The following is a 54633-nucleotide window of genomic DNA, read 5'->3' on the forward strand; positions in this document are numbered from 1 at the left end:
TGCAGGCCCTGGTTCGTTTCGGCCGCCGAAGCGACACCCGCCGAAAGCACAAGCGCAACCGCCGCGTAAGTCATGTTCCGTTTCATCTTTTCTCTCCGTATCCTCGACTTTTCAGTCGGTTATCTGTCCGCTTCGGGTTTCCCCTTCGCTGTGAGAGTGAGATAGGCCTGTTCGAATTAATTGAAAATGGCGATGATTAAACATGACAATGCGCATTTTTGCACAGACATGCCCCCTTGAAATTTCGGCGGGGCAGATGAGGGGACGGGGCAGAGGCCCTTCCCTCGGGGGGGTGTTTCGCCTATCTAGCGGAAAACCCGAATTTCCCCGAAAGGTGCGCTGAATGGCCTCGTATCAATACGTCTATCACATGGACGGCGTCTCGAAGACCTATCCGGGCGGCAAGAAATGCTTCGAGAACATCCGCCTGAACTTCCTGCCCGGCGTGAAGATCGGCGTCGTCGGCGTCAACGGCGCCGGTAAATCGACGCTCTTGAAGATCATGGCCGGCATCGACAAGGACTTCCAGGGCGAGGCCTGGGCCGCCAAGGGCGCCAAGGTCGGCTATCTGGCGCAGGAACCGCAGCTCGATGACGCCAAGTCCGTGCGCGAGAACGTCATGGAAGGCGTCGCGGAAAAGACCGCCAAGCTCGAACGCTACAACGAGCTCGCGATGAACTACTCGGACGACACCGCCGAGGAGATGGCGCGGCTGCAAGACGAGATCGACGCCGAGAACCTGTGGGATCTCGACAGCCAGGTCGACATCGCGCTCGAGGCGCTGCGCTGCCCGCCCGACGACGCCAATGTCGCCACCCTCTCGGGTGGTGAACGGCGCCGCGTGGCGCTGTGCAAGCTGCTGCTCGAGGCGCCCGACATGCTGCTCCTCGACGAACCGACCAACCACCTCGACGCCGAGACCATCGCCTGGCTGCAAAAGCACCTGATCGAGTACAAGGGCACGATCCTGATCGTCACCCACGACCGCTACTTCCTCGACGACATCACCTCCTGGATCCTCGAGCTCGAACGCGGCCGCGGCATCCCCTACGAGGGCAACTACTCCGCCTGGCTCGAGCAGAAGGCGAAGCGGCTCGAGCAGGAAGCGCGCGAGGACAAGGCCAAGCAGAAGGTCATGGCCAAGGAACTCGAGTGGATCCGCGCCGGCGCCAAGGCGCGTCAGGCGAAGTCGAAGGCCCGTATCGCGGCTTACGAGAAGATGGCGGACCGCTCCGAGAAGGAACGGGTCGGCACCGCGCAGATCATCATCCCGAACGGCCCGCGCCTTGGTGGCAAGGTGATCGAGCTCGACGGCATCTCGAAGCATTTCGGCGACAAGCAGCTGATCGAGAACCTCTCGTTCTCGATCCCGCCGGGGGCGATCGTCGGGGTGATCGGCCCGAACGGCGCCGGCAAGTCGACGCTGTTCAAGATGATCACCGGCCAGGAGGCGCCCGACGCCGGCACCGTCACCATCGGCGAGACGGTGAAGCTCTCCTATGTCGACCAGTCGCGCGACGCGCTCGACCCGGAGAAGAACGTCTGGGAAGAGATCTCCGGCGGGGCCGAGCTGATCCAGCTCGGCGAGGCCACGGTGAACTCGCGCAGCTACGTGGGCGCCTTCAACTTCAAGGGCTCGGACCAGCAGAAGAAGGTGGGCCTGCTCTCGGGCGGTGAACGCAACCGCGTGCACATGGCCAAGCTGCTGAAATCGGGCGGCAACGTGCTGCTCCTCGACGAACCGACGAACGACCTCGACGTGGAAACGCTGCAGGCGCTGGAAGCGGCGATCGAGGATTTCGCCGGCTGCGCGGTGATCATCTCGCACGACCGCTTCTTCCTCGACCGTCTGTGCACGCACATCCTCGCCTTCGAGGGCGAGGCGCATGTCGAGTTCTTCGAAGGCAACTTCGAGGATTACGAGAACGACAAGATCCGCCGCATGGGCCCCGACGCCGCCGAGCCGAAGCGGGTGAAATACAAGAAGTTCAGCCGCTGAGCTCTGGCCGCGCCGCACCGGCGCGGCACTCCCCTGCCCTGGCCTCTGCCCGTTTCCCGCGGGCAGGGGCCTTCTCTTTTCCGGGCTCCGTCCTGCGAAAGCCCCGCGGCCCCGGATCGGAACCGCCCCCCGCTTTCTCCTTGCCGAAAAAACCTCGGGGTGAGGCCGCAGGCCGAGGGGCAGCGCCCCTTCGCCCCGCTCAGCCCCGGCGCTTCCCCCGGCCCTCGGAGAGCCAGGCCGCCACGCTCAGAAGTGCGGCAAGCGCGAGCCAGGCCCAGGCGGGCAGCACCGGGGTCACCCGGATGTCGGCCACCGCCGCCGCACCGCGCGGCGTGATGCCGATCCAGCCGCGCCCGGCGGATGGCCGCCCCTCGCGCACCATGCGCAGCGCGGGGACCCCATCCTCGAGCCGGCTCACCCCGCCGCCCGAGGCCTGCACGGCGGCGCCCAGCGGGCCGGCACTCGCGATCGTGCCCTCGAACTCGCGTGGCGAGGCGGGGCCGAGCGCCACCACCCGCTCCAGATCGCCCTGCTTCAGCCGGTAGAGCCCCGGCCCCGGCGCCTGCCAGCGCGCGCTGAACCGGCCGGGCCCCGCCTCGGTCAGCGCCAGATCCTGCGTGCTGCCATCGGGCAGCGTCACCGTGACCGGCCCCGGCGCCTCCTTCATCGTGCGCCGCGTGACGGTCAGCGACAGGCCGCCCGGCTCGACCTCGGCGATCAGCGCCTCTTCCTCGAGCTCGGGCTCCTTCATCTCCCAGTGTGCGATCCGGCGCAGGAGTTCGAGCTGCGGCCCGCCGCCCTCGAAGCCGCGATCCCACAGCCACGGGTGATCCGAGGCGAGCAGCGCCACCCGCCCCTTGCCGGCATGCGACAGCACCAGAAGCGGCTTGTCCTCGGCGCCCTTCATCACCACCTCGCCGGTGGCGTCGGTCAGCTCGATCTGCCGCAGCCAGCGGCCCCAGTGCTTCGGCCCGGGCTCGCCCTCGGGCAGCGGTGCGCCCTCGAGCCCCGCGGTCACCGGATGGCGCAGGCCAAGATCGGTCGGGCGCGGCAGATAGGCCTCGGACAGCACCCGCCCGGTCGGCCGCGCCGGCATGATCTCGCCCAAGGGCGTCTGCCACAGGCTCTCGACGGTGGCGAACTCGGGCCCGGCCGAGATCAGCACCGCGCCGCCGCGTTCGACGTAATCGCGGATATTGGCGAAATAGGCGGGCGGCAGGATGCCACGCTCGCCGTAGCGGTCGAAGATGATCAGATCGAACTCGTCGATCTTGTCGATGAAAAGCTCCTGCGTCGGGAAGGCGATCAGCGACAGTTCCGACACCGGCACGCCGTCCTGCTTCTCGGGCGGGCGCAGGATGGTGAAATGCACGAGATCGACGCCCGCATCGGATTTCAGCAGGTTGCGCCAGGTGCGCTCGCCCGCATGCGGCTGACCCGAAACGAGCAGCACCCGCAGCCGGTCGCGCACGCCGTTGATCTGCACCACCGCAGCGTTGTTGCGCGCGGTCAGCTCGCCGGGTGCGGGGGCAAGGGTGAACTGCACCACGTTCTGCCCGCCATGGTCGAGCGTCAGCGGCAGTTCCAGATCCTGCCCGACCTCGACGCGATAGCTGCGCGCATCGCCGCCGTCGATGGCGATGGAGAGGTCCGCCTCGGTCCCCGCGGCTTTCGGCACCGCGCCCTCGTCGAGCACCTTGAGCCGGATCCGCGTCTCCTCGCCGATGATGCCGAAGGCGGGGGCGGTCTCGATCAGCAGGCGGCGGTCCCAGTCCTTCGCATGGCCGGTCAGCACCAGCTGCAGCGGCGCGGGCAGCGCGGGGGCAAGCTCTGCGTCATGCGCCTGCCCGTCGGTGACGACGATGGCGCCGGCGACGCGGGCGCGCGGCTCGGCCGCCAGCGCCTCGGCGAGCGCCGCGCCGATCTGGGTGCCGGCGTTCTTCGCCCCGTCGGGCACGGTGATCCGGCGCAGCTCGGTATTGGGAAGCGCCTGCACCTCGGCCGCAAGGCGCGCCACCGCCGCATCGGTCTGTGCCGCGCGGTCGGACAGCGTCTGCGAGGCGGTCCGGTCGTCAAGCAGCAGCACGATGTCCGACAGCGGCGTGCGCTCCTCGCGCTGCAGCGAGGGCTGCGCGAGCGCGCCCAGAAGGGCGAGGGCCGCCAGCGCGCGCAGCGCCCAGCCCCGCAGCCCGCGCCACAGCGCCAGCGCCAGCAGCAACGCCGCCAGCCCCGCGCCCGCGGCAATCACCGCCCAGGGCAGCAGCGGCGCGAAGATCACCGAAAGCCCGCTCATTGCCCCAGCCTTTCCAGCAGCGCCGGCACATGCACCTGGTCGGATTTGTAATTGCCGGTCAGCACATGCATCACCAGGTTCACGCCGAAACGCCAGGCGATCTCGCGTTGCCGCTCGCCGGCCGAGCCGCGGCCGAGCGGGAACATCGGCTCGCCCACATCATCGACGGCCCAGGCCGAGGCCCAGTCATTGCCGCCGATCACCACCGGCGTCACGCCATCGTTCAGGTTGCGAAAGGGCATGCCCTCGGTCGTTTCGGCCTCGGCCGCGGCCTCGACCCAGATCGGCCCGTCATAGCGGCCGGGGAAGCTTTGCAGCAGGTAGAAGCTGCGGGTCAGCACATGGTCGGCCGGGATCGGTTCGAGCGGCGGGATCTCGAGCGGCGCGGCCAGCGCCTGCAGCCGCCGCCCGGCGTCGGTCGCGGTGCCGATGCCGGCCAGATCGGCGTCGCGGGTGTCGAACAGGATCATCCCGCCGCCGCGCAGGAAGCGGTTGAGTTTCGCATAGGCCGCGGCCGAGGGCGCGGGCTCGTCCGCCGTCACCGGCCAGTAGATCAGGGTGAAGAGCGCCAGATCGTCGGTCTCGAGGTTCAGCTCCATCGGCGCCGAGGGTTCGACCGTGGTGCGCCGGGTCAGCACCTGCGTCAGCCCGCGCAGCCCCGCCATCGACACCCGGTCGATCGCCGCATCCCCGGTCGGCACATAGGCGAGGACAACGTTCGAGGCGGCCTCGACCGCCCGGTCGATCGGCATGGTGTCCTCGGCGCGGGCCAGCGGCGCAAGGCCGAGGGCGGCCACCAGAACCAGCACCGCCGTGCCCGCGCGCGGGCCGCGCAGCCGGCCGGCCAGGGCGAGCGAGGCGAGGATGTCGATCAGCAGCGCCAGCAGCGCCGCCGCCAGCAGCGCGCCCTTGAGCGGCATCTGCCGCGGCGCGGCCAGCCCCTCGAGCGTCACGCCAAGCGGCCAGCTGGCCGGCGCCAGCACCCGCCCGCGGGCGAGCGCATCAAGCGCGACACTGCGGTCATCGGCGGCATAGATCCCGGGTGGCAGGTCGGGGCCCGGCGTCGCCTCGGCCAGCACCTCGCCCGCCACACCCGCGGCGGCCTCGGCGGTCTCGATCCGGCCGAAGCCATCGAGCCGCTTCACCGGCACCCAGGTGCGGCCGGCAAGATCGGCGGCCGTGGGGGCGGCGGTGCGGCTTGACACGGCGAGGCGGTCGAGCATCTGCGGGAACAGGCCCGAGAGCGGCAGGTTCGACCAGTCGGCATTCGCGGTGACGTGGAACAGCACCACCTCGCCCGCGCCAAAGGCCGCGCGGGTGACGAGCGGCGTGCCATCGGCCAGCGCGGCGATGGTGCGCTCGGCAAGTTCGGGGCCGGGCTCGGCCATCACCTGCTCGCGCACCGTCACATCCTCGGGCACGGCGAGGCCCGCGAAGGGCGAGGCCTCGGGGAAAGGCGCCAGACGACGCGGCTCGCCCCAGCTCATCGTGCCGCCGACCGAGCGCCCGCCCTGCCGCAGCCGCACCGGCAGCAGGACATCGCCCGCGGTGTCGGCCGCAGCCATGCGCGGGCCGGCGAACCGGATCAGCAGCCCGCCCTTCTCGACCCAGTCGGCCAGCGCATCGGCCTCGGCCACCTCGCCGACATCGGCCAGGATCACCACGTCGGGGTTGGCCACCAGCGCGTCTTCCAGCGTGCCCTCGATCAGGTCGGCGGTCGGCGCCAGCGCCTGATGCAGGTAATGCAGCGGCGACAGCAGTTCGAGCCCCTCGCGCGGTGCGGCGGCGGAAATCAGCGCCACCTTGCGCCGCTTCACCGCGTCATCGGTCAGGCTGACGGCACCGGCCGAGCGGATGCCGGCAATCTCGAAACGGGCGACGCGGTTGCGCAGCTCGGGCGGCAGGTCGAAACGGGCCACGGCCTCGGTCGCGTTTTGCGGGTGCACCGTCTCGCGCGCCAGTTCCCGCTCGATCCCCGAAGGGTCGGGGCCGATCGCGGCGATCTCGTAATCGCCCGAGACCGGGGTCGCGGACAGAAGCGGCAGCGAGACCACCCGCCCCTCGACCGTCGCGGGGCCAAGCGCCAGCACCGGCGTGCCCGGCTGCCAGACCCGCAGCGCGCCGCGCGCGGTGAGGGCGGCGACCAGCCCGGCGCGCCCGGCACGGTCAAGCCCGTCCGAGAGCCACAGCGTGTCGAAGCGCCCGGCAGGCAGGATCTTCGCCGGGTCGAGATCGGGCGAGGGCTCCCAAGGCTGCGGGGCAAGGCCGGGCAGGCCGGCCTCGAGGTCGGCGGCATTGACGAAGGCGGGCGGCGCGGGCGGCGGATCGGCGAGCGAGATCAGCGCCACCGGGCGCCCGGCCGCCGCGGCCTCGGTCAGCGCGCGCGAGATCCGCTCGAGCCGGCGCGGCCAGTCGCGGGCCGAGGGCCAGCCGCCATCCTCGACGATCAGCAGCGGCCCCTGCCCCGGCGCGACCGGCACCGGGTGCAGCACCGGCCCGGCAAAGCCGAGGATCGCCGCAGCAAGCGCCGCCATGCGCAGCGCCAGAAGCCACCAGGGCGTGCGCTCGGCCTGCACCTCCTCGTCGGCAAGACCGGCGAGCAGCGCCACCCCCGGGAAACGGCGGCGCACCGGCGCGGGCGGTGTCGCGCGCAGCACGAACCACAGGATCGGCAGCGCCGCGAGGCCGAGCAGCAGCCAGGGCGCGGTGAAGCCGAGAGGGCCGAAGATCGTCATCCCCGCCCCCGTTCCAGCGCCGCATGCAGCCACAGAAGCGCCGCCTCGGGCGCCGTCGCGGTGCGGTGGGTCGAGAATTGCCAGCCCGCCTCGGCCGCCATCCGGGCCAGACGGTCGCGCCGCTCGGCCAGCCGGGCGCGGTAGCGGGCACGCAGGTCCGCGGCCTCGCGCGTCTCGTGGCGCAGCCCGCCGCCCATCGATTCGAAGATGGTGCGACCGTCGAAGGGGAAATCCTCCTCGGCCGGGTCGAGGATCTGCAACATCACCCCGGTCACGCCGCGATCGGCGAGCGTGCCCAGCGCCGCCGCAATCGCCTCGATATCGCCGAAGAAATCGGACAGGAACACCGCCCGCCCCTGCGCGGCGATCCCCGCGACCTCGGGCGTGCCGTAATCGGGGCCTAGGGCGGTGTCGTCGCCCAGGAGCGTGGCGAGCGTCATCAGCTGCGCCCGGCCCGGGCGCGGCGGGGCGAGCGGGCCGGTGAGCCCGACCCGTTCGCCACCCCGCACCGCGAGCACGGCAAGCGCCAGCGCGAGCAGCCGGGCGCGCGCGCCCTTGGTCGGGCGCGCGCCCCGCCCCGAGGGGGCGCCGGTGAAGCGCATCGAGGCCGAACCGTCGACCCAGAGCGACAGCGACTGCGCCAGCTGCCATTCCCGGTCGCGCACGAATTGCGTATCCGACCGCGCCGAGCGGCGCCAGTCGACGAAGCGCGCGGCATCGCCCGAATGGGCCGGGCGGTATTGCCAGAACTCCTCGCCCGGGCCGGCGCGGCGCCGGCCGTGGCCGCCCATCTGCACCGTGGCCGCCAGCCGTTCGGCCGCGACCAGAAGCGCAGGCAGCGCGCCCGCCGTCCGCTCTGCCTCGCGGCGCAGCGACAGCGCGGCGATCTCGGGGCCGGGAAGGCTCACGCAGCCGCCTCGATCTCGATCCCGGTCACCTCGGCCGCGACGCGGGCGATCACCTGCGACAGGGTCTCGCCGCGGGCGCGGGCGGCAAAGCCGAGCGCCATGCGGTGGCTGAGCACCGGACGAGCGAGCGCCACGACATCCTCGACCGAGGGGGCGAGGCGGCCGTTCAGCAGCGCCCGCGCCCGCACCGTCAGCATCAGCGCCTGCGCCGCGCGCGGACCGGGGCCCCAGGCGAGGGCCTCGCGCACCACCGGCAGCGCCTCGGGCTCGCCCGGGCGGCAGGCGCGGACAAGATCGAGGATCGCCTCGACCACGCTTTCGCCGACCGGCATCCGCCGCACCAGCGCCTGCGCGGCGATCAGCTCCTCGGCCGAGAAGACGCGGATCGCCTCGGCCTCGGTCGCGCCGGTGGTGGCCAGCAGGATCTCGCGCTCGGTGTCGCGGGTCGGGTATTCGACGTCGACCTGCACGAGGAACCGGTCAAGCTGCGCCTCGGGCAGCGGATAGGTGCCCTCCTGCTCGATCGGGTTCTGCGTCGCAAGCACGTGGAAGGGCGGCCCGAGCGGGCGATGCACGCCGGCGACCGTCACTTCACGCTCCTGCATCGCCTGCAGCAGGGCGGATTGCGTGCGCGGGGAGGCGCGGTTGATCTCGTCGGCCATCAAGAGCTGGCAGAAGACCGGGCCCTCGAGGAAACGGAAGGCGCGGCTGCCGTCGGGCGCGGTCTCGAGCACCTCGGAGCCGAGGATGTCGGCGGGCATCAGGTCGGGGGTGAACTGGATCCGGCCCGGGTTCAGCCCCATCACCGTCGCAAGCGTGTCGACGAGCATCGTCTTGCCGAGCCCCGGCAGGCCGACAAGCAGCGCGTGCCCGCCCGAGAGCATCGCGGCCAGCACCAGCTCGACCACCCGTTCCTGGCCGATGAAGCGGCGGTTGACCGAGGCCCGCGCCGCACCGAGCCTGGCGCCCAGGCGCTCGATTTCGCTCACGAGGTCTTCGGTCATGACAGTGGCTCCCTTCGGCGATATGGTCATCTGAACAGATATCCGCCCACGACCCAATCGCAAAGAGCCGATGACCGAGACCGACGCCTCACAAAAGACCGTGAAAGCCCCGAGTGCCGAGGGCATCGCCGCCGCCGCGACGCAGGCGCATCGCAAGGGGCCGCCGCCCGTGCACCTGTGGAACCCGCCCTTTTGCGGCGATATCGACATGGAAATCCGCCGCGACGGCACCTGGTTCTATCTGGGCACGCCGATCGGACGGGCGCCGCTGGTCAGGCTCTTCGCCTCGATCCTGAAGCTCGAAGACGGGAAATACTTCCTCGTCACCCCGGTCGAGAAGGTCGGCATCCGCGTCGTCGACGCGCCTTTCGTCGCCGTCGATTGCGAGGTCTCGGGCACCGGCGCCGATCAGGCACTGACTTTCACCACGAATGTCGGCGATGTGGTCACCGCGGGGCCCGAGCACAGGATCCGCGTCATCCGCGCGGCCGATGGCGAACCCAGCCCCTACATCCACATCCGCCGCGGGCTCGAGGCGCTGATCGACCGCAAGACCTTCTACCGCCTCGTCGAGATCGCCACCCCCGCCCCGTTCGAGGGCGAGGACTGGCTGGGTCTGACCTCGCGGGGGGAGTTCTTCCCGATCATCCCGATGGCGGAGCTGAGCGAGGGCTGAGCGCCCGGCCGGTCACGGGTGGAGGGCACGGGTCAGGCGCAGCCGCCCGCCGCCGCCTGATCGGCGCAGCCGGCGGCACGGGTCTCGGGTTCGAGCGTGGCGTGGCGGATGTCGAAATCGGCGGCGAGCATCGCCTTGGCCCGGGCGATGGTCGCGGCGTAATCCGCCCCCTCGGCCAGCACCAGATGCGCCTCGAGCGCGTCGCGCTTTTCGTCGAGCGCCCAGATGTGCAGGTGATGCACGCCCTCGACCCCCTCGATCGCGGCAAGGCGGGTGGCGACGTCGCCGCAATCGCATTCGGGCGGGGCACCCAGCATCAGGATGCGCAGCACCGGCCGGATCTCGCCCGCGACATGCCACAGGATGATCGCCGAGATCGCGATGGTCAGCACCGGGTCGACGAGGCGGAAATCCCACAGCAGGATCATCACGCCGCCGACGATCACCGCGACCGAGGCGCCGGCATCGGCGAGGTTGTGCAGGAAGGCGGCACGGATGTTCACGCTGTCCTTCGCCAGGCTGAAGGTCAGCGCCGCGGTGCCGAGGTCGATGACGAGGGCGAGAAGCGCCAGCCAGACCACCGGCCAGCCCGCGACCTCGGGCGGGTTCGCCAGACGGCCCGCGGCCTCGGCCAGAAGCCACAGCGCCACGAGGATCAGCGCGACATAGTTCACCAGCGCCGCCACCACCTCGGCCCGGTCCCAGCCGAAGCTCATCTCGGGGCTTGGCCCCCGCCGCGCGAGGCGACGCGCGCCGAAGGCAAGGACCAGCGCCGCCGCATCCGAGAAGTTGTGCACGCCGTCCGCGATCAGCGCGACGGAATCGGCAAGCCAGCCGCCAAGCACCTGCGCGACGGTCAGCAGGACGTTGATCGCCACCGCCCAGACCACCAGCCGGTCGCCCATCTCGGCGCTCAGGTGGTGGTGCCCGTGGTCGTGGGAATGGCCGTGGTCGTGGGTGTGGTCATGCGGCATGGGGAGGTCCGGTGCTGGCGCCGCCCGGGGGCGGACGGCCGGCCCATCCTTGCGCCGCGCGCGGCCGGGGTCAATGCGCCTCGGCCCAGCTTGCCCCCTGCCCCGCCTCGACCACCAGCGGCACCGAGAGCTTCACCACCGGCTCGGCCGCGCCCTCCATGATGTCGCGCGCGGCGCGGATCAGCCGCTCGACATCGGCCTCGGCCACCTCGAAGATCAATTCGTCGTGCACCTGCAACAGCATCGTCGCGTCAAGCCCGGCGATCGCCGCCGGCATCCGGATCATCGCACGACGGATGATGTCGGCCGCCGCGCCCTGAATGGGCGCGTTGATCGCGGCGCGCTTGGCAAAGCCCGCCCGCGGCCCCTTGTCGTTGATCTCGGGGGTGTGGATCTTGCGCCCGAACAGGGTGCGCACGAAGCCGTTCTCCCTGGCGAAGGCAATCGTGTCGTCCATGTAGGCGCGGATGCCCGGGAAACGCTCGAAATAGCGGTCGATGAAGGCCTGCGCCTCGGCCCGCGGGATGCGCAGGTTGCGCGCAAGGCCGAAGGCCGAGATGCCGTAGATCACCCCGAAGTTGATCGCCTTCGCCTGCCGGCGCACCATCGGGTCCATGCCCTCGATCGGCACGCCGAACATCTCGGAGGCGGTCATCGCGTGGATGTCGAGCCCGTGGTGGAAGGCCTCGCGCAGGGCGGAGATGTCAGCCACATGGGCAAGGATGCGCAGCTCGATCTGGCTGTAGTCGAGCGAGACGATCCGCCGGCCCTCGGGCGCCACGAAAGCCTCGCGGATGCGCCGCCCCTCGTCCGAGCGGACCGGGATGTTCTGCAGGTTCGGATCGGTCGAGGCGAGGCGGCCGGTGTTGGCACCGGCGATGCTGTAGGAGGTATGCACACGCCCGGTGTCGGGGTTCACATGGCCCTGCAGCGCGTCGGTATAGGTCGATTTCAGCTTCGAGATCTGCCGCCAGTCGAGCACCTTTGAGGCGAGCCGTGCGGCCTGCGGGTTGGTGTCCTCGAGCGTGGTGATGTCCTCGAGCACGTCGGCGCCGGTCGACCAGGCACCGGCCTTGCCGCGCGAGCCGCCCTCGACCCCCATCTGCTCGAACAGGATCTCGCCCAGCTGCTTCGGCGAGCCGACGTTGAAGGGCTGCCCCGCCACCTCCTGGATCTCGGCCTCGAGCCCGGCCATGCGCTGCGCGAAGACGTTGGACATGCGGGCGAGCACCGCGGTGTCGACCTTCACCCCCGCCATCTCCATCTCGGCCAGCACCGGCACCAGCGGGCGCTCGAGCGTCTCGTAGACGGTGGTCACCTCGGCGCGGTGCAGCATCGGTGCGAAACGGCGCCAGAGCCGGAAGGTGATGTCGGCATCCTCGGCCGAATAGGGCACGGCCTTGTCGATCGCGACCTTGTCGAAGGTGATCTGCGCCTTGCCCGAGCCAAGAAGCTCCTTGATCGGGATCGGGGTGTGGCCGAGGTATTCCGCGCTCAGCGCATCCATGCCATGGCCGTGCAGGCCGGCGAACATCGCATAGCTCATCAGCATGGTGTCGGCGATCGGGGCGACGCGGATGCCCTGCCGGGCAAAGATCTTCCAGTCGTATTTCATGTTCTGGCCGATCTTCAGCACGGCCGCGTCCTCGAGCACGGGCTTGAGCAGCGCCAGCGCCACGGCCGGGTCCATCTGCCCCTCGGCCCGTTCGACCCCGCCGAAGAGGTCGTCGCCGCCGCTGCTGTGGCCAAGCGGCACATAGGCCGCCCGCCCCGCCGCGGTGGCAAGCGACACGCCGACCAGATCCGCCTGCATCTCGTCAAGCGAGGTGGTCTCGGTATCGACGGCCAGAACGCCCGTCGCGCGCGCCTCGGCAAGCCATGTGGCCAGCGTTTCGCCGTCGCGGATGCAGACATAGGCCGTGGTGTCGAAGGGCGCCTCGGGCGCGGCGGCAGGGGCCACGGCGGCGGCGGGGGCCGCGCCATTGCCCCAACGCTCGGCCGCCGCCTCGGGAGCCGAGGCCGGCGCCGCGACCGGCGCCTCGACTCCGAACTTGTCCGCCACGCGCTTCGTCAGGGTGCGGAATTCCATCCGGTTCAGGAAGTCGATCAGCGCCGCGGGCTCGGGGTCCTTCACCTCGAGATCGTCGAGGGTGAAATCGAGCGGCGCGGCATCGTCGAGGGTGACAAGCCGCTTCGAGATCCGGATCTGGTCGGCGAAGTCGATCAGGGTCTGGCGCCGCTTGGGCTGTTTCACGTCTTCGGCGCGGGCGAGCAGCGTCTCGACATCGCCGTATTCCTGGATCAGTTGCGCCGCGGTCTTGATGCCGATGCCGGGCGCGCCCGGCACGTTGTCGACCGAATCGCCGGCAAGCGCCTGCACGTCGACCACCTTCTCGGGCGGCACGCCGAATTTCGCCTCGACCTCCTCGGGTCCGATCGTCAGGTTCTTCATCGCGTCGAGCATCTCGACGCCGCCGCCGACCAGCTGCATCAGATCCTTGTCGGAGGAGATGATGGTGACGCGCCCGCCCGCCTCGCGCGCCTGGCGGGCAAGGGTGGCGATGATGTCGTCGGCCTCGAACCCTTCCATCTCCTTGCAGGCGATGTTGAAGGCACGCGTCGCCTCGCGGGTCAGCGGGAATTGCGGGCGCAGATCCTCGGGCGGCGGCGGCCGGTTCGCCTTGTATTCGGGGAAGATCTCGGACCGGAAGGTCTTCGAGGAATAGTCGAAGATCACCGCCGCATGGGTCGGCGCATCGCCGTTCTTGGCATCCTCGATATAGCGGAAGACCATGTTGCAAAAGCCCGCGACGGCGCCCACCGGCAGCCCGTCCGACTTGCGGGTGAGCGGCGGCAGCGCGTGATAGGCGCGGAAGATGAAGGCAGAGCCGTCGATCAGATGCAGGTGGCAGCCTTTGCCGAAAGCCATGGGGTCCCTCCGTTCAGGCCCCCGTTGTGCCACAGCCGGGCCCGCCCCGAAACCCGAAACGGGACCGCAAATGCGAACGGGCGGCCCGAGGGCCGCCCGCATGCGCGCGAAGATGCGTCAGGCTCAGTGGCCCGATTGCGCATGCTCGCGGTCGATCACGTATTTCTTGTCGCAATAGGGGCATTCGACCCAGCCGCTGTCGTGCGGGATCGTCAGCCAGACGCGCGGATGGCCAAGCGCACCCTCGCCGCCGTCACAGGCGACCTTCCAGCTGGTCACGACTTGCGTCTCGGGGGCGTCGGGGGCGGTTGCGGTCATCTGCGGCTCCGTGGAATGCGGCGCTGGCGCGCCTTTGGCGGCATATTAGCGATTGCCGGGAACGGGGCAAGGGGCCCCGCGCCCGCCCTGCCCCTCAGTCGAGGTCGAGCATCCGGCCGAGCGAGCGGCCGCCAAGGATGTGCAGGTGGAAATGCGGCACTTCCTGCACGCCGTTCTCGCCCGCATTGGTGATCGCACGGAAGCCCTTGCCGCCGTCCTTCACCGCGATCTCGAGCATGTCGCAGACCTTGGCGCAGGCGCGGGTGAAGTCGATGATCTCGGCGTCCGAGGCCTCGGCGCAGAAATGGTCATAGGTGACATAGGGCCCTTTCGGGATCGCCAGCACATGCACCGGCGCCTTCGGCGCGATGTCGCGGAAGACGAGCGTGTGCTCGGTCTCCAGCACGGTGTTGTTCGGGATCTCGCCGCGCAGGATGCGGGCGAAGATGTTGTTCGTATCGTAGACGTAAGCCACGGGTCTCTCCTCAGTCGACGAACAGATAATGGGTCGCCGCGATGTCCTGCGCAACCTCGGGCTCGATGTTCAGGAAGCGCGCGAGCGGCGGCGCGTTCTCCTCGCTCGGCACGCTTTCGCGCATCCGCACGAACATCGGGAAGCGCGCGTCGCGCATCCGGTCGCTCTCGAATTTCAGATCGAAGCGGATCGTCGGCAAGAGCCGGTCGATCACGTCCTGTGGCGTGCTGTCGCCGGCCAGGCCGATGCGGCGGGCGTGGCCGATCAGGTACTCGTCGGTGAAGTCGCATTCGATCTCGAGGATGCGCACCGTCGCCTTGTCGGACACGAAATCCTGCATCATGTCGAAATCTGCCGGGTCGACGCAGATGATCAGCTTGTCGGTGCGGAAATAGTCGAACAGCATCCGCACCAGCGCCCGCCGGTGCCGGTTGCGCTTTTCCACCGTGCGCTCGATACCGCCGAGGTCGGGCAGCCCGCCCTCCTCGTGGAACAGGTATTCGACCGCGGGAATGCCGGTGCGCAGGCGGATCTGCTCGAGCAGCCGCTTCGCCACGTGCCATTTCTTGCACACCACCATCATCAGCGTGCGCTCGCGCCCGAGGCTCGATTCCGTCTCCCAGAAGCGGGGGGCAAAGCGGCGCCCGATGCGGCCGCGGCCGGTCAGGAACTTGTAGAGCGACCGCCCCTCGTTCGAGATCGGGAAGGTGACGCCGGTCTTCGTCCACAACTCGCCAAGCCGCTGCTTGAGCTCGAGCGCATCGGCGCTGATCTTGCGGGCAAACAGGAAGTCCTGCGCCAGCAGCAGATCATAGTGATCGTTGTAGAAGGTCACCGGCATGCCGTAGTCGGTGAACATCAGGAAGGTGAGCGTCCGGGTGCGGATCTCCTTCTCGGGCACGACATGGCGCACGATGGTCTGGAAGAAGGTCTCGTCGGGGATCCAGGTGGTGCGGAAGAAACGCATCACATCGGGTCGCTCGGTGCAGAAGGCGAGAACCGCCTCGACCGTGTGGCGGCGCAGGCACCACCATTGCGAGCCGATCATCATCTGGATGTCCTCGGGCACCGCGCGGGTCAGGCCGAGCGCCTTCTGCAGCTCGAAGCTGCGGTAGAACAGCCAGCTTTGCGTGCGTTCGTTGAAGAAGTGGCGATAGATCAGCCGCTCTTCCTTGATCCCGGTCTTGATCCAGTCCGAGGCGAAGAAGTCGAAGCTCTCGATATAGTCGACATCGGTCGCATCGAGGAAGGCATGGGCGAATTCGGCGGTCTTGATCTGCATGCAGTCGCCCGAGAGCATGTAGAAATGCGTGGCCTCGGGAAAGGCCTCGACCGCGGCCTTCACCGCCTCGAGCGTGGCGGCGACAAGGCTCCACTCGCCCCAGCCGCATTTCAGCCGCTTCGCCGCGAAGGTGACGGACGGGTTGTCGGCCAGCGCCGTGCGGATCTTCTCGAAATCGGCGGGCTTGGCGCGGGCGTCGAAATGGATCGAAACGTAATCGCCGGTCGCTGTCAGCCGCTGCGCCTGCCCGATGATCCCGTCCGGGTCCTTGTGGGTCAGCAGAATGAAGGCGATTTTAGCCATAACAGAAACAGTTCTTTCGCCGATTACGCGCTATCTGCCTTGATACCGTCAAAGAACATTGAAAAGACAGAGGTTCTTTGATCTTTAGTGACTAAATATTTCGGCGATGACGTCAAGATGACGCCCGGCCGTTCAAGGAGGCAGATCGAATGGGTTTTCCAGGAACGTGGATGACGGAAAGCGAAAGCGTCGTCTACCGGGTGGTCCCGAAATGTGCCTGCTCGTCGATCGGGCAGATCATGTTCTACTCCGACCACGGCCGCTTCTTCGATGGCGACATCCATGATTCGACCTCCGGGCTGCACAAGTGGTCGCAGGAGGAAAGCCAGAAGCTGATCGAGCGGAACGTGAAGGGGCACAAGAGCTATGCCTTCACCTGCGTGCGCAACCCCTATGCCCGGCTGCTCAGCTCATTCTTCGACAAGATCGCCGGCATCCAGCGCAACGGCAAGCGCTATCGCGGCAATCTGGTGCCGCAGCTGATCCAGAAATACGGCATCGAGGTCGGCACGCCCGAGGACAATTTCGAATTCGACCAGATCAAGTCGTTCCGCCGCTTCCTGCTGTTCGCGCGCGACACTATCCGCTGGCGCCGGCCGATGGAGCCCGACATCCACTGGTCGGCGATGTCGGGGCATATCTCGACCTTCATCGTGAACGGCGGGCGCTACGACAACATCTTCTTCACCGAGAAGTTCAACGAAGGCATGCAGTCGGTGCTCGACCACATCACCACGCCGGTGCCGGTTGATCTGGCGAAAGTGCCGAAGTTCAACGAATCGGAAGGCCACGGGCCGAAGCGCGCGCACAAGGTCAGCGAATATTTCGACGACCTGTCGCGCCATCTGATCTGGGAGATCTACAAGAAGGACTTCCAGCTCTTCCGCTACGATTTCGACGACCCCGACAACAAGTATCCGCTGGGCGAGGTCGATCTCGAGGAAGTCCACGCCAAGCTCGGCGACTGAGCCTGTCCCGGCTCAGGCCGGCACGGCGGTGAACAGCACCTGCCCCCGCGGCAGGCGCATCGTCTCGCGCGTGGCGATCCAGCCGGTCTGCGCGGCAAAGCCGTGCACATCCGCCTCGAGCAGGTGATAGGGCGGACGGATATCGTGGGTGACGACGCCGTCGGGCTGACGGTAGGGGCGCGCCGCGGTCACCGCATCGGGGGCAAGGAAGACGGTGAACAGGAACCGTTCGAGCCGCGAAAACCGCCGCAGCCCGGTCATCGCGCGCCGCAACATCGCCATCGGCAGATGCGGGAAGACGGCGAAGGCGATGGCGTGGGTGATGGTGTCGGGCACGCCCGGAAAGTCGAAGCGCGCATCCTCGATCAGCTGCGACGGATCGAGCCTGGCGGGATCAGCCAGTTCCGCCGCATGCCCCGCCAGCAGGATCGCGCGCGAGGCATCCGTCGCCCAGTAATGGCCCGGCTCGAGATAGGGCACCGCCTTGCAGCCAAGCCGCAGCGAGCCCGCCCCGATGTCGAGAAGCGTGTGCCCGGGCAAGAGCCCCGCCGCCCGCAGCGCGACCATCTGCGCCTCGCCGGTCTCGTCCCAGCGGCCGCCGACGATCTCGCGGTGGCGCCCGCGCGCCAGCTCGCGCGCATAGAAGGCGTCGTCATAGGGCGAGGCGGCCATGCTCCCTGCCCCGCTCAGATCAGGCCCTTCGCCCGGAACAGCGCCTTGATGTCGCTTTCGGGGCGCGCGCCGTAATGGCTGATGACCTCGGCCGCGGCGATGCAGCCCATGGCGCCCGCCACCTTCAGGCTCTGCCCGGTGGCATAGCCATAAAGGAAGCCCGCCGCGAACTGGTCGCCCGCCCCGGTCGCATCGACCGGCACGACGCGATGCACCGGCACCTCGACCCGCTCCTCGCCGCGGATCAGCACCACATCGGCGCCCGAGCGGGTGCACACCACCAGCCCGCACTCCGCCGAGGCCTGCGCCAGCGCCGTCTCGAGATCGGTCTGATAGAGCGATTCCCACTCGTGCTGGTTGCCGATGACGTAATCCATCTCCTCGGCCACCAGACGGCGGAAGCTCGCGCGGTGACGGTCGACGCAGAACGGGTCTGACAGCGCGATCCCCGCCTTGCCGCCGCCGCGGTGGCAGCCTTGCGCCGCCTTCAGGAACGCCGCCTTGCCGTAGTCCTTGTCGAAGAGATAGCCCTCGAGGAACAGGATCTCGGTGTTCTCCACCACCTCGAGCGGCACGTCCTCGGTCGAGACCTCGGCCGAGATGCCGAGATAGGTGTTCATCGAGCGCTCGCCATCCGGGGTGACGAAGATCATCGAGCGCGAGGTCGGCAGCTCGGCCGCGGCGACCGGCGGGTTCGGAAAGCCCGTGCCCTCACCCTGCAGCGCCGCCTCGTAGAAGCGGCCAAGCGCATCGTCGCGCACCCGTCCGATGAAGGCGGTGTTCAGACCGAGGTTGCCAAGCCCGGCGATGGTGTTGCCGACCGAGCCGCCCGGCGCCTGCGTGCGCTCGCGCATCGCGGCATAGAGCACCTCGGCGCGCTCGCGCTCGATCAGCTGCATGATGCCCTTCTCGATGCCCATCAGCTCGAGGAAGCTGTCGTCGCATTGCGCGATGACGTCGACGATGGCGTTGCCGATGCCGACAACCTGATAGTTCTTCACGCGGTTTTCTCCTCGAAGGCGCACAGGTCGCGGATCAGGCAATCGGCGCAGCGCGGCTTGCGCGCGGTGCAGATATAGCGGCCATGCAGGATCAGCCAGTGATGTGCGTGTTGCTGGAATTCGACGGGCACGTTGTCCTCGATCGCGCGCTCGACGGCGTCGACATCCTTGCCCGGACAGATGCCGGTGCGGTTGCCGATGCGGAAGATATGCGTGTCGACCGCCTGCGCCGGATAGTGGAACCACATGTTCAGCACCACATTCGCGGTCTTGCGCCCGACCCCGGGCAGGCTCATCAGCGCGGCGCGCGAGGACGGCACCTCGCCGCCGAAACGCTCGACGAGGATCGCGCTGAGCTTCATCACGTTCTTCGCCTTCTGCCGGAACAGGCCGATGGTCTTGACGTGCTCGATCAGCCCCTCCTCGCCGAGGGCGAGCATCTTCTGAGGCGTGTCGGCGATCGGGAACAGGCTGCGGGTGGCCTTGTTCACGCCCACATCCGTCGCCTGCGCCGAGAGCGCCACGGCAACAAGCAGGGTGAAGGCGTTGGTGTGCTCGAGCTCCCCCTTCGGGTGGGGCTCGGCCGCCTGGAACCGGCGGAACACCTGCTGCATGGTCTGATAGTCGAACTGGCGTGCCATGCCCCCTTCTGCCCGCCCCGCCCCGCGCCGGCAAGGGGACTGTGTGCCGGCCCCGAATTTTCGCGCCAAAGGGGGGCCGTTAACCCGGTATTTCCTCTGTTGCGCGAAGATCGGCAGAGAATCAGAGCGCAACGCGGCAGGAGAAGAGGATGCAGGTTGGCTACCCGGTATCGGCGCTCAGCCTCGACCCGCAACGCGGGGTCTGGTCGCTGTCTCCCGATTTCGACCCCGGCACGATGCTGTGGCATCTGGTGCAGGGCGAGGATGGGGCCGAGCTGCGCGACGCCCTCGGTTGCACCGTCACCCGCGGCACCGCCTCGGCCGACCTGCCGCAGCTGCTGTGCTCGCTCGACGGGCGCGTGCTGCGGCTCGAACGGATCGACATCGACGGGCTGCCCAGCCTGTTCGTGACCTCGGAACCGCTCGTCCCCGGGGCGGACTATGCCGTGCTGCCGCAACCGAGCACCGCCGGCCGCGCCGCCGGGCCGGCAGAGATCGCCCGCCTGCCCGCCCTCGGCCCCGGCACGATGATCGCGACCGCCGACGGGCCGCAGCCAATCGACTGGCTGCGCCCGGGGGACATGATCCTGACGCGCGACAACGGGCTGAAACCGCTTCTCTGGCTCGGCCATCACGTCATGCCGCTGCGCGCCCCCACATCCTCGCGCCCGCTGCGGATCGCCGCCGCGGCCTTCGGCCCGACCCACCCCGAGCACGAGACCATCGCCTCGCCGGGGCTTGGCATCCTGCTCGCGGGGGCCGAGCTGAAATTCTGGTTCACCGAGGGCGAGATGTTCGGCCGCCTGGCCGAGATCTGCACCGCGCCGCATGCCGAAGGGCGGCAGTCGCTCTACACCCTGCTGTTCGAGGCGCCCGAAATCGTTCTGGCGAACGGAATCTGGGTCGGATCCGTGCAGTTCGACGCCGCCTATGCCGCGCTGCTGCCGGCCGAGCTGCGGGCAAACCTGCGCCCCCATCTGGACGCGGCCCATGTGCACCCGGCGCGGTCCTGGCTCGAACGCTGGGAGGTGGAGATGTTCTGCCGCGCCCGCAACGCCCGGCGGCGGGTGATCGCCGCCTGAGGCGCGAATGCGCAGCTTTCGGGTCGCGTCCGGACCGGCTGCCGGGCTAGGATCGGGCATTCCGCCCCGTCGCTGAGCGAGCCCGCCGATGCCCGACACCGTCCTCTCCCCCTCCCTGACCGACGCCGATGCCGAGGCGCAGCGGCAGGATTATCACTATCGCGTCATCTCGCGCGCCCTGCACGAGATCGACGCCGCCCGGGCCGAGGCGGCGGCGGGCGGCCAGCGGCGCGAACTGCCGTTGACCGATCTGGCTGCCCGGCTCGGCTTTTCGCCGGCGCATTTCCAGCGCGTCTTCTCGGCCTGGGTCGGGGTCTCGCCGAAGCGCTATCAGCAATATCTGTCGCTCGATCTCGCGCGGGAGCTGCTGGCCGAACGCCTGCCGCTTGACGAGGTCGCCGCGGGCGCAGGGCTTTCCGGCCCGTCGCGACTGCATGACCTGCTGCTTCGCTGGGAGGCGATGACGCCCGGCGAATTCGCCGCCGGCGCCGCCGGGCTGACGATCCGCTGGGGCCGCTTCCCCTCCCCCTTCGGCGAGGCGCTGGCCTTTGCCACCGAGCGGGGGCTGTGCGGCCTTGCCTTCACCGCCGAGACCGGCTTTGATGCGGCCTTCGCCGACATGGCGGCGCGCTGGCCCGGCGCCACGCTGCGCGAGGAGGCCGAAGCCATCCGCCCCTGGGTCGAGGCGGCGCTTGGTGGCGCGGGCGAAGCGTCGCTCACGCTGATCGGCGCGCCCTTCCAGATCAAGGTGTGGGAGGCCCTTCTGGCCATCCCCTCGGGCGAGGTGACGACCTATTCCGCGATCGCCGCACAGATCGGCTCTCCCGCGGCGGTGCGCGCCGTCGGCACCGCGATCGGGCGCAACCCGATCAGCTATCTGATTCCCTGCCACCGCGCGCTGCGCAAGTCGGGCGGGCTTGGCGGGTATCACTGGGGCCTGCCGGTCAAGCGTGCGATGCTGGCGCGCGAGGCGGCGCGGCGCGAGGCCGGCATCCCCCCGGCGCAACTGTGCCTCGCCCAGAAGTGATGGGCGAAGAACCGCCACCCGCGCAGATCGGATGGAACAAAACCCGGGGGATCGCGTAGAACGGGGAAGACGCCTCAAGGGCGCATTCCCACGCGAGAGCACGGACATGAAGAAGAACATCCCCTTCCTCGTTGCGGCCACCGGCCTGATCGGCCTGACCGCCTGCACCGACACCTACGGCCCGAACTACAACGCCTCGACCGACCCGAACGCCAACCGCAACTCCGGCGCGATCACCGGCGCGCTCATCGGCGGCGTTTTCGGCGCGACCCGCCGCGGCGACGACAAGCTGGCCAAGGCCGCGACCGGCGCCATGATCGGCGGGCTGATCGGCGGCGCGATCGGCAACCAGCTTGACAAGCAGGCGCAGGAGCTGCGCCGCGACCTCGACACCAACGGCGTCTCGGTGGTCAATACCGGCTCGCAGCTGATCGTCACCATGCCGCAGGATGTGCTGTTCGCCACCGACAGCTCGGTCGTGCGCGCCGATCTGCAGCGCGATCTCTACACCCTCGCGGGCAGCCTGAACCGCTATCCGAACACCACGGTCGAGGTGGTGGGCCACACCGACAACACCGGCGACGCAAGCTACAACCAGCGCCTGTCGCAGCAGCGCGCCGATTCCGTCGCGCAGATCCTGATCGGCGCCGGCGTGCCGCGCTCGCGCCTCGTCGCCTATGGCCGCGGCGAGGATCAGCCGATCGCCTCGAACCTCAGCGTCGAGGGCCGCGCACAGAACCGCCGGGTCGAGTTCATCATCCGCCCGAACAACTGAGCGGCAAGACCGCGCGACCAAAGGCCGGGGCCCTCCCCGGCCTTTTTGCTGTGATTCCCATTGCCGGGCTCCGGATGTGGTCATACATCTTGACCAACGGGGGGAAGAAATGCCGTTCCAGAAGATCGAATCCGAAAAGCTCGCCTCGGCCGTCGTGCGCCAGATCGAAGGCCTGATCCTGCAGGGAATCCTGCGCCCGGGCGAACGCCTGCCGTCCGAGCGCGAGCTGTCGGAGCGCCTTGCGGTCTCGCGCCCCTCGCTGCGCGAGGCGGTGGCCGAGCTGCAGGAGGAGGGCCTTCTGACCACCCGCGCGGGCTCCGGCATCTTCGTCGCCGACGTGCTCGGCTCGGCCTTCTCGCCGGCGCTGATCCGGCTCTTTGCGCGCGACGAGCAGGCCGTCTTCGACTACCTCTCGTTCCGGCGCGACCTCGAGGGGCTCGCGGCCGAACGCGCCGCACGGCTCGCCTCGGACACCGACCTGCGGGTGATCGACACGCTCTTCCAGCGCATGGAAGCGGCGCATGCCAAGCGCAACCCGGCCGACGAGGCGGCGCTTGATGCGCAGTTCCACATGGCGATCATCGAGGCGGGGCACAATGTCATCACCTTGCACATGATGCGCGCGATGTTCGATCTGCTGCAGGAGGGCGTGTTCTACAACCGCCAGGTCATGTTCCGCAATCGCCCGACCCGCGACGCGCTGCTCGAACAGCACCGCGCGATCAATGCGGCCATCCAGGCACGTGACGGGGCGGCGGCCCGCGCCGCCGTGGCCGATCACATGGAATTCGTCGAGAAGGCGCTGACAGAGCAACGCAAGGCCGAGCGCCACGAGACTCTGGCCCAGATGCGGCTGCGCCACGAGGCCGAGAAGGCGGGCTGAGCCCCTGCCCCGGCTTCAGACATGAAAAAACCCGGCCTTGCGGCCGGGTTTTCAATTTTCCCAAGGCAGGTCTCAGTTGAGACGCGCCTGCACCTCGGAGATCGCAGTGTCGATCAGCCCGGCCTTGCGGTCAGGCGTCATCTGGCCGGCAAGCACTTCGGCCGCGGCGGCGATCGCCACCTGAACGGCACGGTCCTTGACGTCCTTCAGCGCCGAAGCCTCGGCCGAAGCGATCTGCTCCTCCGCCGCCTTCAGACGCCGCGCGATCGAAGCCTGCAGCTCGGCCTTGGCCACGTCGGCCGCCGCCTGCGCGTCGCGCTTCGCGGCCACCACGATGCCCTCGGCCTGCGCCTGGACTTCACGCGCCTTGCGCTCGTAGGAGGCAAGGATCGACTGCGCTTCTTCACGCAGCGCACGGGCTTCGTCGAGTTCCGACTTGATCGTGTCCGCGCGCTTGTCGAGCAGGGAGCCGAGCAGCGCCGGAACCTTGAACTTGACGATGATCGCCACGAACAGAAGGAAGGCGATCAGCACCACGAAGTTCGGGTTGCGCAGCGAGAAGAACGGCCCTTCCTCGGAAGCGAGCGCCGGCGAGGCCGCGAGGATGAAGAGAAGCGTAAGTTTCTTCATGATCTCAGCCTTTCACGCGTGCGCCAACGGCCGTGGCCAGAGCCCCGGTGTCAGCCTGCCCGCCAAGAGCGACGACGATCTCGGCCGCGGCATCGCGCGCGACGGCTTCCACCGCCTCGAGCGCCCCGGCGCGGATCTCGTTGATCCGGGCTTCCGATTCCGTGGCGCGCTTGGCGATCTCGGTATCGGCCTTGGCGGTCGCCGCGTCGAGGTCCTTCTGGATCTCGGCCTTGGTCTCCGCGATGATCTTCTGAGCCTGGGCCCGGGCATCCGCGAGCGCCTTTTCATAGGCGGCCTCGGCGTCCTTCGCCTTCAGCTTGTAGTCCTCGGCGGCGGCAATGTCGCCGGCGATGGTGCTCTGGCGATCGGCCAGCACCGCGGAGATCCGCGGCAGGGCGATGCGCGAAAGCATCCAGTAGATCACGACCAGCGCGACGCAGAGCCAGAAGATCTGGTTCGGGAAGGTCGAAAGATCAAGCTGCGGCATCGGCACGGCGGCCGCGGCACCATGCGCCGCATCGGTCGCCATCTCGGCCACTTGCTGTTCAGTTTCCATGTCGTCCCCCTGGACCCTCAGATAACCGGATGGGCCCGCGTGCGGACCCATCCGACCGAAAGGATTGGATCAGGGATCAGACCGCGAACAGCAGCAGCAGGGCGACGAGGAACGCGAAGATGCCCAGAGCTTCGGCGAAGGCCATGCCGATGAACAGCGTGGCGGTCTGGCCGGCGGCGGCCGACGGGTTGCGCAGCGCGCCGTTCAGGAAGTTACCGGCGACGTTGCCAACACCCATGGCGGCGCCCGCCAGGCCGATGCAGGCCAGGCCCGCGCCGAGGTATTGACCGAATTCCGAGATGCTGCCTTCCATTGGGATGCTCCTTAGGGATTGAAAGGTTTAAAAGGGTCTCTCTGCGGTCCGGGCCTCAGTGGCCCGGGTGCAGCGCGTCCTTCAGGTAGACGCAGGTGAGGATGGTGAAGACGTAGGCCTGCACGAGGGCCACGATCACTTCGAGCCCGTACATCGCGGTGACCGCGAGAACCGACAGCGGGGTGACCAGCACGCCGACGGCGGCCGACATCAGGATCACCGGCGCGAAGCCCGCGAAGACCTCGATCACGGCGTGGCCGGCCATCATGTTGCCCGCAAGTCGGATCGAGTGGCTGACCGGACGCACGAAGTAGGAGATCACCTCGATCACCGCGAGGATCGGGCGCAGCGCGAGCGGCGCCGAGCTGACCCAGAACAGGCCGAGGAAGTGGGTGCCGTTCTTGACGAAACCGACGACGGTCACGGTGACGAAGACCAGGATCGCCAGCACGCCGGTGACGGCGATATGGGCGGTCGGGGTGAAGGAAAGCGGGATCAGGCCGAGGAAGTTCGAGAAGACGATGAACAGGAACAGCGTGAAGATGTAGGGGAAGAACTTCAGCCCGTCCTTGCCGGTCACATCCTCGACCATCTTGTGGATGAAGCCATAGACGAGCTCGGCGAGCGACTGCATCCGCGACGGGATGATCGCACGGCCACGGGTGCCGACGACGAGCAGCAGCGCCATGCAGATCAGGCCGATCGCCATCCACAGGGTGACGTTGGTCGGCGTGTACCAGTGGATCGGCCCCTCCCCGAACAGGGAATGGATCTTGAAAGGTTCCATCGGATGGAACGCCAGACCTTCGCTCGCTTCTTCCGCCACGTCTATTTTCCCTCTGCATCGGCGGCCGGGGCCACCGCATGTGCCTTCTTGTTCATCTCTTCGGCGGAACGGATCACGACCCGGATCCCCGCCACAAGACCAAGGAGCGTGAACACCAGCATCAGCCAGGGCTTCGTTCCCGCGAGCGCGTCGAGCCCAAATCCGATGCCGAAGCCGATCCCCAGCCCCGCAACCATCTCGATGACCATGCGCCACGCCATGTCGGCCTGACGGAACTTGTCATCCGCCGCGGGTTTCGGCGCCTTTTCCTTGCGCAACTCGGCCAGGCGACGTTCCAGCGCCACCAGGCGCTCGGGATCGTGCTCGTCCGAGGGACGGTCGGTCATAGGCTTCCCCCGCAACAACTCCGGGCCTTGATAGACTTCACCGCCCTGTGAGTCAACGCCGTTAGCGCCTGTCAGGATGCTCCGCAACCCATTGTTCCGAAAGCATTTCCAGAATCAATTTCCACCCTGATGCCGGCCCAGCCCGCCGCAGTGCGGAAATCGCATATTCAACCTTCCGGTTGACGTTTTTGCCCCCTCGCCGCATCACTGGCCCATGAGCACCCCGGCCACCGCCCCCCTCGACGCCGTCTTCGCCGCGCTGGCCGACCCCACGCGCCGCGCGATCCTGACCATGCTGCTCGAGGATGACATGGCGGTCACCGATGTCGCCGAGCCCTTCGAGATGTCGCTCGCCGCGATCTCGAAACACCTCGCGATCCTCGCCGAGGCCGGTCTGATCTCCCAGGAAAAGCGCGGGCGGGTAAAATGGTGCAAGCTCGAACCGGCGGCGATGGCCGGCGCGATCACCTGGATCCAGAGCTTCGGTCAGCTCGAGCCGATCGACCTCGACGCCTTCGAGCGCTTCCTCGAGACGGAATTGCGCGACGTGGAGGGCGCGGAGGAGGCGCTGCCCCCTCGGCCCTGACGGGCCTCACCCCCGGGATATTCGGAGCGGGTGAACCGGCCGCAGCCCGGGAGGGGGGCAGACAGCCCCCCTGCCCCGCGCTCAGTCGAGCGCTGTGCCATGGCTGCGGTCATAGCCGTTCGGCGCGGGCGGCTCCCAGCCTGCGGGTGCCTGCTGCGGCCGGTAGATCTCGATCTTCAGCGGGTGACAGGCCGCCGTGTCCGAGCTGTGCTCGGACGAACAGTCGCCGCCCGGGCAAGCCGACAGCGCGCCGCCGAGGTCGATCTCGGCGAAGAATTCGAGAAAATCGCCCGGGCGCACCGGGCTCGCCTTCATGAAATACTGCCCGGTGTCGCGGGTGAAGCCGGTGCACATGAAGACATTCAGCACATCATGCACATGGAATTCGCAGGCATGCTTCATCAGCCGCGTCTCCTCGGCGAGCGCCCGGGTCAGGTTCGAGTGGCAGCAATGGTGGTAATTCTCGCCTCCCGACAGCAGGTAATGCGTGTAGGGGTCGCAGCGGGTGCCGATCACGTCATGCACCGAGCCGCCATGTTCGTCGAACCCGTACCAGTCGAGCGTATCCTCGGTGATCGTCGCCATCGGCCGCAGATAGGGCAGCGAGGACCAGAGCTGATCGCCGGTCGACAGGTGGGTGCCGTGCAGGGCCCGGGTCTTGCCGGAATAGAAGCGTTCGGTCAGATCCTCGAGGTTCCACAGGTTCAGATCACCGACCTGCGGCCCCTCGATCGAGACGATGCGGAAGAAATGCCCGGCCTGAACCTCGAAGAAGCGCGCCTCGCGCGGCGGAACGATCACCTCCTCGAGCAGATCCCAGCCGGGGCGCACGGCGCGATAGCCCGCCACGTCCGGGCGCGGCAGGGTTTCGACAGGGTAGCAGATCACCGGGGGGATCGCCCGTCGCGCGGCGGCATCGGCGGGGGCGGCATGTTCGGGACGGGAGAGTTTCATCACGGCTCCTTGGCTGGTGCGCCATCCTGCCACGGCCGCGGCAAAACAAAAGCCCCGGCGCAACGCCCGGGGCTTCGTTTCGATATCGGTCGGTGCGCTCAGGCAGCCGAGTAATACCCGAACATCTGCTCGATCGGGGTTTCGACAGCGGCGATCGCCGCAGTGGCCGAGACCTCGTCTTCGGGGATGTAATAGGCATAGGCCTGTTCCAGAACCCGCAGCGCCTCTTCGGCCTGTTCGCGTTCGGACGCCTTCACGAATTTGACGACTTTCGACATGGAACTCTCCTGTGGTCGGATTGAGTTCCTCCCTGCCGGTCCATGTAGGGGATCGGGGCGCGTCTGGGAAGGGGCGCGGGCGCAAGGGTGCCATGCAAATGCTGCAGCGCAGCAAATTTGTCGCACCCTCAAAGGCAAGGGCCCCGGATCGCTCCGGGGCCCAGATCTTGTGGTGTCAGGCTCAGACCTGGCGGTTGACCATCATCTTCTTGATCTCGGCGATCGCCTTCGCCGGGTTCAGACCCTTCGGGCAGGTCTTGGTGCAGTTCATGATGGTGTGGCAGCGGTAGAGCTTGAACGGGTCCTCGAGCGCATCGAGACGTTCGGCGGTCGCCTCGTCGCGGCTGTCGATGATCCAGCGATAGGCATGGAGCAGCGCCGCCGGGCCGAGGTAGCGGTCCGAGTTCCACCAGTAGCTCGGGCAGGAGGTCGAGCAGCTGGCGCACATGACGCATTCGTAGAGACCGTCGAGCTTGCGGCGGTCCTCGATCGACTGGCGCCATTCCTTCTCGGGCTCGTTCGTCTTGGTCTGCAGGAAGGGCATGATCGAGGCGTGCTGCGCATAGAAATGCGTCAGGTCCGGGATCAGGTCCTTCACCACCGGCATGTGCGGCAGCGGGTTGATCTTGACGGTGTCACCCTTGATCTCGTCGAGACCGTAGATGCAGGCGAGCGTGTTGATCCCGTCGATGTTCATCGCGCAGGAGCCGCAGATGCCTTCGCGGCAGGAGCGGCGGAAGGTCAGCGTCGGGTCGATCTCGTTCTTGATCTTGATCAGCGCGTCGAGGACCATCGGACCGCATTTGTCCATGTCCAGGAAGTAGCTGTCGACACGCGGGTTTTCCCCGGTGTCCGGATCCCAGCGATAGATCTGGAACTTGCGCACATTCTTGGCGCCTTCCGGCTTCGGCCAGGTCTTGCCGACGCGGATTTTCGAGTTCTTGGGAAGCGTGAACTGAACCATTTCTTATCCCTTCCAGTCGGTTCGGGCGTAAAGCGGCCGCGTCGGCATGCGGCCGGATTTCTCATAGACGCAGCGGTCGAAGCGTGCGGAGGGGTCGTAGTTGCCGCCAAGGCCGATGTTCAGATCGACCTTGGTCCGGGTGCGGAAGCCCCCCGAGGTGGCCCCCATCCCGATCTCGCCGGAGATCGGCCTCTCGGACTGCACCTGCGCGAGGCACTGGCGCTCGGCAATGTCCACCGGCACCGGGGCGCAGGCGGCAAGGCACAGCCCCGCCACCGCAAGCGCCCCATATGCCGCGACACGCCCCATCAGTAGACGCGCGCCTTCGGCGCGATCTTCTTGAGGTCGATCCCGCCCTCGTCCTGCGGCGTCAGCGGATCGACGTGGACCGCGCGGAAGCTCAGGTCCACCGTCGAGCCGTGCACGCGCATGATCGAGTGCTTGCGCCAGTTCACGTCGTCGCGGTCCGGATAATCCTCGTGCGCATGCGCGCCGCGGCTTTCCTTGCGCGCCTCGGCGCCAACGATCGTCGCCAGAGCGTTCGGCATCAGGTTCGTCAGCTCGAGCGTTTCCATCAGGTCCGAGTTCCAGATCAGCGACCGGTCGGTGACGTGCAGGTCGTTCATCTTCCCGGCGACGGCGGTCATCTTGACCACGCCCTCGGCCAGCGACTTGTCGGTGCGGAACACCGCGGCGTCCGACTGCATGGTCTTCTGCATCTCGAGACGCAGCGCGGCCGTGGGCACCGAGCCCTTGGCATTGCGCAGCCCGTCGAAGCGGTCGAAGGCCTTGTCGATCGCCGATTTCGCCGGCGTCGGGATCGCCTTCGCCCGGTCGATGACCTGGCCGGCGCGGATCGCGGCGGCGCGGCCGAAGACCACGAGGTCGATGAGCGAGTTCGAACCGAGACGGTTCGCCCCGTGCACCGAGGCACAGCCCGCCTCGCCCACGGCCATCAGGCCCGGAACGACGGCGTCCTGGTCTTCGGCGGTCGGGTTGATGACCTCGCCCCAGTAGTTCGTCGGGATGCCGCCCATGTTGTAGTGCACGGTCGGCAGCACCGGGATCGGCTCCTTGGTCACATCGACGCCGGCGAAGATCTTCGCCGATTCCGAGATCCCCGGCAGACGTTCGGCCAGCGCTTCCGGCGGCAGGTGCGAGAGGTTCAGGAAGATGTGATCCTTGTGCTCGCCCACGCCGCGGCCTTCGCGGATCTCGATCGTCATGCAGCGCGAGACGACGTCACGCGAGGCCAGATCCTTGTAATGGGGCGCATAGCGCTCCATGAAGCGCTCGCCTTCGGAGTTGGTCAGATACCCGCCCTCGCCGCGCGCGCCTTCGGTGATCAGGCAGCCCGAGCCATAGATGCCGGTCGGGTGGAACTGCACGAATTCCATGTCCTGCAGCGCGAGGCCCGCGCGCGCCACCATGCCGCCACCGTCGCCGGTGCAGGTGTGGGCCGAGGTCGCCGAGAAATAGGCACGGCCATAGCCGCCCGTCGCCAGCACGACCATCTTGGCCGCGAAGACGTGGAAGGTGCCGTCGTCGAGCTTCCAGCACAGCACGCCTTCGCAGGTCTTGCCGTCTTCGCTCATCAGCAGGTCGAGCGCGAAATACTCGATGTAGAATTCCGCGTTGTTCTTCAGCGACTGGCCGTAGAGCGTGTGCAGGATCGCGTGGCCGGTACGGTCGGCCGCGGCGCAGGTGCGCTGCACCGGCGGGCCTTCACCGAATTCGGTGGTGTGGCCGCCGAACGGGCGCTGATAGATCTTGCCCTCTTCGGTGCGCGAGAACGGCACGCCGTAGTGTTCAAGTTCATAGACCGCGGCCGGGGCGGCGCGCACCATGTATTCCTGCGCGTCGGTATCGCCGAGCCAGTCGGAGCCCTTCACGGTGTCGTAGAGGTGCCACTGCCAGTTGTCCGGGCCCATGTTCGAAAGCGAGGCGGCGATGCCGCCCTGCGCCGCCACGGTGTGCGAACGGGTCGGGAAGACCTTGGTCACGCAGGCGGTGCGCAGGCCCTGTTCGGCCATGCCCAGCGTCGCGCGCAGGCCCGCGCCGCCGGCACCGACCACCACGACGTCATAGTGATGCGTCTCGTAAGGATAAGCTGCCATTTGTGTCGTCCCGTATTCAGTTCATCGCGCCGAGCACGATGCCGAGGAAGGTCATCTTCGCCAGCGCATAAAGCGCCACGGCGATCACCAGATAGGCCACCGAATGGGCGGCGATGACCAGCACCTTGCGCGTCGTGCCCGCGGTGTAATCCTCGAGCATCATCTGCGCGCCCTTGGCGAAGTGGCGCATGCCCACGACCACGAGCAGCGCGGTCACGATCGCCGGGAAGGGCCGCGAGAAGGTCGCGATCACGCCTTCCTGGCTCTGGCCGAGGGCACGGCCGAAGACGATCAGGAAGACGGGCACGAGGAAGGCCAGCGCGACGGCGGAAACCGTCATGTACCAGTGGTCTTCGGTGCCGGTATGAGCGGCCCCCTTGCCCACGGCGCGTTTGCGATCGGTCAGGTAACGCATGAATGCCTCCTCAGACCATGACGATGATGACGGTGATGATGGTGAGAACCACCGACCCGATGATGATGCCCCAGCCGAGCTTCTCGGCGGTCTCGATCTCGAGGCCCTTGCCGGCGTCGAAGTAGAGGTGACGCAGGCCGGCGAGATAGTGATACCACACCGCCCAGGCCGAGAGCGTGAACACCAGATCGCCGAACCAGGAGGTGACGATCGCGTTCACGAAGTCGAAATAGCCGGGGCTCGTGGTCGCCGCGAGCAGCCACCAGACCGCGAGAAGCGCGCTTGCGATGAGGGCGTTGCCGGTGATCCGGGTGAGGATCGACGACATCGAGGTCATCTGCGGGCGGTAGTACGGGCCGATCATGAAGGGGGAAAGGGGCCGTTCAACCCGTTTCGTTTCAGCCATTTTGGGTCCCTCTGTCGCTGGGCCCCGTTGGCGCGCCGGTCGAGGGCGGCTGGCGCGGGCGGGGCTGGCCGGATTTGCGCCCCCTGAATAGCGCATATTTCGCCCAAGTCACGAGCCCTGAATCGCGAATTGGCGCTTTCGGGCCGGGAAACGCGCAAAAAAAGTGCTTCGTGATCACAAATTTTCGGCGCGTGATCACGTGATTGCGCTCACACGACTCACCGCGACGGGAACGGACCGGGCCCGCTACGGACGGCCGCGCTGCCTGGGGCAAGGCCGCAGATCCCGGCCCCGGCCGACGAAAGACGGCGGAGCCAAAGCCCCGCCGTCACGCCCACGCCAACGGCGGACCTTGAGTATTTGGGCCAAGAAAAAGCCAACGGTCCTGCTCAGGGGCCCGGGCGTTTTCCTGCGCGGGGGTCACATCGGCATCAGCGCCCAGTAGTCGAGATCGAGCAGCACCTCGGGCGCGTATTTGCCGTCTTCGCCCTTCAGCGCGAACTCGGCCGCGCCCTGCTTGACCGCGACCAGCCGCAGCCGGATCGCGCCGACGCCCGGGGCGTCGGTCTCGGCCTTGTCGAGCACCTCGGACCAGGCCTTGACGGTGTCGCCGGCAAAGCAGGGGTTGGCATGCGCGCCGCCGTTCAGCGCCACGATCATCTGCGCATTGGCAAGGCCGTTGAACGACAGCGCCCGCGCCATCGAGATCACATGGCCGCCATAGATCAGCCGCTTGCCGTCGTCGCGGAAGGTGGCGTCGAAATGCACCTTGGCGGTGTTCTGCCACAGCCGCGTGGCGATCATGTGCTCGGCCTCCTCGATCGTCACGCCGTCGACGTGGTCGATCTTCTCGCCGATCTCGTAATCGCCCCAGCGGTGCGGCTCGCCGGCCAGACCGAAGTCATAGTCGCTGAAGTCGAGGCCCTCGGGCACCACCAGATCCTCGGCCGGCACTGCCTTTTGCAGCGCGGGCAGCACGGTTTCCGGCGCCGGCGCCGACAGGTCGCCCTTTCGCACCATCACCCAGCGGACATATTCGAGCACGACCTCGTCCATCTGGTTCAGCCCGCGGGTGCGGACATAGACGACGCCGGACTTGCCGTTCGAGTTCTCCTTGACGCCGATCACCTCGCTTTCCGAGCGCAGCGTGTCGCCCGGCCAGACCGGCTTCAGCCAGCGCCCCTCGGCATAGCCGAGATTGGCGACGGCGTTCAGCGACACGTCGGGCACGGTCTTGCCGAAGACGACGTGGAAGGCGATCAGATCGTCAAGCGGGCTGCCGTCGAGGCCGGAGGCGGCGGCGAACTCGTCCGAGGAATAAAGCGCGTGGCGCGCCGGGTAGAGCGCGTGATAGAGCGCGCGCTCGCCCTCGGCCACGGTGCGCGGCACGGCGTGGCGGATCACCTGCCCCACCTTGTAATCCTCGAAGAAACGGCCCGGATTGGTCTTCGCCATCATTGCTCTCCCAGCTTCATCTCGGGGTCATAGTCCTTGCCCGGCACGTCCTTGGTGACGGCCTGCGCACAGCGCATCACGCCCTTCGCCGCGTCGAAGGCATAGGCGGGCGAGCCGTGCAGCTCCCAGCCTTTCGACAACGCCAGCGAGACCTTGTGGCAGAAGGCCGAGGTGTCGTCCTCGGTCAGCAGACGATAGAGTTTCATGGATAGGTTCCCAGGAACGGGTTGTGGCCCAGAAGGATGTGCACCCAGGCGATCAGGCCATAGATCAGCAGGGTGCCGATCAGGTTCTTGATGTCGCCCTTGAACGAACCGGGCTTCGGCTTCTTCCAGGGGCCGGCGCGGTTGATCAGCACCATCTCGAGCACCGCCCAGAGCCCGAGCGAGCCGAACATCAGCACCGAGGCCGGGTCGCCGTTCACCAGCAGGTGGGCAACCGACCACAGCACCATGCCGGTCAGCATCGGGTGGCGGATCTTGTCGATCAGCACCGAGCGCGTGCTACCGACCCCGAAGAGATAGATCGCGATCAGCATCAGCGTGTTGTTCGCATGCCCCATGCCCGGCAGCGGGTCATAGAGGTTTTCCTGCGGCCCGCTCATGCGATAGCCGACGATCATCAGCACGACGCCGACGCCGACCAGCGCTGCGACCATCGCTTTCGCCTGCGGCATCATCATCAGATGCCGGCGCGGCGCGAGTCGCTTGAACAGATGTGGCAGCACCCAAAGCAGGATGCCGAGGACGAGAATGCTCATGGGATGCCTCTCAGTTGCCCAGAGCGGCAATCGCCTCCGCCTTGGCGAGGATCTGCCGCGCCGTCACGATATGCAGGTTTTCGACGATCTTTCCATCCACGACCGCGACACCGAGCCCGGCTTTCTCGGCCTCGTCGAAAGCGGCGATCTGGCGCTGTGCCAGGTCGATCTCGGCCGCCGAGGGGGCGAAGGCCGCATTCGCGATCTCGAGCTGGGCGGGGTGGATCAGGGTCTTGCCGTCAAAGCCCATGTCGCGCCCCTGGTCGCATTCGACTTTCAGCCCCTCCTCGTCCTTGAAGGCGTTGTAGACGCCGTCGACGATGATCTTGCCGAAGGCCTTGGCGGCCAGCAGGCAGGTGCCGAGCCCGGCCATCATCGGCAGACGGTCGGCGCGGAAGCGGCTCTGCAGCTCCTTCGCGAGGTCGTTGGTGCCCATCACCATGCCCTCGAGACGGGGGTGCGAGGCGATCTCGGCCGCGTTCAGCATGCCGAGCGCGGTCTCCATCATCGCCCAGAGCGGCACGCCCGGGATCAGGTCGGCGACCGCGTCGAGATCGGACTTGCGCGACACCTTCGGGATCAGGATCGCGTCCACCTTCGCGCCCTCGCGGATCGCGGCGGCAAAGGCGCGCAGGTCGTCACGGCCCCATTCGGTATCGAGCCCGTTGACCCGCACGATGCGCGCCCGCGCACCGTAATCCGCCTCTTTCAGCGCCTTCGCCAGGATCGCGCGCGCGTTCACCTTCTCGTCGACGGCGACCGCATCCTCGAGGTCGAAGATGATCGCGTCGCAGGCGAGGCCCGTGGCCTTCTCGAGCGCGCGCTCCTTCGAGCCGGGGATATAGAGCACCGAGCGATAGGGACGGGACGTGCCGTGAGCGGTCATGATTCTCTCCTCGCAACAATCTTTCGCCAAAGACCACACATCCGACACTTTCGGCAAGAGAAGAATTGCCGCAACGCAGAACCATTCGGCGAGCGCGCATCGGGCGACTCGCCCCCTGCCCTGCCGGTGACCGCGCGCAGCGCGCCCGTCCGTGCCCCGGACAGCGGGAAATTTTCTGCATACAACGGCATGCCGAACCGGTTCGGGCCGCGCCGGGCCCTTGCCAGACGGGACGCGAAGGGCTAACCCTGCCGCGTCAGTTTCAAATCATCCATCCTGACCTTTGGAGGAATCCCATGGCCCGACCCAAGATCGCCCTCATCGGCGCCGGCCAGATCGGCGGCACGCTCGCCCATCTCGCCGCGATCAAAGAACTCGGTGACGTCGTCCTGTTCGACATCGCCGAAGGCACGCCCCAGGGCAAGGCGCTCGACATCGCCGAATCCGGCCCCTCCGAAGGCTTCGACGCCACGCTGAAGGGCACCAACGACTACGCCGACATCGCCGGCGCCGACGTCTGCATCGTGACCGCCGGCGTGCCGCGCAAGCCCGGCATGTCGCGTGACGACCTGCTCGGCATCAACCTCAAGGTGATGAAGTCGGTCGGCGAAGGCATCGGCAAATACGCTCCGAACGCGTTCGTGATCTGCATCACCAACCCGCTCGACGCGATGGTCTGGGCGCTGCAGCAGTTCTCGGGCCTGCCGGCGGAGAAAGTCGTCGGCATGGCCGGCGTGCTCGACTCGGCGCGCTTCCGTCACTTCCTCTCGGTCGAGTTCAACGTCTCGATGAAGGACGTCACCGCCTTCGTTCTGGGCGGCCACGGCGACACCATGGTGCCGCTCGCCCGCTACTCGACCGTTGCCGGCATCCCGCTGCCGGACCTGATCGAGATGGGCTGGACCACCCAGGAAAAGCTCGACGCGATCATCCAGCGCACCCGTGACGGCGGCGCCGAGATCGTCGGCCTGCTGAAGACCGGCTCGGCCTTCTACGCGCCCGCGACCTCGGCGATCGAGATGGCGGAAGCCTATCTCAAGGACCAGAAGCGCCTGCTGCCCTGCGCCGCCTACGTCAAGGGCGCCTTCGGCCTCGACGGCATGTATGTCGGCGTGCCGACGATCATCGGTGCCGGCGGCATCGAGAAGGTCGTCGACATCAAGCTGAACAAGGACGAGCAGGTGATGTTCGATAAGTCGGTCGACGCCGTGAAGGGCCTCGTCGCGGCCTGCAAGGGCATCGACCCGACCCTCGCCTGATCCGGCAAGGATTGTCTCTCGGGAAAGGCGCGGCTCCGGCCGCGCCTTTTTCATTTGGGCTCAGGCGGCGACGAGGGGCGTGGGGTCGAAGCCGAAGCTTTGCGCCGCCCGCGCGAACAGCGCCGCCTCATGCGCCAGCAGCGCCCGGTCGAAGCCCGCGGGGCTCAGGTCGACCGCGCCGACCACCCGCGCCGTCCGCGCCGCGATCTGCGGATCGAAGCGGGCGAGCACCCCCTCGCGCTCGAGCGCCCGGGCCTGTCCGGCATCGATCACCTTCGCCGCCAGCCACTGCGCATGCAGAGCGCGCGCGTTGTGTGCCGCTCCCGCCATCGCCTCGAACTGCAACTGCCGCTGCGGCGCGTGCGAGGGCGGGTTCTTTGCCATCGCGTTCAGCGCGCGGCGCATCATCTTCAGCGCGTAATGCAGCTCGGTCAGCCCGTCGTAATGCAGCAGCGCGAGCTTGGCCGTGCCGTCATAGGGCACATCGCGCCCGCCGCCGTTCCACTCGCGCATCGGCCGGTGCACGCCGACGAACAGCTCCCGCCCCGAGCGCACCGCACATTTGCCGAGGTTGTGCCCGCACAGCCCCTTGTTCAAGAGCGTCAGCGCCGCGTCGTCATAGATCGTCCCGCCGCGCGCCTCGAACCCCCACCAGGGCAGGCGATAGACACCGGTGAAGATGTCGGCCGCCGGCAGATCGTCGAGGTGAGTGCGCTCGGCCACGCCGATCTTCACCCAGCTCGCGCCCGGCCGGACGGCACTCAGCACCTCGGCGACGCTTTCGCCCGTCGTGGGCAGGACGAATTCATCGGCGTCGCAATGCACCAGCCAGTCAAGCTTTGTCGCGGCCAGCATCCGGCTGGCGTGATACTTCTGCCGGCCAAGATGCTTGACCGGGCGAAACCCGTTCGAGAAGGCCCAGCCGTCCTCGCCCGCGTCATGCAGCACCGCGCCCGGCACCCCCGCCAGCAGGTCGCGCGCCTCGGGGTTCGGGCGGTCGAGGCAGATGTGCACCTCGTCGGCGCCAAGATCGAGATGATGCGCCACGAAGGCCGCAATCAGGGCCGCAGGCTCGTCCGCCAGTGCCACCACGCCCCATCTGTCCATGCCCCGCCCGCTCCCTGTTCTGCCGCCCGAAGTCTTTCCGATTCCTTCGCACCGGACAAGCCTCATGCTGCTCCGCAGCATTTGTGATCACGCATTTGAGGGGTGTGATCACAAAGCGCGCTTTTCTGCCGATCCGGGCAGTCGTCACGCATTTATCGGTTTGTTACACGCCCCGAATGTGCCAAACCACCATGCAAATCGCACCAGCATGGGAACTCTGCCATGAACATTCATGAATATCAGGCGAAGCAGCTCCTCAAGAGCTACGGCTGCCCGGTCTCCGAGGGCCGTCCGGTCCTGAAGGCCGACGAAGCCAAGACCGCCGCCTCCGAGCTCGACGGCCCGCTCTGGGTGGTCAAGGCCCAGATCCATGCCGGCGGCCGCGGCAAGGGCAAGTTCAAGGAGCCGGAAGCCGGCGAAAAGGGCGGCGTCCGCCTCGCGAAGTCGGTGGAGGAGGCTGCCGAACTCGCCAAGCAGATGCTCGGCCGCACCCTGGTCACGCACCAGACCGGCCCGGCCGGCAAGCAGGTGAACCGGATCTACATCGAAGACGGTTCGGACATCTCGCGCGAGCTCTACCTCGCGCTGCTGGTTGACCGCCAGACCTCGCGCGTCTCCTTCGTCGTCTCGACCGAAGGCGGCATGGACATCGAGGAAGTGGCCGCCCACACCCCCGAGAAGATCATGTCCTTCTCGGTCGACCCGGCGACCGGGCTGAGCGACTTCCACGGCCGCCGCGTGGCCTTCGCCCTCGGGCTCGAAGGCGCGCAGGTCAAGCAGTGCGTCGCGCTGGTCAAGAACCTCTACCGTGCCTTCATCGAGAAGGACATGGAGATGCTCGAGATCAACCCGCTGATCGTCATGACCGACGGCAATCTCAAGCTGCTCGACGCCAAGCTCGGCTTCGACAACAACGCGCTCTACCGTCACTCCGACATCATGGCGCTGCGCGACGAGACCGAAGAGGATCCGAAGGAACTCGAAGCCTCGAAGTATGACCTGAACTACATCGCGCTCGACGGCGAGATCGGCTGCATGGTGAACGGCGCGGGCCTGGCCATGGCGACGATGGACATCATCAAGCTCTACGGCGCGGAACCGGCGAACTTCCTCGACGTGGGCGGCGGCGCGACCAAGGAAAAGGTCACCGAAGCCTTCAAGATCATCACCTCGGACCCGAACGTGAAGGGCATCCTGGTCAACATCTTCGGCGGCATCATGCGCTGCGACATCATCGCCGAGGGCGTCATCGCCGCGGTGAAGGAAGTCGGCCTCAAGGTTCCGCTGGTGGTGCGCCTCGAAGGCACCAACGTCGAGCTGGGCAAGGAGATCATCTCGAAATCCGGCCTGAACGTGATCGCGGCGGACAACCTCGCCGACGGCGCCCAGAAAATCGTGAAAGCTGTGAAGGGCTAAGAACATGGCAGTCCTCGTCAACAAAGAAACCAAAGTCATCTGCCAGGGCATCACCGGCTCGCAGGGCACCTTCCACACCGAGCAGGCGATCGCCTACGGCACCAAGATGGTCGGCGGCGTGACCCCCGGCAAGGGCGGCTCCGAGCACCTCGGCCTGCCGGTGTTCAACTCGGTCCACGAGGCCGTGGCCAAGACCGGCGCCAACGCGACCGCGATCTACGTGCCGCCGCCCTTCGCCGCCGACTCGATCCTCGAGGCGATCGACGCCGAGATCGAGCTGATCGTCTGCATCACCGAGGGCATTCCGGTGCTCGACATGATGAAGGTGAAGCGCGCGCTGATCGACAGCAAGTCGCGCCTGATCGGGCCGAACTGCCCGGGCGTCATGACCCCCGACGAATGCAAGATCGGCATCATGCCGGGCTCGATCTTCAAGCGCGGTTCGGTCGGCGTCGTGTCGCGTTCGGGCACCCTGACCTATGAAGCCGTGAAGCAGACGACCGACATCGGTCTGGGCCAGTCCTCGGCCGTGGGCATCGGCGGCGACCCGATCAAGGGCACCGAGCACATCGACGTGCTCGACATGTTCCTCGACGATCCGGAAACCACCTCGATCATCATGATCGGCGAAATCGGTGGCTCGGCCGAAGAGGAAGCCGCGGAATTCCTGAAGGAGCAGAAGAAGAAGGGCCGCTGGAAGCCGACCGCCGGTTTCATCGCGGGCCGCACCGCTCCTCCCGGCCGCCGCATGGGCCACGCGGGCGCCATCGTCTCGGGCGGCAAGGGCGACGCCGGTTCGAAGATCGAAGCGATGCGCTCGGCCGGTATCGTGGTGGCCGAAAGCCCCGCCCATCTCGGCGAAGCCGTGATGAAGGCGATCAAGGGCGAATGAGTTCCGGGAGGCCGCGGGAGACCGCGGCCTCCATTCCCACTCCGCAGTGCCGAGCGGGCCCGGCAGGCCCGTTTCGCCCTTCTGAGTGGTTCCAAAGGTCGGACGCGGCCTGAATTCGGAGGTTGAGATGAGAAAAGTGACGTCTGGCGCCCTGGCCTCGGCCATTGCCCTCATGATGCTGGCAGGCTGCAGCGGCGGCCCCGGCAAGGACCCGATCCCGCTTTCGGCATCCGGCCCGATCACCACCTATCCGATCATCGGCACCAGCAAGGTCCCGCAGGGAACCACGCCGACCGGCTCGACCGGTTACGCGGTGGCCAATTCCGCCCGTTCCAACGGCTCCATCGTCGCCGGCACTGCCGCGACCTGCGGGGCCGCGAATGCAGGCGGTGAGTACGAGCTTGCCTGTGCCCAGGCAGCCGGTCAACCGGGCGCTGCCTCCCCCTACAAGTGACGCAGCGTTCCGCAGGAGAGTGAAGACAATGAAACGTGGACTTCCGGCTGTCTCGGCCGCGCTGGCGGCGCTGATGCTCGCGGGCTGCATGACTGCAGCCCCCGGCAGCGGCACCGCGACGGCCGCGCTGGCACCGCCGGTGCCGAAGGACGAGCGCTCGCACGGCACCTTCGAGCAGATGACCGGCATCAATGGCGATGCCGTCTCGGCGATCTCGGGCGATACCAAGCGCGCCTATATCTATTTCGATTTCTTCGCCGCCGACAAAACCGCGGTGAAAGCCGCGCCGGCGAAGCTCTGTGCCCATTACGGCAAGGGCCTGAAATCGTCCTTCGTCACCGAGCCGGGCGACCGCGAACCCGGCATCAAAGTTCTCGTGGTGGACTGCGCAGGCTGATCCGCCACCCCCGCCCCTCACCGGCCCCTCAGCCGTTTCCAAGGACAACCGTCATGAATGACCAATCCCCCAACGAACAGTTCGAAGCCTCGAGCTTCCTGCAAGGCGCGAACGCGGATTACGTCGAACAGCTCTATGCCCGTTTCGCCGCCGACCCGAGCTCGGTCGATACCGCCTGGGCCGCCTTCTTTGCCTCGCTCGGCGACAACGAGCTCGACGTGAAGAAATCGGCGCAGGGCCCGTCCTGGGCGCGCTCCGACTGGCCGCCGAGCCCGAATGACGACCTGACCGGCGCGCTGACCGGCGAATGGCCGATGGTGCCGGCGAAGGAAGCCAAGGCCGCCGGCGACAAGATCAAGGCGAAGGCCGCCGAGGCCGGCGTGCAGGTCTCCGAAGACGCGGTGAAGCGCGCCGTGCTCGACTCGGTGCGCGCGATCATGATCATCCGCGCCTATCGTATCCGCGGCCACCTGATCGCCGATCTCGACCCGCTGCACATGCGCGACGAGACCGCGCACCCCGAGCTCGACCCGAAGTCCTACGGCTTCACCGACGCCGACATGGACCGCCCGATCTTCATCGACAACGTGCTCGGCCTGCAGGTCGCGTCGATGCGGCAGATCATCGACGTGCTGAAGCGCACCTATTGCGGCACCTTCGCGCTGCAGTACATGCACATCTCGAACCCCGAGGAAGCCGGCTGGCTGAAGGAGCGGATCGAGGGCTACGGCAAGGAGATCCAGTTCACCCGGGAAGGCCGCCGCGCCATCCTGAACAAGCTGGTCGAGGCCGAGGGCTTCGAGAAGTTCCTGCACGTCAAGTACATGGGCACCAAGCGCTTCGGCCTTGACGGTGGCGAAGCGCTGATCCCGGCGATGGAACAGATCATCAAGCGCGGTGGCAACCTCGGCCTGAAAGAGGTCGTCTTCGGCATGCCGCACCGCGGCCGCCTGTCGGTGCTGGCCAACGTGATGATGAAGCCCTACCGGGCGATCTTCCACGAATTCCAGGGCGGCTCCTACAAGCCCGACGACGTCGACGGTTCGGGCGACGTGAAGTATCACCTCGGCGCCTCGGCCGACCGCACCTTCGACGAGCACACCGTCCACCTGTCGCTGACCGCCAACCCCTCGCACCTCGAGGCGGTGAACCCGGTCGCGCTTGGCAAGGTGCGCGCGAAGCAGGACCAGCTGAACGACACCGACCGCACCCAGGTGCTGGCGGTGCTGCTGCATGGCGACGCGGCCTTCGCCGGTCAGGGCGTGGTGGCGGAATGCTTCCAGCTTTCCGGCATCCGCGGCCACCGCACCGGCGGCACCATCCACATCGTGGTGAACAACCAGATCGGCTTCACCACGGCGCCGCACTTCTCGCGCTCCTCCCCCTATCCGACCGACATCGCGCTGATGGTGGAAGCCCCGATCTTCCACGTGAACGGCGACGATCCCGAGGCCGTGGTTCACGCCGCCAAGGTCGCGACCGAGTTCCGCCAGAAGTTCCACAAGGACGTGGTCATCGACATCTTCTGCTATCGCCGCTTCGGTCATAACGAAGGCGACGAGCCGATGTTCACCAACCCCGCGATGTACAAGAACATCAAGGGCCACAAGACCACGCTGCAGCTCTACACCGAGCGTCTCGTTGCCGACGGGCTGATCCCGGAAGGCGAGATCGAGGACATGAAGGCCGCCTTCCAGGCCAAGCTGAACGAGGAATTCGAGATCGGCAAGGCGTTCAAGCCGAACAAGGCCGACTGGCTCGACGGCCGCTGGAAGCATCTCGACCGGCAGAGCTCGGATTATGACGCGGGCGTCACCCCGATCTCGCCCGAGCAGCTGGCCGAGCTCGGCAAGGCGCTGACCTCGCACCCGGACAGCTTCGACATCCACAAGACCGTGGGGCGTCTGCTCGAGTCGAAGAAGAAGATGTTCGAGACCGGCACCGGCTTCGACTGGGCGACGGCCGAGGCGCTGGCCTTCGGCTCGCTGCTCACCGAGGGCTTTGCGGTGCGCCTGTCCGGGCAGGACTGCACCCGCGGCACCTTCTCGCAGCGCCATTCGGCCTTCATCGACCAGTCGACGGAAGAGCGCTACTACCCGCTGAACCACATCAAGCCGGGTCAGGCGCGTTACGAAGTGATCGACTCGATGCTGTCGGAATATGCGGTGCTCGGCTTCGAGTACGGCTATTCGCTGGCCGAGCCGAACTGCCTGACGCTGTGGGAAGCCCAGTTCGGCGACTTCGCCAACGGCGCGCAGATCATGTTCGACCAGTTCATCAACTCGGGCGAACGCAAGTGGCTGCGCATGTCGGGGCTCGTCTGCCTGCTGCCGCATGGCTTCGAGGGCCAGGGCCCCGAGCACAGCTCGGCCCGTCTCGAACGCTTCCTGCAGCTCTCGGCGGAAGACAACTGGATCGTGGCGAACTGCTCGACCCCGGCGAACTACTTCCACATCCTGCGCCGGCAGATCCACCGCAACTTCCGCAAGCCGCTGATCCTGATGACGCCGAAGTCGCTTCTGCGCCATCCGCTGTGCACCTCGAAGGCCGAGGAATTCACCACCGGCTCGTTCTTCCGCCGCGTGATGTGGGACGACGCCGACGTGCAGCAGAAGCACGGCAACTCGGAGTTCCGGGTGAAGCCGGACAGCGAGATCAAGCGCGTCGTGATCTGCTCGGGCAAGGTCTACTACGACCTGCTGGCCGAGCGCGACAAGCGCGGCCTCGAGGATGTCTACATCCTGCGTCTCGAACAGTTCTACCCGTTCCCGGCGCATTCGATGGTGACCGAGCTCAGCCGCTTCAAGGACGCCGAGGTGATCTGGTGCCAGGAAGAGCCGAAGAACCAGGGCGCCTGGACCTTCGTCGAGCCGAACATCGAGTGGGTGCTGTCGAAGATCGACGCCAAGCACTCGCGTCCGCGCTATGCCGGCCGCAACGCCTCGGCCTCGCCGGCCACGGGCCTTGCCAAGAGCCACAAGGCGGAGCAGGACGCGCTCGTCAACGACGCGCTGGAGGGCTGATCGATGGCCGAAGTCCGCGTCCCCACGCTTGGCGAGAGCGTCTCGGAAGCCACCGTCGCCACCTGGTTCAAGAAGCCGGGTGACACGGTCGCCGCCGACGAGATGCTGTGCGAGCTCGAGACCGACAAAGTGACCGTCGAGGTTCCGGCCCCCGCCGCGGGTGTGCTGGCCGAGATCGTCGCCGCCGAGGGCGAGACGGTGGGCGTGAATGCCCTTCTCGCCACGATCAACGAAGCGGGCGCCGCGGCGCCCGCCCCGCAACCCAAATCCGAAGGCGCGGCAGCCCCTCAGCCGGCCGCGCAACAGTCCAAAGAGGTCAAGATGACGGACGTGATGGTGCCCGCCCTGGGCGAGAGCGTGTCGGAAGCCACGGTTTCCACCTGGTTCAAGAAAGTGGGCGACACGGTCGCGCAGGACGAGATGCTGTGCGAGCTTGAAACCGACAAGGTCTCGGTCGAGGTTCCCTCGCCCGTCGCCGGCGTGCTGACCGAGATCGTCGCCCCCGAGGGCGCGACCGTCGCCGCCTCGGCGAAGCTTGCCGTCGTCGCCGAAGGCGCCGCCGGTGCGGTCGCCGCGCCTGCCGCCGCCGCTCCGGCCGCCGCCCCCGCCGCGGCCGCTGCGCCCGCCGGCAAGGATGTCGAGGACGCGCCCGCCGCGAAGAAGGCGATGGCCGAGGCCGGCCTCACCCCCTCGCAGGTCACCGGCACCGGCCGTGACGGCCGGATCATGAAGGAAGACGTTGCCGCGGCCGCCGCCAAGGCCGCCGCCGCTCCGGCCGTCTCCATCGCGCCCGCCCCGGCCTCGGCCCCGCGCGCCCCGGTCTCGTCGGACGACGCCGCCCGCGAGGAACGCGTGAAGATGACGCGCCTGCGCGCCACCATCGCGCGCCGCCTGAAGGACGCGCAGAACACCGCCGCGATGCTCACGACCTACAACGAGGTCGACATGTCGGGCATCATGGCGCTGCGCAACGAATACAAGGACGCGTTCGAGAAGAAGCACGGCGTGCGGATGGGCTTCATGTCCTTCTTCACCAAGGCCTGCTGCCACGCGCTGAAGGAAGTGCCGGAAGTCAACGCCGAGATCGACGGCGGCGACGTCGTCTACAAGCACTACGTCCACATGGGCGTGGCTGCGGGCACGCCCACGGGCCTCGTCGTTCCGGTGATCCGCGACGCCGACCAGATGTCGTTCGCCGACATCGAGAAGGCGATCGCCGAGAAGGGCAAGCGCGCCCGTGACGGCAAGCTGACCATGGCGGAAATGCAGGGCGGCACCTTCACGATCTCGAACGGCGGCGTCTACGGCTCGCTGATGTCCTCGCCGATCCTGAACCCGCCGCAGTCGGGCATCCTCGGCATGCACAAGATCCAGGATCGCCCGGTCGTGGTGAACGGCCAGATCGTGATCCGCCCGATGATGTATCTCGCGCTGAGCTACGATCACCGCATCGTCGACGGCAAGGGCGCGGTGACCTTCCTCGTCCGCGTCAAGGAAGCGCTGGAAGACCCGCGCCGCCTGCTGCTGGATCTGTGATCCGACACCGGGGCGGCGCGCGCGCCGCCCCTTCTTCCATTCCGGCCCCTTTTTCTTGGCGGAAATACTCCGGGGGGCACGGGGGGCGGCGCCCCCCGACACTGCCAAAGGATCGAAACCATGGCTGAATTTGATGTGATCGTGATCGGCGGCGGCCCGGGTGGCTATGTCTGCGCGATCCGCTGCGCCCAGCTGGGCCTCAAGACCGCCTGTGTCGAGGGCCGTGGCGCCCTTGGCGGCACCTGCCTGAACGTCGGCTGCATCCCCTCGAAGGCGCTGCTGAACGCCACGCACCACCTGCACGAGGTGCACGAGAACTTCGAGAAGATGGGCCTCACCGGCGCCAAGGTGAAGGTCGACTGGGCGAAGATGCAGTCCTACAAGCAGGACGTCATCGACGGCAACACCAAGGGCATCGAGTTCCTGTTCAAGAAGAACAAGGTGACCTACCTGCAGGGCTGGGGCTCGATCCCGGCGGCGGGTCAGGTGAAGGTCGGCGACGAGGTCCACTCGGCCAAGGCGATCGTGATCGCCACCGGCTCGGAACCGGCCTCGCTGCCGGGCATCGAGATCGACGAGGACACCGTCGTCACCTCGACCGGCGCGCTCTCGCTGCCGAAGATCCCGAAGTCGATGGTCGTCATCGGCGCCGGCGTCATCGGGCTCGAGATGGGTTCGGTCTATGCCCGCCTCGGCACCGAAGTGACCGTCGTCGAATATCTCGACGCGATCACCCCCGGCATGGACGGTGAAGTTGCCAAGAACTTCCAGAAGATCCTCACCAAGCAGGGGCTGAAGTTCGTCCTCGGCGCCGCGGTGCAGGGCGTCGAGAAGGGCAAGGGCAAGAACACCGTCACCTACAAGCTGCGCAAGGACGAGAGCGAAGCCGCGATCGAAGCCGAGGTGGTGCTCGTGGCGACCGGCCGCAAGCCCTACACCGCGGGTCTCGGCCTCGAGGCGATCGGCGTCGAGATGCTGCCGCGCGGTCAGGTGAAGACCGACGCGCATTGGGCGACCTCGGTGAAGGGCATCTACGCGATCGGCGACGCGATCGTCGGCCCGATGCTCGCCCACAAGGCCGAGGACGAGGGCATGGCGGTGGCCGAGGTGATCGCCGGCAAGCATGGCCACGTGAACTATGACGTGATCCCCGGCGTGATCTACACCACCCCCGAGGTGGCCTCGGTCGGCAAGACCGAAGAGGTGCTGAAGCAGGAAGGCCGCGCCTACAAGGTCGGCAAGTTCTCCTTCATGGGCAACGGCCGCGCCAAGGCGGTGTTCCAGTCGGAAGGCTTCGTGAAGCTGATCGTCGATGCGGGCACCGACCGCATCCTCGGCTGCCACATCATCGGGCCGTCGGCGGGCGAGCTGATCCACGAGATCTGCGTCGCGATGGAATTCGGCGCCTCGGCGCAGGATGTCGCGCTGACCTGCCACGCCCACCCGACCTTCTCGGAAGCGGTGCGCGAGGCGGCTCTGGCCTGTGGCGACGGCGCGATCCACGCCTGAGCCCCTCCGGCACGGATACGGAAAAGGGCGGCCCTCGGGCCGCCCTTCTTCATGCGAACGCCCCGGTCAACGGGGGATGCCGGACCGGGGCGCCGGTCCGAGCGGCGGCGGCTTCGGTTCCGTGAACGCCGCACGAACAGAGACGTTACGGCCCCGACCGCCGCTTCCGTCGCATCGTCCGCCCCCGCGCCGAAGGATTGCGCGGCTCACTCGCCCTCGCGCGCCGCCCGCTCGAGCCGCTCGGCGAATTCGCGGCGCAGCGACTTGCGCACCTCGGCCGCGCGCCAGCGGTGCTTTTCCAGCGCCCCCTGCGGCACCAGCGTCGGCACCTCGGCGGGCCGGCCCTCGTCATCGACCGCGACCATGGTGAAGTAACAGCTGTTGGTGTGGCGCCGCGTGCCCGAGGTGATGTTCTCCGCCTCGACCCGGATGCCGATCTCCATCGAGCTGCGCCCGGTATGGTTGACGGCGGCCGAGAACCGGACCAGCTCGCCCACATGGATCGGCTGCTTGAAGGTCACCTGATCGACCGAGAGCGTCACCGCATAGCGCCCCGAATATCGCGAGGCGAGCGAGAAGGCGACGCGGTCAAGCCAGTTCAACAGCGCCCCGCCATGCACCTTGCCCGAGAAATTCGCCATGTCCGGCGTCATCAGCACCGTCATCTCGAGCACCTTGCGCTCGTCGTCGGTCAGAGTCTGGTTCATCCGTGCCCCCGTTTTCGGGCCAGCATGACCCCGGGCGCGGAAAGGTCAATCCCCCTGCCCTGCCTGTGGCTCATTGCGCGAGGTGGCGCAGCCCCTGGGTCACGTCGGTGCGCACCGCAAGGCGCAGCCCCGGCTCGTCGCCCGCCCGCAGCGCGGCGAGGATCAGCCGGTGATGGCGCGGCGGCTCGTTGCGCTGCATCCGGCCATAGAGCGCGCGCATGGTCGGGCCGAGCTGCAGCCAGACGGTCTCGATCACCGCCAGCATCGCCGGCGCCTGCGCGCGCAGGTAAAGGGTGCGGTGGAACTCGAGATTGGTGCGGATGTAGCCCACGGCGTCATGCTTGGCGACCGCCTCGGCATTCGCGGTGTTGATCGCACCAAGCCGGTCGATCAGCGCAAGGTGGGCCCGCGGCAGGGCGCGCGAGGCCAGCTCCGGCTCGATCAGGGCGCGCAGCGCGGCAAGCTCCTCGATCCGCTCGTTCGAGAGCTCGGGCGTCGTCACCCGGCCCGACGAGGACAGCATCAGCGCGCCTTCGGCAATCAGCCGGCGCAGCGCTTCGCGCACCGGGGTCATCGAGACGTCGAATTGCTTGGCCAGCCCGCGCAGGGTCAATGCCTGGCCGGGGGCCAGTTCGCCATGCATGATCTGCAGCCGCAGCGTGCGATAGATCCGGTCATGCGCGGCGGTCTCGATCGGGCGGGTGGTGATCGTGGTCATGGGGCGTATGTGATCACGAATCCGCCCGGCGTCAATGCCGCGCCGTCAGTCGCGGAAGCGGATCGACTGCAACGCGCCGCCCTCGCGCTTCAGCCAGGCGCGGTGCGGGGCGTAATCGGGCATCAGCCGCGCCACCTCGGCCCAGAAGGCGGGCGAGTGGTTCATCTGCGCCAGATGCGCGACCTCATGCGCCGCGACATAGTCGAGCACCGCCGGCGGCGCCATGATCAGCCGCCAGGAATAGGAGAGCGACCCATCCGCCGCGCAGGAGCCCCAGCGCGAGCGTGTGTCGCGCAGGGTGATGCGGCGGAAGGGACGGCCCAGCACCTCGGCATGGCGCTCTGTCGCGGCCTGCAGGCGCAGCCGGGCGCAATGGCGCAGGAAGGTCTCGAGCCGCGTCGCCAGCCGGTCCTCGCCCGGCGGCACGATCAGCCGCCCGGGTTCGAGCCGCGGCGCGCGCACCGTCCCCGCCTCGATCCGCCGCTCCTCGCCCTCGACCGGCAGGGTGGCACCAAAGGCCGGGCGGCGCAGCGCCGGCATCGCGGCCAGCGTGCGGCGCAGCCACTCGCCATGGCCCTGCGCGAAGGCGAGCGCCTCGGCGAGCGGCGCGCGGGTCGGCAGGGTCAGCACCACCTGCCCATCGAGTCGCGACACCCGCAGGCTGAACCGCCGCGCCCGGGCCGAGCGGCGCAGCGTGACGGCGACGCCGGGCAGGTCAGGCAGGGTGAATCGGCTTGAATCCATCGGTCATCCGGGGCTTCGGGGCAGTTCACGGCGAGCGATCGCCCCCGCGGCGCAGAAAGCGCGGAAAAGGCTTTGACACCCCCCCGCATGTATGGCAGTTGGCTGCGACTCTGTGCGAAAGAGCTTGCCAGGAGACTTCCATGCCGAAAGAGGAATGGGGCGTCAAGCGCCTCTGCCCGCATTGCGCGAGCCGCTTTTACGACCTGCAAAAAGATCCGATGACCTGCCCGGTCTGCGGAAACAGCTTCTCGAGCGAAAGCCTGACCTCGAGCGGCCGCGGCCGCGTTCTGGTCGCCGACAAGGCCTCGCCGCGCGAACATGATCTCGAGGTCGACGATCTGCCCGACGAGGATCTGGACGAAGACGCGAGCGACGTCGATCTCGACGACGATCTGCTCGAGGACGACGAGGACGACAACGTCTCGCTCGACGATATCGCCGACGTCGGCAGCAGCGACGAAGAGAACTGATCCCTCCCCTTGTGGAGCGGAGGCAGGGCGCGGGCATCCCGCGCCCTTTTGCTTTGCGCGCCCTCCCCCGCCGGGTCTGCCGGGCATGAAAAAGCCCCGGGCGCGGGCGCGACCGGGGCAGTGGGGGAAGAGGGGTGTGGGCTCAGCCCTTCACGATCAGCCGATAGCGCAGCTGGTCGAAGATCACCGCGAGGATCAGCAAGAGCCCGATCAGCACCATCTGCATGTAGGAGCTGATCTGCGCGAGGTTCATGCCGTTCTGCACCAGGATGATGAAGAAGGCGCCGAGGACGACGTTCTCGACCCGGCCGATGCCCCCGCGCAGCGACACGCCGGCGATGACGCAGGCGGCGATCGATTCCATCGCGATGGTGCCGCCGAGGTTCGCCTCGCCGCTTTCGACGCGGGCGGTCAGCAGCAGCCCGGTCAGCGCCGCGATCAGCGCGCACAGGCCATAGACGAGGATCAGCACGCCGCGGGTGTTGATCGCCGACAGATGCGCCGCCTTGATGTTGCCGCCGACCGCATAGACGCGGGCGCCGGCCCGGGTGCGCGCCATGAAGAGCCACATCGCGGCAATCGCGACGAGCGCGATCGCCACCGGCACCGGCAGCCCCAGCACCTTGCCGAAGCCGAAGGTGTCGCCGAAGGCGAAGGGCAGGCCCGAGACCGGCACGCCGCCGGTCAGGAACAGCGCAAAACCGGTGCCGACCGAGGACACGCCGAGCGTCATGATGAAGGGCGAGACGTCGAAAAGGGCAACGCCGATGCCGTTGATCGCGCCGACGACCAGCGCCACGGCAAAGCCAGCGAGCGCGCCAAGCGCGATCACCAGCCAGACCGCATCGGGGAAGACCGGCGCCAGCGCCGTCATCACCAGTGCCGAAACGACCGAGGAGAGCGCGATCACCGTGCCCACCGACAGGTCGAAGCCGCCCGAGATCAGCACCAGCATCTGCCCGAGCGAGACGAGCACCAGATAGACCGACTGCCGCGCGACGTTCATCAGGTTCTGCGGCGTCAGGAAGTTCGGCGACAGCACGGCGAAGATCACCATCGCCGCGATCAGGAAGAACGGCAGCACGCCGAGTTTGACGAAGATGCGCAGCGGCAGGGCCAGCAGTCCGCGCGCGGGATGGGCCTGCGTCATGCGAGGTCTCCTTGCAGTTCGGGGGCAACGGTTGCGGCGCCGGGATCGGCACCGTCGAAGAAATGGCGCAAGATCGCGTCCTCGCTCAGCTCTTCACGTTCGAGCCGGGCGGTGATGCGGCCATTCGCCAGAACGAGCGCGCGATGCGCGAGGTTCATCACCTCGGGCAGGTCGGAGGAGATCACCACCACCGCCTTGCCGGCCTCGGCGAGTTCCGCAATCAGCCGGTAGAGCGCGGCGCGGGTGCCCATGTCGACACCGACGGTGGGCTCGTCGAAGATGTACAGATCGGCGTCATGGCCGAAGGCCTTGCCGAACAGAACCTTCTGCTGGTTCCCGCCCGAAAGCTTGGCGACGGTGCGGGGGCGATAGGCCTCGGGCAGCTCGACATGGCCGAAGATCTGCGCGGCGCGGCGACGCAGGGCGGCAAGGCTCAGCACCGGGCCGCCGTCCAGCATCAGGTCCATGCGCAGGTTGCCAAAGGGGGTTTCCGCCAGGATCAGCCCCTCGTGCTTGCGGTCGGGCGACAGATACCACGCGCCCGCCTTCACCACCCGCCGGGTGGGGGCACGGGTGATGTCCTGCCCCTTGAAGCGCACCTTGCCCGCAAGCGTCGGCGCAAGCCCCATCACCGCACGGAAGAGACGCGACTTGCCGGAGCCGACGAGCCCCGCCACGCCCAGCACCTCGCCACGGCGCAGGGTGAAGGAGGCGTCGAAGACGCCCGGGGCGGCAAGCCCCTCGACCTCCAGCACCACCGCGCCGGGAGTGCGGGCGATCTCGGGATAGATGTCGCGGATCTCGCGCCCGGCCATCATGTCGACCAGCGCCTCTTCGCTCATCTCGGCCATCGGCGCGGTGCCGATCTTGGCGCCGTCACGCAGCACGGTGACGCGCTCGGCGATGCGTTCGAACTCGTGCACGCGGTGCGAGATGTAGACGATGCCCACGCCCTCGGCCTTCAGCCGTTTCACCACGTCGAACAGCTGGTCGACCTCGCGATCGGTCAGCGAGGCGGTGGGTTCGTCGAGGATCAGCACCGACAGCGCACCCTGCATCGCCTTGGCGATCTCGACCATCTGCTGTTGCGCCCGCGACAGCCGCGCGACGGTGGCGCCCGGGTCGATCGCGAAGCCGAGTTCGGCCAGCGTGGCGGCGGCGCGGCGGCGCATCTCGCCCGGCGCCAGGAAGGGGCCGGGCCCCGGTTCGTGGCCCAGGAACATGTTCTGCGCCACGGTCATCGTCGGGATCAGCGAGAATTCCTGAAACACGGTGTAGATGCCCTGCGCCTGCGCATCGGCGACCGAGGCAAAGCGCACCGGCACGCCGCGCACGCGGATCTCGCCCTCGGTCGGCGTGTTCGCACCGGCGAGCAGGGAGATCATCGTCGACTTGCCCGCGCCATTCTCGCCGAAGAGCACGTGCACCTCGCCGGGCAGCAGGGTGAAATCGACCGCGTTGAGGGCGAGAACGCCGGGATAGGCCTTGGTCAGGCCCCGGGTCTCGAGAAGGGGAGAGGTCATCGGCAACGCTCCGGTTGGAAAGGCGCCCCGGCACGGGCCGGGACGCCGTGGGAGATCAGTTGACCGAGAACACGGGCTGGAAGCCCTCGGGCGGCAGAACCGCCTCGCGCGGGGTGTTGGCCAGGTTGTCCTTGGTGATGACGAAGATCTTCGGGCCGACGTGCTTGACGTAGGGCTTGCCCTCGAGGATGCGCACCGCCTGGTCGACCGCGATGCGGCCCTGGATGACCATCGAATCCGCCGGCGCCGCCTCGATGAAGCCGCGCTGGATGCCCGAATAGACGCCCGGCGTCAGGTAGAAGGACAGCAGCCCGACCTTGTCGGTCAGCCCGCGCTCGCGCAGCAGGCCCTGCGCCGCCTCGGCGGTGACCGCGGTGCCGGCGATGTAGTTCACATCGGGGTTCGCCTGCAGCACGTCCTCGACCAGCTTCAGCTGCGCTTCCTTGCCGGTGTCGCCATAGCGCGGCTCGAGCACCTTCACCGCCGAGCCCTTGACCGCTTCCATGAAGCCGGTGTTCGCCGCCTCGACCCAGCCGGCGCCGGCCGGGCCCGGGAACCAGCCCACGGTGACCTCGGTGCTGCCCGCCGGGTGCTTCTCGGCCAGATACTTGCCGGTCTCGTGGCCCATGGTCCAGAACGAGACCAGCGACTTCGCCGAGATGTCGGGCGAGGACATGCCGTTCACCACGTCGATCACCGGCACGCCCTTGGCGGCGGCTTCCTTCACCACCGAGTTCAGCCCGTCATAGGAGATCGCGCCGATGATCACCGCCTGCGCGCCGCCGGCGACGCAATCCTCGATCTGGCTGATCTGCTTGGCAAGCTCGGTATAGCCGCCGGCCTCGACCACGTTCAGCTTCACGCCCTGACGCTTCGCCTCTTCGGTGACGCCATAGTCGACGCCGAGCCAGTAGGCGTCCTTCATGTGCGGGAAGGCGACGCAGATGTTCCAGGGCTTGTCGGCCTTCGGCAGCGCCTCGTAGCTGATCGGCGCGGAGGTGCCGTCGGTCGAGAAGGCGGGGGTCACCTCCTCGGCCGGATAGGGGAACCAGTCACCGGCGAAGGCCGGCACCGCAAGGGTCGTCGCGCCAAGCAGCGCAAGGGCAAGACGGGCATGTTTCATCGTTCAGAGACCTCTCTGTTTTTGTGGGATCGGTCGCGGTTGATCCGCGTTTCTTCGGGTAGTGTGGGTGAGTGGTGGTCGTGGTGGTGGCGGCGCGCCGCGGGCCCTCAGGCCAGCGCGGCACGCAGCTTTGCAAGACGGTCGCGGCGGGCGGCGCGGGCCGCGAGCGCCTCTTCCATCGTCACCTCGGTGAAGCGCACCTTGGTGTTCGGCTGCAGCTGTCCGATCAGGTCCATGTCGGCCGAGATCACCGCGCCAAGGGTGAAGTAGCCGCCGCCCGAGACCGCGTCGCGGTGCAGAACGATCGGCTCCTGTCCGCCCGGCACCTGGATCGAGCCGTAGGAATAGCAGCCGTCGACGATGTTCGACGGGTCCGAGCCCGCGCCGAAGGGCTGTTCGCGGTCTACGAATTCCATCGGCGCACCGCCGCGGAAGCGATAGCCCATGCGGTCGGCCTCGGGCGCCACGACCCATTCGTCGGCGAAGAAGCGCGCCTGGCAGGCCGGCGTCAGCCGGTGCCAGTAGAGCCCGGTCAGCACCCGCAGCGAGACCGGCACCGAGACCGGGGCCAGCAGGCCGCGATCAAGGCTGCGCTCGGTCATCGTCGTGGCCTCGCCCACCGGCACCACGTCGCCCGCCGCGATGGCGCGGCCGTCGATGCCGCCAAGCGCGCCGATCGGATAGGTCGAACGGCTGCCAAGCGCGAGCGGCGTCGCGATGCCGCCGCCGAAGGCGATGTAGATCCGCGCGCCGGCCTTGAGGAAGCCGAAGCGCAGGGTCTGGCCGGCCTTCACCACGAAGGCACTCCAGCCCTCGCGCGGTTCGCCATCGACGAAGATCGGCATCTCGGCGCCGGTGACGGCCACCAGCGTGTCGGCGTCGAAGGTCAGCTCCGGCCCCATGAACACCGCCTCGAGCCCGGCCGCGCCCTCGTCATTGCCAACGAGCATGTTCGCCACGCGCAGCGCAAAGCGGTCCATCGCGCCGCCCTCGGGAATGCCGAGGTGGAAATAGCCCGGACGGCCAAGGTCCTGCACCGTCGTCGAGAGCCCGGGTTTGACGACCTTAAATGCCATTGAGGGCCTCCATCAGGTTCGCGTTGGTGCCGGCGATGTCGGCGTTGAAGGCGTCGAGATCGAAGGTGACGGGGGCGATGCGCGGCGTGTAGGTGCCGGCGGCCACCGCGGCCTCGATCCGCTCGTATTCGGCGCGGTCGACGGGCTTCCATTTCACGATGTCGCCCGGACGGAAGAAGACCATGAAGTCCTTCAGGTAGGACACCGTCTGCGTCGGGTCGTAGATCGGCATCGGAGTGATGCCGAAGAGCTGATAGCCGCCCGCGCCGCGCACCGAATAGATGCAGGCAAAGCAGCCGCCGATGCCGACCGAGAGCTTCGGCGTGTCGGTGCGCGGGCGCAGGTATTTCGGCACCTGGATCTGCTTTTCGCGCTCGACGAGCTGATAGAGGAAGGGCAGGCCCGCGACGAAGCCGACCATCGACACGAACCAGGGCTGCGAGTGGAAGGCCTCGAGGAAGGCCTCGACGCTGTCATAGCCGTTGATCCGCGCCGCATAGTCGAGATCCGATCCGGTCGGGTCCTGGTGCCGCTCGCGGAAGCGCATCAGCGTCTCGTGCGTCCAGGGGTCCTGGAAATAGACCGGGATCTCGATGATCCGGGTCTCGAGCCGCTTGTCCGAGACCTCGGCCTTGTGCTCGAGCTCCTTGATCCGCGCCATGATCTCCTCGGGGGCGATCACGTCGGGGTCGAAGCGCACCTCGAAGGAGGCGTTCGCCGGGCAGATCTCGGTCACGCCGGGGATCTCGGCCTCGGCCACCGCATTGCGCAGCGAGAGCGCGATGAAGAAGGCCTCGAGCGACATCTCCTCGTCGATCTCGACATAGACGTGCTCGTCGCCGCCGAAGGAATACCTTGTCTTCACGGTCTCTCTCCTATGCTGCGGTGGGGGCGGTCAGGTTCCCGGCGGCAAGCCAGGGTTCCAGCCATTGGGTGTGGAAGTCGCCCGCGCGCACGCCCGCATCGGCGGCCAGCGCCAGGTGCAGCGGGATCGTCGTCTTCAGCCCGCCGATCTCGATGCCGGTGAGGGTGTCGGCCATCAGGTCGATCGCCGCGGCGCGGTCCTCGGCCCAGACGATCAGCTTGCCCAG

General features: G+C 67.8%; 55 protein-coding genes (1 of these 55 only partly in view). 17 read left to right on the top strand and 38 right to left on the bottom strand.

Going from position 1 to position 54633, the window contains the following annotated elements; translation table 11 throughout:
* The first annotated feature begins 343 nt into the window (after positions 1 to 343).
* Positions 344 to 1999 carry an energy-dependent translational throttle protein EttA gene (gene ettA, locus DYS74_RS11325; protein WP_121533810.1) on the top strand — a complete coding sequence of 552 codons (1656 nt, stop codon included), beginning with the start codon at positions 344 to 346 and terminating at the stop codon, positions 1997 to 1999.
* 199 nt (positions 2000 to 2198) lie between these two features.
* On the opposite strand, the gene DYS74_RS11330 is transcribed toward ettA, so the two are convergent.
* The 4 genes from DYS74_RS11330 to DYS74_RS11345 are packed head-to-tail and all read right to left on the bottom strand — an operon-like array spanning position 2199 to position 8939.
* On the bottom strand, positions 2199 to 4292 hold the full coding sequence (locus DYS74_RS11330; RefSeq protein ID WP_121533811.1) for a hypothetical protein: 2094 nt from the start codon (positions 4290 to 4292) through the stop codon (positions 2199 to 2201).
* On the bottom strand, positions 4289 to 7027 hold the full coding sequence (locus DYS74_RS11335) for a DUF4159 domain-containing protein (protein ID WP_121533812.1): 2739 nt from the start codon (positions 7025 to 7027) through the stop codon (positions 4289 to 4291). The genes DYS74_RS11330 and DYS74_RS11335 overlap by 4 nt, the downstream gene beginning before the upstream one ends.
* A complete protein-coding gene (locus tag DYS74_RS11340; RefSeq protein ID WP_245965269.1) occupies positions 7024 to 7935 on the bottom strand; it encodes a DUF58 domain-containing protein in 912 nt (303 codons plus the stop codon). The genes DYS74_RS11335 and DYS74_RS11340 overlap by 4 nt, the downstream gene beginning before the upstream one ends.
* Complete coding sequence (locus tag DYS74_RS11345) at positions 7932 to 8939, bottom strand: AAA family ATPase (RefSeq protein ID WP_121533813.1); 1008 nt, start codon at positions 8937 to 8939, stop codon at positions 7932 to 7934. The genes DYS74_RS11340 and DYS74_RS11345 overlap by 4 nt, the downstream gene beginning before the upstream one ends.
* A gap of 70 nt (positions 8940 to 9009) precedes the next feature.
* On the opposite strand from DYS74_RS11345, the gene DYS74_RS11350 reads away from it, so the two are divergent.
* A complete protein-coding gene (locus DYS74_RS11350; protein WP_121533814.1) occupies positions 9010 to 9615 on the top strand; it encodes a DUF1285 domain-containing protein in 606 nt (201 codons plus the stop codon).
* Between the two features lie 32 nt (positions 9616 to 9647).
* On the opposite strand, the gene DYS74_RS11355 is transcribed toward DYS74_RS11350, so the two are convergent.
* The 5 genes from DYS74_RS11355 to DYS74_RS11375 form a co-directional block, all read right to left on the bottom strand.
* Complete coding sequence (locus tag DYS74_RS11355; RefSeq protein WP_121533815.1) at positions 9648 to 10589, bottom strand: cation diffusion facilitator family transporter; 942 nt, start codon at positions 10587 to 10589, stop codon at positions 9648 to 9650.
* Between the two features lie 70 nt (positions 10590 to 10659).
* The gene (polA, locus tag DYS74_RS11360) at positions 10660 to 13518 is read right to left on the bottom strand and encodes a DNA polymerase I (RefSeq protein WP_121533816.1); all 2859 of its coding nucleotides are present in this window, start codon (positions 13516 to 13518) and stop codon (positions 10660 to 10662) included.
* A 123-nt stretch (positions 13519 to 13641) separates the two neighbouring features.
* Positions 13642 to 13836 (bottom strand): zinc-finger domain-containing protein, encoded by a 195-nt coding sequence (locus tag DYS74_RS11365; RefSeq protein ID WP_121533817.1) that lies wholly within the window; start codon positions 13834 to 13836, stop codon positions 13642 to 13644.
* A gap of 94 nt (positions 13837 to 13930) precedes the next feature.
* A complete protein-coding gene (locus DYS74_RS11370) occupies positions 13931 to 14311 on the bottom strand; it encodes an HIT domain-containing protein (protein ID WP_121533818.1) in 381 nt (126 codons plus the stop codon).
* A 10-nt stretch (positions 14312 to 14321) separates the two neighbouring features.
* Complete coding sequence (locus DYS74_RS11375) at positions 14322 to 15896, bottom strand: DUF5928 domain-containing protein (protein WP_121533819.1); 1575 nt, start codon at positions 15894 to 15896, stop codon at positions 14322 to 14324.
* Positions 15897 to 16045: 149 nt separating this feature from the next.
* Here DYS74_RS11375 and DYS74_RS11380 point away from each other — a divergent pair, with 149 nt between their 5' ends.
* Complete coding sequence (locus tag DYS74_RS11380) at positions 16046 to 16864, top strand: sulfotransferase family protein (protein WP_121533820.1); 819 nt, start codon at positions 16046 to 16048, stop codon at positions 16862 to 16864.
* 12 nt (positions 16865 to 16876) lie between these two features.
* On the opposite strand, the gene DYS74_RS11385 is transcribed toward DYS74_RS11380, so the two are convergent.
* Genes DYS74_RS11385 through nth form a run of 3 tightly spaced genes read right to left on the bottom strand, consistent with a single transcriptional unit; the run spans position 16877 to position 19178 of the window.
* Positions 16877 to 17536, bottom strand: coding sequence for a class I SAM-dependent methyltransferase (locus tag DYS74_RS11385; RefSeq protein ID WP_121533821.1), 660 nt, complete (start codon positions 17534 to 17536; stop codon positions 16877 to 16879).
* A 14-nt stretch (positions 17537 to 17550) separates the two neighbouring features.
* Complete coding sequence (locus DYS74_RS11390; protein WP_121533822.1) at positions 17551 to 18537, bottom strand: adenosine kinase; 987 nt, start codon at positions 18535 to 18537, stop codon at positions 17551 to 17553.
* Complete coding sequence (gene nth / locus DYS74_RS11395; RefSeq protein WP_121533823.1) at positions 18534 to 19178, bottom strand: endonuclease III; 645 nt, start codon at positions 19176 to 19178, stop codon at positions 18534 to 18536. Before nth ends, DYS74_RS11390 begins: the two co-directional genes overlap by 4 nt.
* Positions 19179 to 19327: 149 nt before the next feature.
* Between nth and DYS74_RS11400 the strand changes: the two genes are divergently transcribed.
* The 4 genes from DYS74_RS11400 to DYS74_RS11415 all read left to right on the top strand — a co-directional run bounded on the left by DYS74_RS11400 (position 19328) and on the right by DYS74_RS11415 (position 22945).
* The gene (locus tag DYS74_RS11400) at positions 19328 to 20260 is read left to right on the top strand and encodes a Hint domain-containing protein (RefSeq protein WP_121533824.1); all 933 of its coding nucleotides are present in this window, start codon (positions 19328 to 19330) and stop codon (positions 20258 to 20260) included.
* A gap of 115 nt (positions 20261 to 20375) precedes the next feature.
* Entirely contained in the window at positions 20376 to 21287 is a 912-nt protein-coding gene (locus DYS74_RS11405; protein WP_183077515.1) for a methylated-DNA--[protein]-cysteine S-methyltransferase, read from the top strand.
* A gap of 106 nt (positions 21288 to 21393) precedes the next feature.
* Positions 21394 to 22062 (top strand): OmpA family protein, encoded by a 669-nt coding sequence (locus DYS74_RS11410; RefSeq protein ID WP_121533826.1) that lies wholly within the window; start codon positions 21394 to 21396, stop codon positions 22060 to 22062.
* Between the two features lie 109 nt (positions 22063 to 22171).
* Positions 22172 to 22945, top strand: a complete 774-nt coding sequence (locus DYS74_RS11415; RefSeq protein ID WP_121533827.1) for a FadR/GntR family transcriptional regulator — start codon at positions 22172 to 22174, stop codon at positions 22943 to 22945.
* A 72-nt stretch (positions 22946 to 23017) separates the two neighbouring features.
* Here DYS74_RS11415 and DYS74_RS11420 read toward each other — a convergent pair whose 3' ends face one another.
* The 5 genes from DYS74_RS11420 to DYS74_RS11440 form a co-directional block, all read right to left on the bottom strand.
* Positions 23018 to 23575 carry a F0F1 ATP synthase subunit B gene (locus tag DYS74_RS11420; protein WP_121533828.1) on the bottom strand — a complete coding sequence of 186 codons (558 nt, stop codon included), beginning with the start codon at positions 23573 to 23575 and terminating at the stop codon, positions 23018 to 23020.
* Between the two features lie 4 nt (positions 23576 to 23579).
* Complete coding sequence (locus DYS74_RS11425; RefSeq protein WP_394342957.1) at positions 23580 to 24131, bottom strand: F0F1 ATP synthase subunit B'; 552 nt, start codon at positions 24129 to 24131, stop codon at positions 23580 to 23582.
* A gap of 76 nt (positions 24132 to 24207) precedes the next feature.
* On the bottom strand, positions 24208 to 24444 hold the full coding sequence (locus DYS74_RS11430; RefSeq protein WP_113899546.1) for a F0F1 ATP synthase subunit C: 237 nt from the start codon (positions 24442 to 24444) through the stop codon (positions 24208 to 24210).
* Between the two features lie 55 nt (positions 24445 to 24499).
* Complete coding sequence (locus DYS74_RS11435) at positions 24500 to 25270, bottom strand: F0F1 ATP synthase subunit A (RefSeq protein WP_245965270.1); 771 nt, start codon at positions 25268 to 25270, stop codon at positions 24500 to 24502.
* 2 nt (positions 25271 to 25272) lie between these two features.
* Complete coding sequence (locus DYS74_RS11440) at positions 25273 to 25617, bottom strand: AtpZ/AtpI family protein (RefSeq protein ID WP_121533830.1); 345 nt, start codon at positions 25615 to 25617, stop codon at positions 25273 to 25275.
* A 214-nt stretch (positions 25618 to 25831) separates the two neighbouring features.
* Between DYS74_RS11440 and DYS74_RS11445 the strand changes: the two genes are divergently transcribed.
* On the top strand, positions 25832 to 26203 hold the full coding sequence (locus DYS74_RS11445) for an ArsR/SmtB family transcription factor (RefSeq protein ID WP_121533831.1): 372 nt from the start codon (positions 25832 to 25834) through the stop codon (positions 26201 to 26203).
* 81 nt (positions 26204 to 26284) lie between these two features.
* Here the strand turns inward: DYS74_RS11445 and DYS74_RS11450 are convergent, their stop codons facing one another.
* The 11 genes from DYS74_RS11450 to DYS74_RS11500 all read right to left on the bottom strand — a co-directional run bounded on the left by DYS74_RS11450 (position 26285) and on the right by DYS74_RS11500 (position 34438).
* Positions 26285 to 27157, bottom strand: a complete 873-nt coding sequence (locus DYS74_RS11450) for an urea carboxylase-associated family protein (RefSeq protein ID WP_121533832.1) — start codon at positions 27155 to 27157, stop codon at positions 26285 to 26287.
* 98 nt (positions 27158 to 27255) lie between these two features.
* Complete coding sequence (locus DYS74_RS11455) at positions 27256 to 27435, bottom strand: hypothetical protein (RefSeq protein ID WP_121533833.1); 180 nt, start codon at positions 27433 to 27435, stop codon at positions 27256 to 27258.
* 181 nt (positions 27436 to 27616) lie between these two features.
* Complete coding sequence (locus tag DYS74_RS11460) at positions 27617 to 28399, bottom strand: succinate dehydrogenase iron-sulfur subunit (RefSeq protein WP_121533834.1); 783 nt, start codon at positions 28397 to 28399, stop codon at positions 27617 to 27619.
* 3 nt (positions 28400 to 28402) lie between these two features.
* Positions 28403 to 28708 (bottom strand): hypothetical protein, encoded by a 306-nt coding sequence (locus tag DYS74_RS11465; protein ID WP_121533835.1) that lies wholly within the window; start codon positions 28706 to 28708, stop codon positions 28403 to 28405.
* The gene (gene sdhA, locus DYS74_RS11470; protein ID WP_121533836.1) at positions 28708 to 30516 is read right to left on the bottom strand and encodes a succinate dehydrogenase flavoprotein subunit; all 1809 of its coding nucleotides are present in this window, start codon (positions 30514 to 30516) and stop codon (positions 28708 to 28710) included. The genes DYS74_RS11465 and sdhA overlap by 1 nt, the downstream gene beginning before the upstream one ends.
* Before the next feature lie 16 nt (positions 30517 to 30532).
* Positions 30533 to 30931 carry a succinate dehydrogenase, hydrophobic membrane anchor protein gene (gene sdhD, locus DYS74_RS11475; RefSeq protein WP_121533837.1) on the bottom strand — a complete coding sequence of 133 codons (399 nt, stop codon included), beginning with the start codon at positions 30929 to 30931 and terminating at the stop codon, positions 30533 to 30535.
* A 10-nt stretch (positions 30932 to 30941) separates the two neighbouring features.
* Complete coding sequence (gene sdhC, locus DYS74_RS11480; RefSeq protein ID WP_121533838.1) at positions 30942 to 31337, bottom strand: succinate dehydrogenase, cytochrome b556 subunit; 396 nt, start codon at positions 31335 to 31337, stop codon at positions 30942 to 30944.
* A gap of 420 nt (positions 31338 to 31757) precedes the next feature.
* Entirely contained in the window at positions 31758 to 32792 is a 1035-nt protein-coding gene (locus DYS74_RS11485) for a MaoC family dehydratase (RefSeq protein ID WP_121533873.1), read from the bottom strand.
* On the bottom strand, positions 32792 to 32998 hold the full coding sequence (locus DYS74_RS11490) for a DUF1737 domain-containing protein (protein ID WP_121533839.1): 207 nt from the start codon (positions 32996 to 32998) through the stop codon (positions 32792 to 32794). Before DYS74_RS11490 ends, DYS74_RS11485 begins: the two co-directional genes overlap by 1 nt.
* The gene (locus tag DYS74_RS11495) at positions 32995 to 33552 is read right to left on the bottom strand and encodes an NnrU family protein (RefSeq protein ID WP_121533840.1); all 558 of its coding nucleotides are present in this window, start codon (positions 33550 to 33552) and stop codon (positions 32995 to 32997) included. Before DYS74_RS11495 ends, DYS74_RS11490 begins: the two co-directional genes overlap by 4 nt.
* Before the next feature lie 10 nt (positions 33553 to 33562).
* The gene (locus DYS74_RS11500) at positions 33563 to 34438 is read right to left on the bottom strand and encodes an HpcH/HpaI aldolase/citrate lyase family protein (RefSeq protein ID WP_121533841.1); all 876 of its coding nucleotides are present in this window, start codon (positions 34436 to 34438) and stop codon (positions 33563 to 33565) included.
* A gap of 296 nt (positions 34439 to 34734) precedes the next feature.
* On the opposite strand from DYS74_RS11500, the gene mdh reads away from it, so the two are divergent.
* The gene (gene mdh, locus DYS74_RS11505) at positions 34735 to 35697 is read left to right on the top strand and encodes a malate dehydrogenase (protein ID WP_121533842.1); all 963 of its coding nucleotides are present in this window, start codon (positions 34735 to 34737) and stop codon (positions 35695 to 35697) included.
* A gap of 60 nt (positions 35698 to 35757) precedes the next feature.
* On the opposite strand, the gene DYS74_RS11510 is transcribed toward mdh, so the two are convergent.
* Entirely contained in the window at positions 35758 to 36804 is a 1047-nt protein-coding gene (locus tag DYS74_RS11510) for a glycosyltransferase family 2 protein (protein WP_183077514.1), read from the bottom strand.
* Between the two features lie 222 nt (positions 36805 to 37026).
* Here DYS74_RS11510 and sucC point away from each other — a divergent pair, with 222 nt between their 5' ends.
* The 7 genes from sucC to lpdA all read left to right on the top strand — a co-directional run bounded on the left by sucC (position 37027) and on the right by lpdA (position 46031).
* Positions 37027 to 38220: an ADP-forming succinate--CoA ligase subunit beta gene (gene sucC, locus DYS74_RS11515; protein WP_121533844.1), complete on the top strand. Its 1194-nt coding sequence runs from the start codon at positions 37027 to 37029 to the stop codon at positions 38218 to 38220.
* 4 nt (positions 38221 to 38224) lie between these two features.
* The gene (gene sucD, locus DYS74_RS11520) at positions 38225 to 39112 is read left to right on the top strand and encodes a succinate--CoA ligase subunit alpha (RefSeq protein WP_121533845.1); all 888 of its coding nucleotides are present in this window, start codon (positions 38225 to 38227) and stop codon (positions 39110 to 39112) included.
* Between the two features lie 127 nt (positions 39113 to 39239).
* The gene (locus tag DYS74_RS11525) at positions 39240 to 39566 is read left to right on the top strand and encodes a hypothetical protein (protein WP_147435494.1); all 327 of its coding nucleotides are present in this window, start codon (positions 39240 to 39242) and stop codon (positions 39564 to 39566) included.
* 28 nt (positions 39567 to 39594) lie between these two features.
* Positions 39595 to 39963, top strand: coding sequence for a hypothetical protein (locus DYS74_RS11530; protein ID WP_121533847.1), 369 nt, complete (start codon positions 39595 to 39597; stop codon positions 39961 to 39963).
* A 53-nt stretch (positions 39964 to 40016) separates the two neighbouring features.
* Positions 40017 to 42986: a 2-oxoglutarate dehydrogenase E1 component gene (locus tag DYS74_RS11535; protein ID WP_121533848.1), complete on the top strand. Its 2970-nt coding sequence runs from the start codon at positions 40017 to 40019 to the stop codon at positions 42984 to 42986.
* Between the two features lie 3 nt (positions 42987 to 42989).
* The gene (odhB, locus tag DYS74_RS11540; protein WP_121533849.1) at positions 42990 to 44522 is read left to right on the top strand and encodes a 2-oxoglutarate dehydrogenase complex dihydrolipoyllysine-residue succinyltransferase; all 1533 of its coding nucleotides are present in this window, start codon (positions 42990 to 42992) and stop codon (positions 44520 to 44522) included.
* Between the two features lie 120 nt (positions 44523 to 44642).
* On the top strand, positions 44643 to 46031 hold the full coding sequence (gene lpdA, locus DYS74_RS11545) for a dihydrolipoyl dehydrogenase (RefSeq protein ID WP_121533850.1): 1389 nt from the start codon (positions 44643 to 44645) through the stop codon (positions 46029 to 46031).
* A gap of 206 nt (positions 46032 to 46237) precedes the next feature.
* Here lpdA and DYS74_RS11550 read toward each other — a convergent pair whose 3' ends face one another.
* From DYS74_RS11550 to DYS74_RS11560, 3 genes are all read right to left on the bottom strand, one after another.
* Positions 46238 to 46738 carry an acyl-CoA thioesterase gene (locus DYS74_RS11550; protein ID WP_121533851.1) on the bottom strand — a complete coding sequence of 167 codons (501 nt, stop codon included), beginning with the start codon at positions 46736 to 46738 and terminating at the stop codon, positions 46238 to 46240.
* Positions 46739 to 46808: 70 nt separating this feature from the next.
* Positions 46809 to 47456: a GntR family transcriptional regulator gene (locus tag DYS74_RS11555; RefSeq protein ID WP_121533852.1), complete on the bottom strand. Its 648-nt coding sequence runs from the start codon at positions 47454 to 47456 to the stop codon at positions 46809 to 46811.
* Positions 47457 to 47501: 45 nt separating this feature from the next.
* Positions 47502 to 48200 carry a M48 family metallopeptidase gene (locus DYS74_RS11560; RefSeq protein WP_121533853.1) on the bottom strand — a complete coding sequence of 233 codons (699 nt, stop codon included), beginning with the start codon at positions 48198 to 48200 and terminating at the stop codon, positions 47502 to 47504.
* Between the two features lie 140 nt (positions 48201 to 48340).
* Between DYS74_RS11560 and DYS74_RS11565 the strand changes: the two genes are divergently transcribed.
* Positions 48341 to 48670, top strand: coding sequence for a TIGR02300 family protein (locus DYS74_RS11565; protein WP_121533854.1), 330 nt, complete (start codon positions 48341 to 48343; stop codon positions 48668 to 48670).
* 142 nt (positions 48671 to 48812) lie between these two features.
* Here the strand turns inward: DYS74_RS11565 and DYS74_RS11570 are convergent, their stop codons facing one another.
* From DYS74_RS11570 to DYS74_RS11595, 6 genes are all read right to left on the bottom strand, one after another.
* Complete coding sequence (locus DYS74_RS11570; protein WP_121533855.1) at positions 48813 to 49820, bottom strand: ABC transporter permease; 1008 nt, start codon at positions 49818 to 49820, stop codon at positions 48813 to 48815.
* Positions 49817 to 51343, bottom strand: a complete 1527-nt coding sequence (locus DYS74_RS11575; protein WP_121533856.1) for a sugar ABC transporter ATP-binding protein — start codon at positions 51341 to 51343, stop codon at positions 49817 to 49819. Before DYS74_RS11575 ends, DYS74_RS11570 begins: the two co-directional genes overlap by 4 nt.
* A 55-nt stretch (positions 51344 to 51398) precedes the next feature.
* Positions 51399 to 52466: a TMAO reductase system periplasmic protein TorT gene (torT, locus tag DYS74_RS11580; RefSeq protein WP_121533857.1), complete on the bottom strand. Its 1068-nt coding sequence runs from the start codon at positions 52464 to 52466 to the stop codon at positions 51399 to 51401.
* Between the two features lie 107 nt (positions 52467 to 52573).
* Positions 52574 to 53542 (bottom strand): 5-oxoprolinase subunit C family protein, encoded by a 969-nt coding sequence (locus DYS74_RS11585; protein WP_121533858.1) that lies wholly within the window; start codon positions 53540 to 53542, stop codon positions 52574 to 52576.
* Positions 53532 to 54407, bottom strand: coding sequence for a 5-oxoprolinase subunit B family protein (locus DYS74_RS11590; RefSeq protein WP_121533859.1), 876 nt, complete (start codon positions 54405 to 54407; stop codon positions 53532 to 53534). Before DYS74_RS11590 ends, DYS74_RS11585 begins: the two co-directional genes overlap by 11 nt.
* Positions 54408 to 54417: 10 nt before the next feature.
* A protein-coding gene (locus DYS74_RS11595; protein WP_121533860.1) for an acetyl-CoA carboxylase biotin carboxylase subunit crosses the window boundary here: on the bottom strand, positions 54418 to 54633 show its final stretch. It continues 1158 nt past the right edge of the window; 216 of the gene's 1374 nt are visible here — the last part of the coding sequence; the start codon falls outside the window, past its right edge; the stop codon is at positions 54418 to 54420.

Origin of the sequence: Paenirhodobacter hankyongi, from assembly GCF_003664585.1 — a bacterium.
Lineage (GTDB): Bacteria > Pseudomonadota > Alphaproteobacteria > Rhodobacterales > Rhodobacteraceae > Rhodobacter > Rhodobacter hankyongi.

What these genes read in the sequence shown, in the direction of transcription:
- ettA (WP_121533810.1), top strand. Translation starts at nt 344, where the DNA reads ATGGCCTCGTATCAATACGTCTATCACATGGACGGCGTCTCGAAGACC.
- DYS74_RS11330 (WP_121533811.1), bottom strand. Translation starts at nt 4,292, where the DNA reads ATGAGCGGGCTTTCGGTGATCTTCGCGCCGCTGCTGCCCTGGGCGGTG.
- DYS74_RS11335 (WP_121533812.1), bottom strand. Translation starts at nt 7,027, where the DNA reads ATGACGATCTTCGGCCCTCTCGGCTTCACCGCGCCCTGGCTGCTGCTC.
- DYS74_RS11345 (WP_121533813.1), bottom strand. Translation starts at nt 8,939, where the DNA reads ATGACCGAAGACCTCGTGAGCGAAATCGAGCGCCTGGGCGCCAGGCTC.
- DYS74_RS11350 (WP_121533814.1), top strand. Translation starts at nt 9,010, where the DNA reads ATGACCGAGACCGACGCCTCACAAAAGACCGTGAAAGCCCCGAGTGCC.
- DYS74_RS11355 (WP_121533815.1), bottom strand. Translation starts at nt 10,589, where the DNA reads ATGCCGCATGACCACACCCACGACCACGGCCATTCCCACGACCACGGG.
- polA (WP_121533816.1), bottom strand. Translation starts at nt 13,518, where the DNA reads ATGGCTTTCGGCAAAGGCTGCCACCTGCATCTGATCGACGGCTCTGCC.
- DYS74_RS11365 (WP_121533817.1), bottom strand. Translation starts at nt 13,836, where the DNA reads ATGACCGCAACCGCCCCCGACGCCCCCGAGACGCAAGTCGTGACCAGC.
- DYS74_RS11375 (WP_121533819.1), bottom strand. Translation starts at nt 15,896, where the DNA reads ATGGCTAAAATCGCCTTCATTCTGCTGACCCACAAGGACCCGGACGGG.
- DYS74_RS11380 (WP_121533820.1), top strand. Translation starts at nt 16,046, where the DNA reads ATGGGTTTTCCAGGAACGTGGATGACGGAAAGCGAAAGCGTCGTCTAC.
- DYS74_RS11385 (WP_121533821.1), bottom strand. Translation starts at nt 17,536, where the DNA reads ATGGCCGCCTCGCCCTATGACGACGCCTTCTATGCGCGCGAGCTGGCG.
- nth (WP_121533823.1), bottom strand. Translation starts at nt 19,178, where the DNA reads ATGGCACGCCAGTTCGACTATCAGACCATGCAGCAGGTGTTCCGCCGG.
- DYS74_RS11400 (WP_121533824.1), top strand. Translation starts at nt 19,328, where the DNA reads ATGCAGGTTGGCTACCCGGTATCGGCGCTCAGCCTCGACCCGCAACGC.
- DYS74_RS11410 (WP_121533826.1), top strand. Translation starts at nt 21,394, where the DNA reads ATGAAGAAGAACATCCCCTTCCTCGTTGCGGCCACCGGCCTGATCGGC.
- DYS74_RS11415 (WP_121533827.1), top strand. Translation starts at nt 22,172, where the DNA reads ATGCCGTTCCAGAAGATCGAATCCGAAAAGCTCGCCTCGGCCGTCGTG.
- DYS74_RS11420 (WP_121533828.1), bottom strand. Translation starts at nt 23,575, where the DNA reads ATGAAGAAACTTACGCTTCTCTTCATCCTCGCGGCCTCGCCGGCGCTC.
- DYS74_RS11425 (WP_394342957.1), bottom strand. Translation starts at nt 24,131, where the DNA reads ATGGAAACTGAACAGCAAGTGGCCGAGATGGCGACCGATGCGGCGCAT.
- DYS74_RS11430 (WP_113899546.1), bottom strand. Translation starts at nt 24,444, where the DNA reads ATGGAAGGCAGCATCTCGGAATTCGGTCAATACCTCGGCGCGGGCCTG.
- DYS74_RS11440 (WP_121533830.1), bottom strand. Translation starts at nt 25,617, where the DNA reads ATGACCGACCGTCCCTCGGACGAGCACGATCCCGAGCGCCTGGTGGCG.
- DYS74_RS11445 (WP_121533831.1), top strand. Translation starts at nt 25,832, where the DNA reads ATGAGCACCCCGGCCACCGCCCCCCTCGACGCCGTCTTCGCCGCGCTG.
- DYS74_RS11450 (WP_121533832.1), bottom strand. Translation starts at nt 27,157, where the DNA reads ATGAAACTCTCCCGTCCCGAACATGCCGCCCCCGCCGATGCCGCCGCG.
- DYS74_RS11455 (WP_121533833.1), bottom strand. Translation starts at nt 27,435, where the DNA reads ATGTCGAAAGTCGTCAAATTCGTGAAGGCGTCCGAACGCGAACAGGCC.
- DYS74_RS11460 (WP_121533834.1), bottom strand. Translation starts at nt 28,399, where the DNA reads ATGGTTCAGTTCACGCTTCCCAAGAACTCGAAAATCCGCGTCGGCAAG.
- DYS74_RS11465 (WP_121533835.1), bottom strand. Translation starts at nt 28,708, where the DNA reads ATGGGGCGTGTCGCGGCATATGGGGCGCTTGCGGTGGCGGGGCTGTGC.
- sdhA (WP_121533836.1), bottom strand. Translation starts at nt 30,516, where the DNA reads ATGGCAGCTTATCCTTACGAGACGCATCACTATGACGTCGTGGTGGTC.
- sdhD (WP_121533837.1), bottom strand. Translation starts at nt 30,931, where the DNA reads ATGCGTTACCTGACCGATCGCAAACGCGCCGTGGGCAAGGGGGCCGCT.
- sdhC (WP_121533838.1), bottom strand. Translation starts at nt 31,337, where the DNA reads ATGGCTGAAACGAAACGGGTTGAACGGCCCCTTTCCCCCTTCATGATC.
- DYS74_RS11485 (WP_121533873.1), bottom strand. Translation starts at nt 32,792, where the DNA reads ATGGCGAAGACCAATCCGGGCCGTTTCTTCGAGGATTACAAGGTGGGG.
- DYS74_RS11490 (WP_121533839.1), bottom strand. Translation starts at nt 32,998, where the DNA reads ATGAAACTCTATCGTCTGCTGACCGAGGACGACACCTCGGCCTTCTGC.
- DYS74_RS11495 (WP_121533840.1), bottom strand. Translation starts at nt 33,552, where the DNA reads ATGAGCATTCTCGTCCTCGGCATCCTGCTTTGGGTGCTGCCACATCTG.
- DYS74_RS11500 (WP_121533841.1), bottom strand. Translation starts at nt 34,438, where the DNA reads ATGACCGCTCACGGCACGTCCCGTCCCTATCGCTCGGTGCTCTATATC.
- mdh (WP_121533842.1), top strand. Translation starts at nt 34,735, where the DNA reads ATGGCCCGACCCAAGATCGCCCTCATCGGCGCCGGCCAGATCGGCGGC.
- DYS74_RS11510 (WP_183077514.1), bottom strand. Translation starts at nt 36,804, where the DNA reads ATGGACAGATGGGGCGTGGTGGCACTGGCGGACGAGCCTGCGGCCCTG.
- sucC (WP_121533844.1), top strand. Translation starts at nt 37,027, where the DNA reads ATGAACATTCATGAATATCAGGCGAAGCAGCTCCTCAAGAGCTACGGC.
- sucD (WP_121533845.1), top strand. Translation starts at nt 38,225, where the DNA reads ATGGCAGTCCTCGTCAACAAAGAAACCAAAGTCATCTGCCAGGGCATC.
- DYS74_RS11525 (WP_147435494.1), top strand. Translation starts at nt 39,240, where the DNA reads ATGAGAAAAGTGACGTCTGGCGCCCTGGCCTCGGCCATTGCCCTCATG.
- DYS74_RS11530 (WP_121533847.1), top strand. Translation starts at nt 39,595, where the DNA reads ATGAAACGTGGACTTCCGGCTGTCTCGGCCGCGCTGGCGGCGCTGATG.
- DYS74_RS11535 (WP_121533848.1), top strand. Translation starts at nt 40,017, where the DNA reads ATGAATGACCAATCCCCCAACGAACAGTTCGAAGCCTCGAGCTTCCTG.
- odhB (WP_121533849.1), top strand. Translation starts at nt 42,990, where the DNA reads ATGGCCGAAGTCCGCGTCCCCACGCTTGGCGAGAGCGTCTCGGAAGCC.
- lpdA (WP_121533850.1), top strand. Translation starts at nt 44,643, where the DNA reads ATGGCTGAATTTGATGTGATCGTGATCGGCGGCGGCCCGGGTGGCTAT.
- DYS74_RS11550 (WP_121533851.1), bottom strand. Translation starts at nt 46,738, where the DNA reads ATGAACCAGACTCTGACCGACGACGAGCGCAAGGTGCTCGAGATGACG.
- DYS74_RS11555 (WP_121533852.1), bottom strand. Translation starts at nt 47,456, where the DNA reads ATGACCACGATCACCACCCGCCCGATCGAGACCGCCGCGCATGACCGG.
- DYS74_RS11560 (WP_121533853.1), bottom strand. Translation starts at nt 48,200, where the DNA reads ATGGATTCAAGCCGATTCACCCTGCCTGACCTGCCCGGCGTCGCCGTC.
- DYS74_RS11565 (WP_121533854.1), top strand. Translation starts at nt 48,341, where the DNA reads ATGCCGAAAGAGGAATGGGGCGTCAAGCGCCTCTGCCCGCATTGCGCG.
- DYS74_RS11570 (WP_121533855.1), bottom strand. Translation starts at nt 49,820, where the DNA reads ATGACGCAGGCCCATCCCGCGCGCGGACTGCTGGCCCTGCCGCTGCGC.
- DYS74_RS11575 (WP_121533856.1), bottom strand. Translation starts at nt 51,343, where the DNA reads ATGACCTCTCCCCTTCTCGAGACCCGGGGCCTGACCAAGGCCTATCCC.
- torT (WP_121533857.1), bottom strand. Translation starts at nt 52,466, where the DNA reads ATGAAACATGCCCGTCTTGCCCTTGCGCTGCTTGGCGCGACGACCCTT.
- DYS74_RS11585 (WP_121533858.1), bottom strand. Translation starts at nt 53,542, where the DNA reads ATGGCATTTAAGGTCGTCAAACCCGGGCTCTCGACGACGGTGCAGGAC.